We start from the raw sequence: 57,533 nt of genomic DNA on the forward strand, positions 1-57,533 counted from the left end.
CCCCCCGCCCCCGCCCCCCGCCCCCCCAACCAAAACCCCCCCCCCCCCCCCCCCGGGGGGGGGCCCCCCCCCCCCCCCCCCCCACGCCGTTTGTTTGTTTGTTTGTTTGTTGCTGCCGGTTAGTTGGTCCGGAGCAGGGACTCCGTCAGTTCCTGGCCCTCGGGGCTGAATACAAAGCAGTCCAGCCGGCGGTCTCCGTTGGACCAGGTCTGCTCCGTGGGGATGGACTTGGCGACCTTGAGATCCGGGTAGGACGAGGCGCTATCGGCGTAGTCCACGGCGGCGCACACCTCGTTGACCCGGTCTTCCAGGGCGGCTGTGCCGGGGAAGTCGTCGCTGCCCTCGAACCGCTCCGATGCCACCAGCTGGGCGTCGTGCGGAGTCTCGCAGGTGACGACGTCGGCAGTGGAGTTCACGTCCTCCCAGTCCTGCAGGCAGGCGCCGGCTTCCAGGTCCACGGGGCTGACGTTTTCGCTGACCACCCCTTCGCCCTTGCCGTTAAAGACGAAGACCACCAGGAGGATGGCAACGACGGCGGCCAGGACTACGCCGCCGATCACCAGCAGGAGCTTGGTGTTGCGTCTGCCTGCGCCCTTGGCCGGACCTGCTGCGGTTGCGGGGGCCGGTGCCGGGGCACCCGGCTCCTCAACTGCCGGCGTCTGTCCCGTGGCGTCTGCTTTAGGCTTCCGTGCGGCGCCGACGGCAGCGGCAGCAGCCTGGCTTTCCGCCAGACGGCGGGAACGGCGGGTATCGCCGGTCGGAACCGAAGCCGTTGTTGGCTCCGGCTCGGGTGTGTCTTCGGCTTCAGCCTTGTCCTGCGCCGGCAAGGCATCCGTCACGGGCGCCGCTGCATTGATTCCGTGCAGCAGGCCGGGTGCATCCTCCGGCCCGGCGTCGGACCGGGCGTCGGACGGGGCTTCGGACGGCGCATTCCCAGCCCCTTCCTCGGTGTCCTCAGTCGCGGGTTCTTCGACCGCAGCTTCTTCAGCTGCGGGTTCTTCAACTACGGCTTCTTCGGCCGCGGGTTCTTCGCGTCCGGTCTCCGGCGAGCCCGGTCCTGCCTGCGCCGCGTCGGGGGCTTCGGGGTCCGTTTCGGCTGCTTCTTCAGCTGCGGGGTCAACCCGAATCTCTGCGCCGGCAGGAGCGGGCTCGAGACCGGAAAGCCGGCCCGCTTCGGCGGCATTGGCTTCCACGGCGGCTGTTTCGGAAGCCACGTCCTCAAGCTCGGCGGCCTCCACCGCGTCACTGCTCAGTGCCGGTTCGGCCAGGGACGGCTCTTCCAGCTCCAGCTCCTCGGGGGCCACTACCACCGGTTCCGGCGGCAGTTCCACGTCGTCCTCCATGTCCCCGGGTTCGTCCGCGGTGCTTTCGACGCCGGAACTTTCGGCGGACGGGTTGTCGCCGGCGCTTTCGGTTGACTGGGAGTCAGCATCAGCGCCCTCCGCATGCACGGCGTCATGCTCGGGTGCGGATTCCGCGGCTACAGCGTCACCTTCTGCAGTCACAGTGTCATCGTCTGCAGCCTCTGCGGGCACAGTGTCATCGTCTGCACGTTCTGCACGTTCTGCACGTTCTGCGGACTCGGGGGACCCGGTACCGGCAACCGCCTCTGAACTGTCGGCGCCCTTCCCTGCTCGTGTTGCCCTGTCCGCCAGGCGGGAGAGGACGGCACCCACAGCCGTTGCAACGGCAGTCTTTTTTCCCGGTGCCTCATCGGCTTTCCCCGGCGTCTCATCGGCATCGGCGTCGGCTGGTTCGGCCGACTGCGCGCCCGTGCGGGCAGCACCGCTGCTGTCGGCGAAAGTGCGCTCCCACAGGCCTGTGTCGTGGCTTCCGTCGGCGGATAGCCAGGCAGGGGAGTCCGAATGCGCGCTCAGATCGGGGAAGGCAGTGGGGTTTCCTGCCTCCTCCGGTAGCGGAGAGTCCGCCCCCGGTGTATTTTTCTGATCGCTCATGGTGAACGGTGGTCCTCCCTGTAGGTGGCGCTGTGATGCGCCCCAAAACTGTATCTACCCCTGACTTTAGCCAATATTCGGGGGGCGGCGCAGGGGCAGGTGCAGGGGAGGCCGGCCTGATGTGCTCCCGGGGCAGCCCGGACGGAACTGCAGGGGGCACAAGGCGGCGGGAAAACATGTAATCTGTACTTACGACAAATTGACCAAATATTCCGAGGCCTCGTTCATCTGCCCGAACGACCCGCCTCCGGATCGACGCAAAAAGGGGGTCACGCCATGGGGCGCGGCCGTCAAAAGGCAAAAGCAACCAAGCAGGCACGGGAGATGAAGTACTTCACCCCTGCCACGGACTACTCGGCGCTCCAGCGTGAGCTTTCTGGACCGACGAGCCGTCCATCCAGTCGATATCCCGAGGAGCCGGCTGAGCCGGACTACTCGGCGTACGAGGATAAGTACGCGGATCAATTTGGCGACGATGACGATGATGAGGGCAATCGCCGCGCAGGCTAGCGGCAGCCTCAATACGTTGGCCAATTGCCATCCTTTCAGCGGACCACCTTCTGGTGGGTCCGCTGATTGGCGTTAACGCCGCGCTTGCCGGGCGGCCGGACGCAGAACGGCCCCGGACCGGGCGGTCCGGGGCCGCCTTGCTGTCTCGTCAGGCGTAGCTGCCGACCAGCCGCACCGCTCCGCCGTCCACGCCCTTGGCGCCCTGGACGAAGTCGACGTCGGGGCCGTCCGGCGCCTGGGCGTCGCCCACGCTGCCCATCACCCAGGCGGACACTCCCAATGCAGCCAGCCGCCGCAGTGCGGCATCGGCGCCGCCAGCGTCCACAATCGCCACCATGCCCACGCCCAGGTTCAGGGTGCGTTCCAGGTCCGGCTGGGGCACGTTGCCCAGTTCGGCAATGAGCTTGAACACCGGCGGGAGTTCCCAGGTGGAGCGGTCCACTGTGGCCTGCAGTCCCTTGGGCAGGACCCGGGCCAGATTGGCGGCCAGTCCGCCGCCGGTGACGTGACTGAAGCCGTGCACACCGGCTGCGTCGTACCGGGCCAGATCCAGGCAGTCTGCCGCGTAGACGCGGGTAGGCTCGAGCAGTTCTTCGCCCAGCGTCCGGCCCAGTTCCGAGACCTGGCGTTCCAACTGCCAGCCGGCGTGGTTGATCACGCGGCGGACCAGGGAATAGCCGTTGGAGTGGATTCCGGAAGAAGCCATCCCGATCACCACGTCGCCGCGGCGCACCCGGTCCGGGCCCAGCAGCCGGTCCGCTTCGACAACACCGGTAGCCGCACCGGCGACGTCGTACTCGTTTTCGCCCAGCAGCCCTGGATGTTCGGCGGTTTCCCCGCCCACCAGGGCTGTGCCGGCCACCTCGCAGGCGGCGGCAATACCGCGGACAATGCCGGCGATCCGCTCCGGCACCACCTTGCCGCAGGCGATGTAGTCCGTCATAAAGAGCGGCTCGGCGCCAACCACGACGATGTCGTCCACCACCATGCCCACCAGGTCGAAGCCGATGGTGTCGTGGATGTCCAGAGCCTGGGCAATGGCCACCTTGGTTCCCACGCCGTCCGTGGACGTTGCCAGCAGCGGCTTGGTGTACGACAGCAGTTTGGACGCGTCATAGAGCCCGGCGAAACCGCCAACCCCGCCGAGGACCGAGGAATTGTGTGTGGCCTTCACCGCAGCCTTCATCAGTTCAACGGCTTTGTCGCCGGCTTCAACGTCCACCCCTGCGGAGGCGTAGGTGATGGAGGTGTTGGGCGCGTTCATACGGCCTCTTTCTTTTCGGAATCGTTGAGCAGGTTCTCGTATTCGCTGTCCGGGCCGGGGTCGCAGCCGTTGGCCCCGCTGCTCTCCGCAGGGTTCCCGGCGTCCGCTTCCAGGAGGTTCTTGCCCAGCCGGTCCGCGGAGGGCAGCTCGATGGGGTAAACGCCGGTGAAGCAGGCCGTGCACAGGCGTTCCCGCGGCTGGCGGGTCGCCCCGATCATGCCGTCTTCGGAGATGTAGGCCAAGCTGTCCGCACCGATGGACGCCCGGATTTCCTCCACGGCGGCTCCATTGGCGATGAGCTCGGCGCGGGATGCGAAATCGATGCCGTAGAAACACGGCCACTTTACCGGCGGTGAGGAGATTTTGACGTGGACTTCCACGGCGCCGGCTTCGTGCAGCATCCGAACAATGGCTCGCTGGGTGTTGCCGCGCACAATCGAGTCGTCCACCACCACCACGCGCTTGCCGCGGATCACTGATTCCAGGGCATTGAGCTTGAGCTTGATGCCCAGCTGGCGCAGGGTCTGGCTGGGCTGGATGAAGGTCCGCCCCACGTAGGAATTCTTGACGAAGCCGTGGGCGAAGGGGATGCCCGATTCCTCGGCGTATCCCACGGCGGCGGGTGTGCCCGACTCGGGCACCGGGATCACGATGTCTGCTTCCACCGGGTGTTCCCGGGCCAGCTGGCGGCCCATCTCAACACGGGATTCGTAGACGGAGCGTCCGGCGATGGTGGCGTCCGGACGGGCCAGATAAACGTATTCAAAGACGCAGCCGGCCGGCGTCGGCTGCCCGAAAGTCCGGCTGCGGACGCCGTTATCGTCGATGGCTATGAATTCACCGGGCTTGATTTCCCGGATGAAGCTGGCGCCTACGGTGGCCAGTGCGGAACCTTCCGAAGCCACCACCCAGCCGCGTTCCAGCCGGCCGAGGACCAGGGGGCGAACCCCGTAGGTGTCGCGTGCCGCGTACAACGTGCCTTCGTCCATAAACACGAAGGAGAACGCGCCCCGCAGTTTGGGCAGCAGTTCCATGGCCGTGTCTTCGAGGGAGCGGCCGTCGCTGCCGTTGAGCAGGGCGGTGACCAAAGCGGTGTCTGAGGTGTTTCCCTGGGCTATTTCCCCGGAACGGGGCCGGCCCTCGCGTTCGAGGATCAGTTCATACAGTTCAGCGGAGTTGGTCAGGTTGCCGTTGTGCGCCAGGGCTACGGTGCCGGCGGCGGTGGCGCCCAGGGTGGGCTGGGCGTTGGCCCAGTGCGACGCGCCGGTGGTGGAATACCGGCAGTGCCCGACGGCGATATGCCCCACGAGGGTGTTGAGCGTGGTTTCGTCAAAGACCTGGGAGACCAGGCCCATGTCCTTGTAGACGCTGATGCGGTTGCCGTCGCTTGTGGCGATGCCCGCCGATTCCTGCCCCCGGTGCTGCAATGCGTATAACCCGTAATAGGTAAGCTTTGCTACCTCTTCGCCGGGGGCCCAGACGCCAAAGACTCCACAGGCATCCTGTGGGCCTTTTTCGCCGGGCAGTAGATCATGGGAAAGCTGTCCGTCTCCGCGTGCCATGAGAGCATTGTCTCACGCTGAAAGATGCGTCACGTCCGTGTGCGGCAACGTTACGCATGCCGCTGTTCGTTAGCTCTCCGGTTCGCCGGAATCCAGTCCCTCCACCATGGCGCGGCGGCTCTTGCGCACACTGAGCCAGTCCAGCAGCAGGGCCAGCAGGGCGCCCAGCGCCAGGCCCGGCATAGCGAACATCATGGTGAAGAAGCCCAGCGTTGCGGAGCGGGTGAACTCGGGATCCTCCGGGCCGCCGTAGGCGAGAACAATGGCGGCAATGAATCCGGCGATCACTCCCAGTGCCATAAAGGGGACAAAGCGGGGGGCGCGGCGGACCGTGATCTCGCGGCGCTCGGGGGTGTGCTGCATGCTTCGATTCTACCGGCCGTAAACGCCCGGCCGCGTTCCCGGCGCTGAACAACCCGGCGCTGAACAGCCCGGCGCCGGACGGAAGGACCCGGCTGGGCTGCGGGCGGTCCGGCTGCGCGCCTAGCGGCTGGCCGGGAACAGCGGAAGCACGTCCGCAAGGTCGGCGCGCAGCCCGGATGCTGCGACCTTCCCGGCCGCGACGGCGTCGGCCCAGGTCTGCTGCCCCGTGACCAGCGCAAGCCAGGTGGCGCCGTCGGTCTCGATGACGTTGGGCGGTGTGCCGCGGGTATGCCGCGGCCCGGCCACGCACTGCGTGACGCCAAACGGCGGAACCCGTACCTCCACGCTGTTGCCCGGTGCGCGGGTAGCGAGTTCCTCCAAGGCGTAACGCACCGCAGTGGCGGTGGTGCTGCGGTCAGCTGCGCCGCCGGCGGCGGCCCGCAGGGCAGACCGTCCGTCCTCGGCGGTGATCCGGCGCCGTGCCACGGCTAGCCCAGCAGTGCGGTGACGGGTGCGCCCAGCCGGAGGCTGCCTACCGGGCGTCCGCCGCCCAGCACCGGCTGCATGATTTTTGCCAGGACCTTCTCCACGGCCAGCGGATCCACCGCGCCGCTGGCAGCGAGCAGCGTCAGGCCCACCAGCGAGGCGGCGCGGGTGCTGCCGTCAAGCATCTTCAGGGCCACCGAGGCGCCCGTCTCGGTGCCCAGCACCAGCACGCCTTCGGCGCCGTTCTTCGCGATGATGCCCAGGTCTTCCATCACAATGGTGTTCTCCCGGCCGTGCCCGTGGACGGCCCACGGGTAGTCCAGCATGGCGGTGGCCACGGTAGCGGCACGGGCGTTGCCGTGTTTGCCGGACGGAGCCTTGGCCAGCCGCCCGATGCCGCGTGCGAGCCCGGTCAGGGACACAGCGGCCAACGGCGCGCCGCAGCCGTCTACGGCCCAGTGCTGCACGGTCTCGCCGGTGAATTCCTCGATCACTTCGGCGATGCGCTGCTGCAGTGGATGCCGGGGATCCAGGTAGGTGGCGTGGTCCCAGTTGTTCTCGGTGCAGGCCCACAGGAACGCGGCGTGCTTGCCCGAACAGTTGAAGGCCAGGCGCTGCGGCCCCTTGCCCTCCCGGATCAGTTCGTTGCGGGCCTCGGTGTCCTGCGGCCAGTCCTCGGGACACTGCAGGTGGCCTTCGGTGACGCCGGCCGCGGACAGCATCCCGCGCACCACGTCCATGTGCTCGCGCGAGCCCACGTGGCTGGCCGCGGCCAGTGCCACCTGCGCACCGCGCAACGGGACTCCGGCCTGCATGGCGGCCACAGCCTGGAACGGCTTCAGCGTGGAGCGCGGAAAGATGGGGGAGGTGATGTCGCCGAGTTCGGTGACTACGGTCCCGTCGCCGGCCATTACGACGGCGGAGCCGATGTGGCGGGATTCAATGAAACCGTTGCGCTCAAGTACGGCCAGTTCAACGGCGTCGGACGCGGTAAAAGTTGCAGGCATGCCATTCAGTCTAAGCGGGTGCGGAGTCCGCGGGGGGCAAGCCGGCGATGACGGCCCCGGCACCGCCGTCGATCTTGCTGCCCCCCGCCGGTCCGCGGAGTGCGCTGCCTGCGGCGCCTGCCGCAGTTCCACTATCGGACGGGTGCCGGCTACCTGCAATGGTGCCCACGCATGCGGGTACCCGCGAAGCGCAAATAGGTAGCAGGCAGGTGGACTCAGGGGCCGGCGCGTCATGTGGGGGAGTTGCTTTCGGGGGTCCGATGCCAGCAAGTACCCTGAACTACTGTGAAGGTACTCGTTGTTGGCCCAGGCGGCCGCGAACATGCCCTTGTCCGATCCCTCTTAGCCGACCCGTATGTCCGCGAGGTCCACGCAGCCCCCGGCAACGCCGGTATTGCGCAGCTGGTTCCCGTGCACCCCGTGGATGCTTCTGATCCGCAGGCCGTGACGGAGCTCGCGCTCTCCCTCGGCTCAGACCTGGTGGTGATCGGCCCCGAGGCGCCGCTTGCCGCCGGGGTGGCCGACGCCCTGCGGGAGGCCGGTGTCGCGGTCTTCGGCCCCTCCCGCGCCGCTGCGCAGCTGGAAGCATCCAAGGCCTTCGCGAAGCAGGTCATGGCGGCGGCCAACGTCCCCACCGCCATGGCCCGGGTGGCCAAGACGGCGGATGAAGCCGCGGATGCCCTTGACACCTTCGGCGCACCCTTCGTGGTCAAGGATGACGGGCTGGCCGCAGGCAAAGGCGTGGTGGTGACGGCGGACCGGGATGCCGCACTCGAACATGCCCGGGCCTGCTTCGACGCCGGCGGGAGCGTGGTCATCGAGGAGTTCCTGGACGGTCCCGAAGTGTCCCTTTTTGTCCTCTCGGACGGCCGGCACGTGGTGCCGCTGGCACCCGCCCAGGACTTCAAACGCGTGTTCGACGACGACGCCGGACCCAACACCGGCGGCATGGGCGCCTATTCGCCGCTCGACTGGGCACCTGCCGGGCTCGTCGATGACGTGGTCCACCGGGTTGCCCAGCCCACCATCGATGAAATGGCATCCCGCGGCACCCCCTTTGTGGGCGTCCTGTACTGCGGCCTGGCGCTGACCACCCGCGGGGTGCGGGTCATCGAGTTCAACGCCCGCTTCGGGGACCCGGAAACGCAGGCCGTGCTCGCCCGGCTGAAGACACCGCTGGGCGGACTGCTGATGGCAGCAGCCAAGGGCGAACTGGACGCCATGGAACAGCTCAAGTGGGACCCGCGCCCGGCCGTCGCCGTCGTGGTTGCCGCCGAAAACTATCCGGACGCGCCCCGTACCGGTGACCGGGTGCGCGGCCTGAAGAAGGCCGAACGGCTTGACGGCGTACACGTGCTGCACGCCGGGACACGGCTGAAGAAGGACAAGGTGCGCAGCGCCGGGGGCCGGGTGCTCGCCGTCGTCGGACTGGGGGAGGACCTGGCCGCCGCACGGGAGCGTGCCTACGCGGGAGTGGACCTCATCCAGCTGGAGGGCTCCCAGCACCGCACCGACATTGCGTTGAAGGCCGCGCGGGGGGAAGTGCAGGTGCCCGAGGGCAGTGCCGGCGCCCGGCCGGAAGCAGCCATTGAAGGGGACCGGGCATGAACGGGCTGGGCTCGGCGCCCGAGCTGCCGGGCTGGCGGCACGTCTATTCCGGGAAGGTCCGCGATCTCTATGTGCCCGACGGCGAGGCGGAGGAAACCGGGGACGGCCGGGTCCTGGTGGTGGCCTCGGACCGGATCAGCGCGTATGACCATGTGCTCTCCAGCGTTATCCCGGACAAGGGCCGCATCCTGACCCAGCTGAGCCTGTGGTGGTTCGAGCAGCTGGCCGAGGTGCCCAACCACGTCCTGTCCGCGGACGAGGGCATCCCGGAGGCGGTTGCCGGGCGGGCAATGATCTGCAGGAAGCTGGACATGTACCCGGTGGAATGCATTGCCCGCGGCTACCTGACCGGCTCAGGCTTGGCAGAGTACCGCGCTTCACAGACCGTGTGCGGGCTGCCGCTGCCGGGCGGACTGGTCGACGGATCCCGGATTGCGCCGGCGGTCTTCACGCCGTCCGCCAAGGCCGAACAGGGCGAGCACGACGAGAACATCACCTACGAGGCCGTGGTGGATACAGTGGGTGCCGGGACGGCGGAGCAGCTGAGGTCGCTGACCTTGGACATCTATACCCGGGCCGAGGCCATCGCCCGGGAACGCGGCATCATCCTGGCCGACACCAAAGTGGAGTTTGGCCTGGATCCGGCAACCGGGACAGTCACCCTGGGCGATGAAGTACTGACCCCGGACTCCTCCCGGTTCTGGGACGCGGCCCTGTACGCCCCGGGACAGGCACAGCCCTCCTTCGACAAGCAGTATGTGCGGGACTGGCTTACCTCGCCCGCCTCCGGCTGGGACAAGGCATCGGACACCCCGCCCCCGGCGCTGCCGGACGACGTCGTGGAACGCACCCGCGCCCGCTACGTTGAGGCGTACGAGCGGCTGACGGGCAAAGCGTTCGTGTAGGAGCGTCCGGCCGGTGCCCGGCAGCCGCAGGGCGCCGGCAGCTGCCGCTAAGGCAAGAGAGCCCGCTCACCCATAAAAGTGTCCGCTTAACGCAAAAGGCTCCGGTCAGATTTCTCTGACCGGAGCCTTGCTGGTCGGGGTGACAGGATTTGAACCTGCGACCTCGTCGTCCCGAACGACGCGCGCTACCAAGCTGCGCCACACCCCGTAACCATTGTTTCGAAGGTCTTTGACCACCTCGCGAAGCAACTTTACAAGGATACTAGACAAACCCCGATTCTGCGAAACCGGCCTCCGCTGCCCCCGCCGGAGGCCGGTTTTCCGGGCCTGCGCCGGTCAGGAGTCGCGGGCCGTGAGGGTTAGCAGGACCGCTTCGGGGCGGCAGGCAAACCGCACCGGAGCGAACCGGGAGGTTCCGATGCCTGCGGAGACATTCAGGGGAACCCGGCGTCCCCCGTGGGCCCACGACGTGAGGCCTTTGGCCTGCCAGGTGGGCAGGTCGCAGTTGCTGACGAGGGCGCCGTACCCGGGAATGCACACCTGTCCGCCGTGCGTGTGGCCGGCCAGGATAATGTCGGCTCCACCACCGGTGAACTGGTTGAGCACCCGCTGGTACGGAGCGTGGGCAACGCCGATCTTTACTTCGGGTGCCGGTACCGCCGTACCGCCGGTGCTGTCGGCGTCGTCAAGGTCACGGAAGCCCTGGTACCGGTCGCGTTTGAGGTGCGGGTCGTCCACACCGGAGAAGTTCAGGCGCAGACCGGCCAGGTCCATAACGGTGCCGGTATTGGTGAGGTCCCGCCAGCCGGCTTCGCGGAACGCCCCGAAGAGGGAGCCGAACGGAAGTTCGTCCGGGGTCCGCTTGTGCTTGGACGGCCCGGTGAAATAGGTGAACGGGTTTTTCAGCACGGGCGCGTAGTAGTCGTTTGACCCCGGCACAAACACTCCCGGGAACCGCATCACCGGTTTGAGCGCCTCCAGCACCGGAGGCACCGCCTGAAGATGGCTGAGGTTGTCACCGGTGTTCACCACCAGGTCCGGCTCCAGGTCCGCCAGCCCCTGCAGCCAGCGGACCTTGCGGTCCTGGCCGGGAACAAAGTGGATGTCGGAAAGGTGCAGGACCCGCAAGGGCGCACTTCCAGCCGGAAGGACCCTGACGGTCTCCTCCCGGACGCTGAAGAGGTTGCGTTCAATAAAGCAGCCGTAGGCCAGCGCAGAGGCGCCGCTCGCAGCGACGCCCCCGGCCAGCCAAGCCGCTTTCCGTGCCGTTGACGCGAGGGGAAAAGCGGACACTAACCGTTCCCTCCGGCGCCGCCGCCACCGCCGCCCGGGTTGCCACCGTTGCCGTTGCCGTTGCCGTTGTTGCCGCCGTCGTTTCCACCACCGTTTCCACCACCGTTGTTGCCGGTGCCGTCACCCCCGGGAGCAGGAGCAGCAGGTGCAGGAGCAGCGGGCGTGTCCTTGTCAGCCGCGGGGGCTGCCGGAGGAGCCGGGACCGTTGCCTTCGGCTGCCCGCCGCCCATGATGCTGGCAGGCGGAGCGGTGAACGGATTCGCCGTGTACTGTCCGGCAATGCGCTGGATGAAGTTCTTCCACGACGGGCCGGCAATCAACGAACCGTCAATTTCGGGATAGACCCGGCCGCCGATCAGCTTGTCCGACATGGTGGTGTTGTTGGCTTTCCAGTTGCCGATCCATGACGCGGTTGCCATGCCGGTGCTGTAGCCCATGAACCAGGTCTGCGAACGGTAGTCGTTGGTACCGGTCTTGCCGGCCGTGGGGACGCCTACCTGGAGGTTCAGGCCCGAGCCGTTGGTCATAACCCGCTGGGTGGCCACGTTGACGCCCTGGGCAACTTCCTTGCGCATTACCTGCGAGCAGGACTGCTCCGGCACCGGGTACTCGGTGCCGTCGGCGCCGGTCACCGATTCAAGGGCGATTGGCTTGCACATAAGACCCTCGGCAGCGAACGTCGCAAAACCGGTGGCCATGGACAGCGGCGAGGCGTCGCCGCCGCCGCCGAAGGTCGACGGCGGGTCCACGGAGAGCATCTCTTCTTTGCCTTCCTCACCCTTGCCGTTGTGGACGCCGGCGGCAAAGGCCATCTGCTGGTACTTGCACAGGTCGATCTCGCGGGCCTCGGCCAGCGTGATGGTGTTGTACGAGTTGGCGAGACCGTCCAGCACAGTGGTGGTCTTGTAGTTCTTGTCGCCGTAGTTGATGGGGGTCCACGGGTCCGTACTGACGTAGGCCCCGCCCTCGTAGCAGCTGGCGTTCCAGCGGGTTCCCACGGGGTAGGTCCGCTTGGAGCCGTTCAGGGTGGTGTTCAGGGTCCTGCCCGAATCAAGCCACGCAGCAACGGTGAAGGGCTTGTACGTCGACCCGGGCTGGAAACCGCCCAGGCCGTTGAGGTACTTGGACTTGTCGCCGTCCTGGTAGACGTCCACATTGAAGTTCTGGACCGAGTTGCCGGGCGCAAGTTCGGGCGTGTACCGGGTGTTCTGCGCCATGACCAGGATCTTGCCCGTCCCCGGCTCCACGCTCACCATGGAATGGCCGATCTCGGCGTCGGTGGAATCCGGGTTGGCAGTCTCGTTAATGGCAGTCTGCGCCGCGTTCTGGAACGTGGCGTTCAGGGTGGTCTTGATCTCCAGGCCGCCGCGCTGAAGCAGCTTCTCGCGGTCCTCGGGGGTATCCCCGAAGGCCTGGTCGTTGGTGATCAGCCGGGTGACGTAGTCACAGAAATAAGGGGCCTGGGCAGCACCCACGCAGTTGCTGGAGACCGGGGTCACGTTCAGGTCCAGCCCGGTGGCTACGGCTGCGTCGTGTTCTTCCTGCGTGATGCGGCCGGTTTCCAGCATGCGCTCGAGCACCAGGTTGCGGCGCTCCAGGGAGCGTTCCGGGTTCTGTTCCGGGCTGTAGTACGTGGTGCCGTTGACGACGCCGGCCAGCAGGGCGGCCTGCGGGATGGTCAGGTCCTTGGCGTCAACATTGAAGAAGTACCGTGCCGCCGCCTGGACGCCGTAGGTGGTGCCGCTGAAGGGAACAATATTGAAGTAGCCCTCAAGGATTTCGTCCTTGCTCAGCTCCTTCTCCACCGCAATGGCCAGCTTCATTTCCCGCAGCTTGTCGCCGTAGTCCTTGTTGCCGCTGAAAACGACTTCTTTGTCGTTCTGCCGATTGGTGTCAATGATGACGTTGTTTACGTACTGCTGGGTGATGGTGGAGGCACCGCGCGTGGTGTCGTTGGTGACATTGGAGACCAGTGCGCTGATGATGCCCTGCAGGTCCACGCCGCCGTGCTCGTAGTACCGGTCATCCTCGATGGCCAGGACAGCATTCACCATGTTCGGCGAGACCTGGTCCAGGGTCACCGGCTGGCGGTTCTCGTCATAGAGAGTGGCGATGAGCGAGCCGTCATTGGCATAGATCTTGGACGGCGTGGCCAGGGCTCCGCGCTGCAGCTCCGAGGGGAGCTGGTCGAAGAACTGAATGGAGCCGGAAGCGGCGGTGCCGGCTGCCGCGGCCGCCGGAACCAGGAGACCGGCTGCCAGGACTCCGCAAAGAGCACTGATGCCGAAGAACGCGACGAGCTTTCCGAGTGTGGTCGCCGTGTCGAAGAACGGTGATTTGCGTGCTGCCATGCGAGACAGTCTACAAGCACGTTACGCTTTCCCTTATGACCAAATGGGAATACTTCATTACACCACTTCCGCTTCACACGCCCGGGCAGGTCCTGAATATGCACGGGGACGAAGGATGGGAGCTGGTGCAGATTGCCGCCGCGCCCAACGGCACGGGTTCCGTTGCCTATATGAAACGCGAAAAAGGCCAGTGAGCGCCGCTGCCGGTGCAGTATCGGCCGTTGAGATCCGGCTGAGGGAGCTGGGCCTGACCCTTCCCGATGTCGCAGCTCCGGTGGCTGCCTATGTCCCGGCGGTAATCACCGGCAGCCTCGTCCATACGTCCGGCCAGCTGCCGTTCGTGGACGGGACGCTTCCGGCAACCGGCAAGGTGGGTGCAGAGGTGGATCCGGCGGACGCCGCGTCGTACGCAGCGATCTGTGCCATCAACGCACTGGCGGCGGTAAAGGCGCAGATCGGTGATCTTGACCGCATCAGCCGCGTCGTGAAAGTTGTCGGTTATGTTGCTTCGGACCCTTCCTTCACCGGCCAGCCAGCCGTTGTGAACGGCGCTTCGGAGCTTCTGGGGAAGGTATTCGGTGCGGCCGGAACCCACGCGCGCTCCGCCGTCGGCGTTGCCGTCCTGCCGCTGGATGCGCCCGTCGAAGTAGAAATGATCGTGGAATTTGCCTAACTCGACTATCCGGCTCTTCCCGGTCGCGCCCGATCAGCGGGTAGCGGCCCAAAGCTGGTTCGAACGCTCCGACCGGACGCCGCGCAAACCGCGCCTGGCCTCCTCGGTGGTGCTGCTGCGGGATTCCCCGCGCGGTACTGAAACGTACCTCTCCTACCGGCGGGGCGAGTCCCCGCTGGGCAAGGTCGCCTTCCCGGGCGGCAGCGTGGAAGAGAACGACGACGCGCATGCCACCTGGTTCGGGCCTGCGCCCGCCGCCTGGGCCAAGTCGATGGGGATCGACGATTCCCGGCTGGCCCGCCGGCACGTAGTAGCGGCCATCCGGGAACTGTTTGAGGAAACCGGAGTCCTGCTGGCCGGCCCGGATGAAGCCACCCTGCTGGAAAGCAACCGCGGCCCGGAGTGGATGGCGGCCCGCACCGCCATCGCCGCCCAGGATGCCTCTTTCCTGGAACTGCTCGGCAAGCGGGGCCTTGGGCTGCGGACGGACCTGCTGCGTCCGCTCTCCAACTGGCACAGCGCAGACTTTGCCCTGCGCCGTTTCGACACCCGCTACTTCGCCGCCATTGCTCCGGTTGGCCAGGACGCCACACTGCTGGAGGGCAAGGGCGTATGGGCCGGGTGGAAAGCTGCTGCCGACGTGGTCGCCGCACGCGACACCACTGCCCTGGGCGACGAAATCGGGCGTCCGGATACGCAGGGGTTGACCCTTGGCGAACTGGTGGTTCCCGCCGTCGAAATCACCCTTGAAAAGGTCGGTTCGGCACGCGGCTGCATCGCCTACCTGTCCAGCAGGCGGCCCGCTGCGGTCTACCGGCCGGAACTGGTGGAAGTGGACGGCGAACCGCGCCTGGCCGTAAATCCCGGCGGCGCCGCTGAAGGATCTTCTGCGCACGGACGTTGATGCTGCCGAATACAGCAACGGCGCCGGCCCCCATAGGGGTCCGGCGCCGTTCCTGTATCTCCTGCGTTTTAGGGCGTCTACAACTGCCTAGCGCGAACGCTGCCGCAGCCGCTGGACGTCCAAGATGACCACTGCGCGTGCTTCCAGGCGCAGCCAGCCGCGCTGGACGAACTCAGCCAAGGCCTTGTTCACGGTTTCACGCGAGGCGCCAACCAGCTGGGCCAGTTCTTCCTGCGTCAGCTCGTGGGCTACCAGGATGCCGTCCGTGGCCGGACGGCCGAAGCGGTCCGCCAGATCCAGCAGCGCCTTGGCCACACGGCCCGGAACGTCGGAGAAAACGAGGTCGGCCAGCGACTCGTTGGTGCGGCGCAGGCGGCGTGCCAGGGCCTGGAGCAACTGGACGGAAACCTCGGGGCGGGTCTCGATCAATGCCCGCAGGTTCTCGTGCCGAAGACCGGCAAGCCGGGTCTCCGAGACGGCAGTTGCCGTGGCGTTGCGCGGGGAGGGATCAAACAGTGCCATCTCCCCGAACAGCTCACCCGGGCCGAGGATAGCCAGCAGGTTCTCCCGCCCGTCGGGGGCTGAACGGCCCAGCTTGATTTTTCCGGAGACGATGAAATAGAGCTGGTCGCCCTGATCGCCCTCGCGGAAAACGGAGGCCCCGCGGGAAAGGTCGACCTCAGTGAGCTCTTCGGTCAGAGCGGCGAATACGTCGTCTCCCAGAGAGGCGAACAACGGCGCGCGGCGCAGTACCTCGATATCCATGAAATCTCCTGTAAATAGTGTTCTCTACCTATTATCTTGCCGCACGTCACGCGCCAGTGACACCTGAAGCACGTTTGTTCGCCTATGGATGAGAAAAAGAGAGCAGGCCCACGCACGGCTCCGAAGAAGCGGTAACGGGTTCTTCAGGTTGTACGGATAAACTCGTCAAACGCAGCGGCCAACCCCCGTCGAGCCGCCCGAACCCCCTTTTGGAGCTTTTAGTGCTCGGACTGACACTTCTGGACATCGTCCTGCTCCTTGTCCTGCTTTTTTACCTGGTGGCAGGGCTGCGCAACGGGCTGGTGGTGACCCTGGGAGGAATCGTCGGATTCGTTGCCGGCGCCGTGGCCGCGTTCTTCGCCATCCCCCTCGTAGCGGGATGGGTGCCGGACAACGGCTGGCGGCTGACAGTGGTGATCGCCACCGCCGTAATCCTTGTCCTGATAGGGCATGCGGCTGGTGCGGCGCTGGGCGGAATGATCCGGCGGTGGCTGAATTTCCCGCCTCTTCGGGTCCTGGACCGGCTGCTTGGCGGGGCCGCGAACCTGGTTGTTGCGGCCCTGGTGATGGCCATGCTGGCCTTCAGCGTCACGACGCTTGGCGTGCCGTACCTATCCCAGCAGATTGCCGGGTCCAAGGTGCTCAATGCGATTGATGACGGCACTCCTGAACAGGTCAAGACGTGGAGTGCGCAGATCCGTTCCTTTACGGTCTCCGAGGGATTGCCGACCATTCTGGACAGTGCGGCGCCGCAAACGGCGGTGCCGCCCAGCGCGGAAGTCAGCTCGGCAGCACTGGAAAAGGCTTCGGCTTCCGTGCTGAAGATCACAGGCACGGCCTACCAGTGCGGACAGAACCAGACGGGATCCGGGTTTGTGGTGGCGGATGACCGGGTGGTCACCAATGCCCACGTGGTGGCCGGCGTCAACGAGCCGGTAGTGGAGGTTCCCGACGGGTCCGTCCTGCCGGCCAAGGTGGTGTACTTCGACGCGGCCCGCGACCTCGCCGTGCTCGCCGTGGATGACTTGGACGCGGCGCCCATCCCGGTAGGCGCCCCGCTGCCGGACGGCACTACGGCCGCCTTCGCCGGTTACCCCGCCGGCGGGCCCTTCCGGCTCCAGGCAGCGAGTGTCGAAGGGCTTTCCGAGGTAGCCGTGCGTGACATCTACGGCACCTCACCGGAGGTGCTGGAGGTCTACACGCTGGCAGCGAACGTCCAGCAGGGCAATTCCGGCGGACCGCTGCTGGACATTGACGGGCAGGTGGCGGGAGTCATTTTCGCCAAAACCACCGGGGACCAGCCCATCGGCTATGCCTTGTCCCTTGCCGAGGTGGGCCCGGTCATTGAGGACGCCCCCGGCTTCAGCAAGGCCGTTTCCGCCGGGTCCTGCACCGCCAAGTAGCGGCGGCCCCAACCGAACGCCACGCGCATAACGGAGCCGCAGGCTAACCGCGCCCTCCGGCCGTGCCGGTCACAGCCAGTCCAGGGACTGGCCGTGCGGGCCGGTCCGCGCCACCGGCGTGCCGTTGTGGTGCAGCACAAACAAACCCGGATCCGCGGAACCGGGCGGAACGGAAAGTCCCGGCATCACGCCCAGGCCCTCATTGGAGAGCCAGTGCACCGGCCGGCCGGGAACGCCGAGGCAGCTGAAAATGGTGTCGCGGAAAATTTCCCGGTCGCCCTCCGGCAGGTAGGCCAGGACCGCTGTGTGGAAAACAACGACGGCGGCCTCGGCCGGCGCAGCCTCAATCAGTCCGGCAATCTCGGCATTCAAGTCGCCGCGCACAATCCGGGCAGGGGAGTGTGCCGCTGCTTCGGCCGCAACCCCCAGCAGCCGGCGGCGTTCATCCATGCCCGGCCAGATCAGGGCGTCCAGCCAAGCGAGGTCGGCCGGATCGGCCGGGTCCAGGGGATTAAGGTCCACTCCGGACCGGTGAATGATGTTCGGCACCGACGACGGCAGCGGGGGATTGCCGGTGGTCCGGCACGCCAGTACCCAGTTGTCCCGGCCCTGACCGTTGATGACGGCGCCGTCGTCGTACCGGTAGGCGTATCGGTCCGGATACAGGCACAAACCCGCGGACGCACCAACCTCGATCAACGCCAGCGGGCGTCCCTCGTCCCGGGCGATCCGTGCCAGCGACGGCAGGAGGACGGCGCAGCGGCGCGGCTCGTTGGTCTGCGTGCTGCGCCGCAGGATCACATCGCGGATACCGTCCCAGTCCTGGAGCAGGAAAGCGCGGAACCCGTTGTAAGGGCCGGCTTCCGCGCCCCGGCTGCGGGCAGCGGCCAGCACGAGGTTGGGTTGGCGCTTGACCCGGGGAAGCCCGTCAATCAGCTCCAGCACCTTGGCGTCGCGGCTGATTTCCTCACACCACTGCTCGTAGACTTCCGAGGCGCCGCGGGCCTCGTAGCGGGCGAAGCGCGCATACCGCTGCGCTGTTGACGGGGCCTCAGCCACGCTCCGGCTCCAGCGACTCCGCCAGGTACTCCACAGCCATGCGGTAGCCGCTGATACCGGCGCCGCAGATCACCACGGAGGCTACCGCGGAGACGAAGGAGTGGTGCCGGAATTCCTCGCGACGGTGGATGTTGCTGAGATGTACCTCCACCACGGGAAGTTCCACGGCGGAGAGGGCGTCCGCGATGGCTACCGAGGTGTGGCTGTAGGCCGCGGGATTAATGACGATGCCCGCAGCTGTGCCCCGTGCCGCGTGGATGGCATCGATCAGGTCGCCCTCATGGTTGGACTGCACACAGTCCACGCTCCAGCCGCGGGAGGAGGCTGCAGCCATGGCCGCAGCCTCCACATCCGCCAGCGTGGAGTGCCCGTAGATTCCAGGTTCACGGGTGCCCAGGAGATTCAGGTTGGGGCCGTTGAGGACCAGGATGTTGCGTGTGCCGGCAGTAGTCATGGCTTAACTATGCCGGAGCGGATCCTGTCTTCTGCGGCGCAGCAGGCGTGTTGTGCTGCGTCATGTGACGAGCCGCCAGCGCGCCCGCGATGGTGATCAGGGACATCAGCGCCAGTACGACGCCGGGGTGCCACCAGGCGGCGCCGGTTGCATTGGAGAATACCTGGGTGACGGAGGGGGTGAAGCCGGAGAGGATGCCGGCAATGCTGTAGGCGAGGGACAGGGCCGTGAAGCCGGTCCGGGCCGGGAACAGGTCGGCCATGAGTCCGCCCAGTGCGGCCCAGGCCGCTGTTGGAGCTATCCCGCCGATCAGGATGGTCAGGATGTAGACCGGGGTGTTGGCGTTGCTGATGATGAAGTACAGCGGGAAGGAGATCACCAAGGTGGCAACGGCACCGGCCATGACCATCCGGGCGGAGCCGATGCGGTTGGCCAGGAAGCCGAAGGCCGGGATGGTAGCCAGTTGGAGCACCGATCCGACCAGCGCAGCGTTCAGGACGGTGGACTCCGACAGTCCCAGGATCTTGGTTCCGTAGGACTGGGTGTAGGTAGTCATCAGGAAGTAGGAGCCGATGCCCAGCAGGGCGGCGGCAGCAGCAACCAGCACTGCTGCCCACTGTGTGCGCAGTACCTCGAGCAACGGGACCCGGGTTACCTGGTGTGCCTTCTCGACGCCCTTGAATACCGGGGTCTCCTCAATGGCCAGGCGCAGGTACAGGGCAATGCCCATAAAGGGGAAGGCCAGCAGGAAGGGAATGCGCCATACCCCGGCCACCATGGCCTCGTCCGAAACCTGCGCCAGCAGCAGGAAGATGCCGGTAACCAGGATGGTCCCCACCGGAGAGCCGATCTGGGGAATGGCCGCGTAGAGGGCGCGCTTGCGCGGAGCTGCATGTTCGGTGGCGATCAGGATAGACCCGCCCCACTCGCCGCCTACGGCCAGGCCCTGCAGCAGGCGCAGCAGCACCAGCAGCAGCGGCGCCCAGATGCCGATGGTGTTGTAGTCCGGCAGCAGGCCAACCGCACCGGTGGCGACACCCATCAGGATGATGGTCCAAATCAGCGAGGTCTTGCGCCCCACCCGGTCTCCGATGTGCCCGAAGAGGATGGCGCCCACCGGCCGGGCAATAAAGCCCATGCCCAGGGACAGGAAGGACAGCAGGACGCCTGTTGCTGCATCCACTTCCGGGAAGAAAATCCGGTTCAGGATCAGTGCGGCCGCGGTGCCGAAGACATAGAAGTCATAGGACTCCAGGGCCGTGCCGATAAAGGACGCCCCCGCTACCTTGCGGGCCATCTTGGAAGAGTGTGGTCCGGCAGGTGCGGCCGGTGCGAGTGAAGTAGACACGAGAAGGAATTCTCCTATCCGGCGCCGCTTTTCCCAAGCCCGTGAGGCGAAGGTCACATTGGCGTCATACCTGGGCCTCGGGTTTGGGTTTTCCCGCAGTGATCCGGGGCAGGACCAGTGCCTCGCCGGCTGCCGCCAGTGCGGGCCCGACGGCGGTTCCGTCCTCCACATATCCGTGCACCATGGCGCCGTCGCGCAGCATCAGCAACTGGTCGGCCAGGCTGTCCGCCTCCTGCACGCCGAGCAGGCGCAGCCGGCCGGCCACAAGTGAATGCAGCCACGCACGGTGCCCTGTAATGACCATGCGGACGGGATGCTCCGGGTCCGGGTACTCAGCCGCGGCATTGATGAAAGGGCACCCGCGGAAGCCGGGGGAGCAGGCCTCGGTTCCCATCACTTCTGCCAGCTGGCGCAGGCCCGTGCAGGGGTCCGGGTCAAGGGCTGCGGCCCGCTCCTGCATTCCTGCGGACTGCTCCTGCAGGTACGCCACCACCAGATCATCCTTGGAGCGGAAATACCGGTAGAAAGTCACTTTGGTGGTGCCTGCAGCAGCAATGATCTTGTCCGCGCTCACGGCCCGCACGCCCTCGGTGTAGAACAGGCTCGAAGCACTGCCCAGGATCCGCTCGCGTACCCCTGACGGTTGCGTGCCCATTGCTTTCCCCTCTTCCTTCACGGTATTCGGCCGGCATTACTTGCGGTAGACGTACTAGTTAGTCTACCTTGATCCTACAGACTTTCCCCACATAAGGAGTTCCCATGAGTGCTTTGTACACAGCTGCTGCCACCGCTACCGGCGACGGACGCAACGGAGAAGCCCGCACCAGCGACGGCAAGCTGGAGGTCAATCTCTCCACCCCAACCGAGATGGGCGGCTCCGGCGAGGGAACCAACCCCGAACAGCTCTTCGCCACGGGATACGCCGCATGCTTCCTGTCCGCGCTGAAGATGATTGCACGTGCGGAGAAGGCCCCCATTGCAGATGCTGCCGTCACGGCCGACGTCAGCATCTACAAGCAGGAAGAAGGCGGCTTCAAGCTCGGCGTCGCACTGCACGTGGAAATGTCCGGCGTGGACGAGGCAACCGCGGACAAACTGGTCCAGGCAGCCCACCAGGTCTGCCCCTACTCCAACGCCACGCGGGGCAATATTGAGGTGGAGCTCGACGTCACCGTCGGCTAGTCCAACCCGCTCCTCAACACAGCAGGTGCCCGCCCCGGTCCGGGGAGGGCACCTGCTGTGTTTTGCCGTCGGAAGGGTTTACCTGCGCAGGGATTCGGCGATCTGCTGCATCACAGTGTTATCCGCCAGCGTGCTGGAATCACCGGCTTCGCGTCCCTCGGCCACATCCTTGAGCAGGCGGCGCATGATTTTGCCGCTGCGGGTCTTGGGCAGTTCGGGAACCACCAGGATGTGCCGCGGCTTGGCGATCGGCCCGATTTCCTTGCCGACATGGTTACGCAGGGTGGTGACAATGTCGTCGTCGTCCTGGGCGCTGCCGCGCAGAATAACAAAGGCGACCACGGCCTCACCCGTGGTGTCATCGGCCGCACCGACGACGGCGGCCTCGGCAACCGAGGGATGGCTCACCAGGGCGGATTCGATCTCCGTGGTGGAGAGCCGGTGCCCGGAAACGTTCATCACGTCATCGACCCGGCCCAGCAGCCAGATGTCGCCGTCCTCGTCCTTCTTCGCGCCGTCACCCGCGAAATACATGTTGTCGAACCGGGACCAGTAGGTCTCCTTGAACCGTTCCGGGTCTCCCCAGATGCCGCGCAGCATGGCCGGCCACGGCTCCTTGATGACCAGGAAGCCACCGGATCCGTTGGGCACCGGCTTCCCCATTTCATCCACCACGTCCACCGAGATGCCCGGCACGGCTACCTGCGCGGAGCCCGGCTTGGTGGCCGTGACGCCGGGCATGGGTGCGATCATGTGCGCCCCGGTTTCGGTCTGCCACCAGGTATCCACGATCGGCGCCGGGTTTTCCTTTTTGCCGCCGTTGGCACCGATGACCTGCCGGTACCACATCCATGCTTCGGGGTTGATGGGTTCGCCCACCGATCCCAGCACCCGGATGGAATCCAGGTTGTACTTCTGCGGAATATCCCGGCCCCACTTCATGCAGGTACGGATGGCGGTGGGGGCGGTGTACAGGATGGATACCTTGTACTTCTCCACCAGTTCCCACCAGCGGCCCTGGTGCGGCGTGTCCGGTGTGCCCTCGTACATCAGCTGGGTGGCGCCGTTGATCAGCGGAGCGTAAGCCACGTAGCTGTGGCCGGTGACCCAGCCGATGTCCGCGGTGCACCAGTACACGTCCGTTTCCGGGTGCAGATCAAAGGTGTTGAGGTGGGTGAAGGCGGTCTGCGTGAGGAACCCGCCGGTGGTGTGCAGGATGCCCTTGGGTTTCCCCGTGGTGCCGGAGGTGTACAGGATGAACAGTGGATGCTCGGAGTCATGCGGCACTGCGGTGTGCTCGGTATCCGCGGTGTCCACGACGTCGTGCCACCACTGGTCCAGGCCGTCGTTCCACTGCACCGGCTCTGCGTTGCGGCGGACCACCACTACGTTTTCCACCGTATGGCCCGGCCTTGCGAGGGCTTCGTCAACGGCGCCCTTGAGCATGCTGGGCTTGCCCCGGCGGTAGGAGCCGTCGGCAGTCACCACAAGCTTGGCTTCCGCGTCGTCGATCCGGCTGCGCAGGGCGTCAGCGGAGAAACCTCCGAACACCACTGAATGCACCGCGCCGATCCGCGCGCAGGCCAGCATGGTGATGACTGCTTCCGGGATCATCGGGAGATAGACGGCCACCCGGTCGCCCTTGGCCACGCCGAGGGACTCGAAGGCGTTGGCCGCTTTCTTCACTTCTTCGGTCAGCTGGGCGTACGTGTAGGTCCGGGTATCGCCGGGCTCACCCTCGAAATAGATGGCAACACGCTCGCCCCGGCCTTCTTCCACATGCCGGTCCAGGGCGTTGTATGCGGCGTTGAGCTCTCCGCCTACGAACCACTTGGCGAAGGGGGCATCACTGAAGTCCAGTGCCTGGTCGAAATCCTTGTCCCAGGACAGCAATTCGCGTGCCTGCCGGGCCCAGAAGGCGGGACCGTCCGCTGCTGCTTCCTCGTAGAGGGACGGCTGGGCCACCGCAGACGCGGCAAATTCGGCACTCGGCGGGAAGCTCCGGCGTTCGTGCAGAAGGTTCTCGAAGGCGTCACCGTGCTTCTTCGCAGGGGACTGATCAGACATGTTTGAACCCTTTCACTTCGCAGAAATCCAGCACCAGGGGAATGGTGCCGGCTGCCATCCACACTATCGCCGGTTTCGAAGGGCTGTGTCCGGGCTCACACAAACAGTTGCAAAACGGCGTGAAAATGCGGTGAGCGGTATGTCACTGCCCCGGGGCGCGCCGCCACTCGGCTAGTCTGCCTCGCCGTCGTTGATTAGGCTGAGGGAAGGAAGCAACCGCCTTTGTACCGTAAATGCGGCCTACCGTTCCCGGCGGCCCGTCCACCGGTGCTGCGGTGGTGGTCGTGAATGGAGATCAGTATGAACAACCCCCCTGTTGAGAATGAGACCCGCGGCATGGCCGACGCTTCGCACGCCGACGGGCAGTCCACGGCCGCGGGAGGGCGGGCACGTCCCGGTACCGCCGATGCCGGGGGCCAGGAAGCACTGTTCGGCCCGTTCAGCCTGCGTGACACCGTAGTGGGCGGATCTGTCCTGGTGATGCTCGTGGGCAGCATCCTCCCGTTCTTTACCGTCAGCTCACTCAGGTTCGAAGAGGACTTCAACCTCTGGAACGGGTTCTCCCTGTTCTTCCTGGGTATCGGCATCCTGCTGCCGCTGGTTGTTGCCGGGCTTTTCGCCGGCCGCCGGCTTGCTCCGGGCACAAAGCCCCGGGTCGGTTCGCTGTCCCTGGACCAATTCGCCTCCGTGGTTGCTGTTTTGGCGCTCGCGTTCTTCTTTATCCAGACCGTTACCGATTTCGCCGTCGGTCCGCTGATCGCCCTCATCGGCTCCCTGGGCCTGGTGGCCGCGACCACACTCGCCCCGCACCTGCCGTTCTTCGCCAAGGAGTTCGAAGGCCGTCCCGAGCGCACCGCGGCCCCCATGGCACGTGAAGCGCTGCCGCTTCGCGCCCGCCCGGCACGGCCCAAGGCTGAAGCCCCCGCAGCACGCCGGTTCACCAACCCCATCCGCCGCAGCGACGCCGGAACCGGCCAGGCCGGTGCAGCGCACCAAGCCGAAGCCCAGCAGGGACCTGCTGTTGCCGCCGGAGGAGGGGTTGTCGCAGGTGCCGCCGCTGGCGCTTCCGCAGCGGCGCCGCAGACCGCACGCCCCGCCGACAACGTTCAGGCCGCCCAGGATGCGCACCCGGCCGCCCAGGCTCCAACCCCGGAAAGCAGCCGGCAGGAACCCCTGGCCGCCACCACGGTGAACCCGGTGGTTCGCGAGAGCGAAAACCCCGCCGCTGAAAATCCCGCTGCCGGAGCTGCCGCGGACGAGCCCGCTGAGCCCATCACCGCTACCCGCGACGAGTCCGAAGCCGTGGTGGAAGCGTTCTGGTTCGCTGTAGGAACCCCCCGCCAGATTGTTGACGAACGCACAGGACTGCCCCTGTTCATGTTCCACCCCGGTGACTGGGAACTGGGACTGGAAGACCGCGGCGATGAATTCCTTGTCCAGGACAAGCGCACCGGCCGCATCGGCGTACTGCGCGACCTGAGCAACATCGAGCGTGTCGACGCCGAACAGTAACCAGCGGTTCTTTCCGGCCCTGCGGTGCACCCCGCAGGGCCGGAAACCGGGCCAGCTCCCGGTCACCTAGCCCGGCAGCGGCCCGCAACCGGCATTTCAACCGTCAGCAGAAGGACAACAGGCATTGGCAAAGGCAACCGGCAGCGATCCGTCCCTCCTTGCACTGAAGCGGAGGGCACGGCGGATCAACCGGCTGCTAGGCGAGGTTTACCCCTACGCGGTGGCCGAACTGGACTTCAGCAACGCGTTTGAGCTGCTGGTTGCCACGGTGCTTTCCGCGCAGACCACGGACATCAGGGTCAACGCGGTCACCCCTGTCCTGTTTGGCCGGTACCCGGACGCGCGGGCCATGGCGGAAGCGGACGAGGCGGACCTGCAGGAGATTATCCGGCCCACCGGCTTCTTCCGCGCCAAGGCTGCCAGCGTCAAGGCACTGTCCACCAAGCTGGTGGACGAGTTCGACGGCAAAGTGCCGGACCGGCTGGAGGATCTGGTCACCCTGCCCGGTGTGGGCCGCAAGACTGCCAACGTGGTGCTGGGCAACGCTTTCGGCATTCCCGGCATCACGGTGGACACCCACTTTGGCCGCCTGGCGCGGCGTTTCGGCTGGACGATGTCGAAGGACCCGGTGAAGGTGGAGGAGGACGTGGCAGCCCTGTTCGAACCGAAGGACTGGACGCCGTTGTCCAACCGGGTGGTCTTCCACGGCCGGCGGGTATGCCATTCCAAGAAACCCGCCTGTGGTGCCTGCGCCGTCGCACAGCTCTGCCCTTCCTACGGGGAGGGCGAGACAGACCCGGACAAGGCCCGCAAACTGCTGAAGTACGAATTGGCGCCCGGACGCGAGGAACTGCATGCCCGCATGATGGCGGCCGAGACCCGTGCCCAGCTGCGGGCCGCCGGCTTCGGGCTTGAAGCATGAGTGCACGCGCTGACCTCGAGGCGCTGGCCGCTGCGGTAGCCGCCGGGAAAACGTCCTTCAACGCGGACATGGAGCTGCTGCAACGCAGTGTGGACCCTGCCACGGCACGCCCGGCTGCCGTGCTGATCCTTTTCGGGGTCCTCGATGACAGGCCTGCGGACTTCTCCGCCGACGCCGTTCCGGACGATTTGGACGTACTGCTGATTGAGCGGGCGGCTACACTCAGCGACCATCCGGGGCAGGTGGCTTTCCCGGGCGGCTCCGTGGACGCCGCCGACGCCACCGCGGTGGATGCCGCGCTGCGCGAAGCGGAGGAAGAAACCGGGCTCGATCCGGCAGGCGTCCGCGTACTCGGCGAGCTCCCTGCCATCGGGTTGCCGGTCAGCAACTTCCTGGTCAGCCCCGTCCTGGGCTGGTGGGACAAACCCACCCCGGTGGATGTGGTGAACTACGGGGAATCGGCGTCGGTTTTCCGGGTACCTGTCGCTGACCTGCTGAATCCGGACAACCGGCGCATGGCCGTCCTCCCGGACCGCAAGGGTGCGCCCCGCACTCCCGCGTTCCTGGTCGGCGGAGTGCTGGTCTGGGGATTCACCGGCATCATCCTCTCCAGCGTGCTGGACGAATTGGGATGGACGCAGCCGTGGGACGAAACCCGTGAGGTTGTTCCGGCGCTCTGATGCACCGCCGATGACACGGTGCCGACCCGAAACGGCCGAAGGCCCGTTGAGCGGTATAGAGTATCCGTTGCGCCGCCCATGTTGCGGTGTGCCCGGACACACAGCTCCCTCCGCCCCCAGGGGCAGCAGCGGATAGTGCACGGGGTGTCTTCGTTGCGGCTTGTGGGCGCGGAACAAGTGCCGGCGGCGTGTTGTGGGGGGAACAACTGGTGGCCAATGTCAGTCTGCTGGCAGTAGGGGTGGTTCCGGCTGCCCGCCACTGGTCAGGCGGGGTGCGTCCGGTAGAGCCGACGCCGGGCCGGTTTCGTACCGACATCCAGGCGCTGCGGGCCGTGGCGGTTGGCCTGGTGGTGGCAAACCACCTCTGGCCGGCCGCACTTCCGGGCGGGTTTGTGGGCGTGGATGTCTTTTTTGTCATTTCCGGATTCCTTATTTCCTCCCATCTGTTCCGGGAAATCCAAGCGTCGGGAAGAGTCCGCCTCGCTGCCTTCTACTCGCGGCGGGCACGCAGGCTCTTTCCAGCAGCATTCCTGGTCCTCGGAGCCGCAATGCTTCTGGCGGTGCTGTTCCTGCCCTATCCCCGGTGGGGTGCCACCGCCAAGGAGGTGCTGGCAAGCGTCTTCTATGCAGAGAACTGGCTGCTCGCGGCCAAAAGCGTCGACTACTCCGCCATGACGGAATCCGCATCCGCCGTGCAGCATTACTGGTCGCTCTCCGTGGAAGAGCAGTTCTACCTGTTCTGGCCGCTTGCACTGGTTCTCGTTGCCGCCGTTTCCCGCCGGGTGAGGTCGGCTCCGGACCGGATGCTGCTGGCGGTTGTTGTGCTTGCAGCAGCGGTGTCTTTTGCCGGAAGCATCTATATGACGCAGACCCGGCCGGAGCAGGCGTATTTCGTCACTCCCGTACGGGTCTGGGAGTTTGCGGCCGGCGCCGTGGTTGCCCTCGCCGGAGTCCGCGGGATGGGGCGGCCGGCGCGCAACGTCCTGGCCGTGACCGGTTTCGCCATGATCATTGCCAGCGCGCTGACCTACGACCCCGAAACTGCCTTCCCCGGTTGGACCGCCGTAGTGCCGGTGGCAGGAACCGCGTTGGTGATTGTGGCGGGAACCGGTGCCGGGCGCCTGCAGCACAGCCGGGTCACGGCGCTCCCCCCGGTGCAGTTCCTTGGCAAAATCTCCTATTCCCTCTATCTCTGGCACTGGCCGCTCATTGTTGCCGCTCCCTTTGTCTTGGGAGAAGTGCCAACCGGCCCCCACAAGCTTGCGATCCTGGTTCTCTCCCTGCTGCTCGCCTGGGCAACGAAGCAGCGGGTGGAGGACCGGTGGATCGTCCGTCGAGGCGGCCGGCGTCAGCTGGTGAAGGGAAACGGGTTCCGCCGTCCGGTGGCCGGTATGGCGGTGGTCGCAGCGGTTGCCTGTCTTGTGGCCGGGGCCGGACAGCTAAAGGAAAGCCAGGCCATCGAATTGGCGGCAGCCGGTGCTGCCGGGCCTTGCTACGGTACGGCCGCCGTCGGCAACCGCGACTGCGGAGATCCATTCGCCATCCCGGTGGCCGTTCCGGATATGAGCGATGACAACGGATACTGGCACGTGCCGGAACGGTGCGGGGAGGTCCCGGACCGTCTCCTGGAAGGGGGCGGGCCATCGTCCTGCGACTTCTCGGACGGGGATCCAGACGCCGAGACGGTGTGGATCGCGGGTGACTCCCATGCCCAGCACTGGATCGCAACGGTCCTGGCCCTCGCCGAAGAACGGGGGTGGAACGCCAAATGGACCACTCTCGGCGGGTGCCCTCTTCTCGACGGGGTCCCTCTGGTGTCCTTCAACGGGGGCATCCTCGACCAGATCGACAGGGACAAATGCGCCCGCTGGTCCCGGCTCACTGTCGATGCCATCGAAGCGGATCGGCCCGCAAAGGTTTTTGTGAGCATGTACGCCGAACAGGAGTTCATTGACGACGGAACGGGACGAGGACAGGACGACCAGTTCGAAGACGGACTCATGCGGGTCTGGCAGCGGTGGACTGATGCCGGGACAACGGTGTTTCCGATCATTGATCCGCCGCTGAACGCTTCGGTCCGTGATGGCGACTGCATTGTCCGGCATGCCGCCACGCCGCCGGATTGCGCCGTCCCGAGGGAGGAAGCAATGGCGATGAACCCGGTTTCCCGTGCTGCTGAGCGAATGGACAGTGACATGGTCCGCCTGTTGGACTTCACCGACTACTTCTGCGATCTGCACGACTGTTATGCAGCCGTGGGCGGGGTGGCCGTGTACTACGATGCAACCCATCTCAACTCGACCTTTGCCCGGACCATGGCCCCGGCACTTGGAAAAGAGCTGGACTAGGTCCGGAAAGCGGTGCCGGCAGCAGGCCTGCGGTGAAGTGAATGCCGCCCGGGCCGCTATTTGGCGTCAGCGTAGGAACCGACGGCGGTGACCAGCACGGGGAATTCCAGCGGAATGGAACCGAAGAGCAGCCGGGTGGCGGCAGCCGCGGCGTCGGACACCAGTGCGGTGACCTCCTCGACGCGGCCCTCGGGTACGTGAAGCATCACTTCATCGTGCAGGAAAAACACCAGGTCGCCGGCCGGGGCCTGGGCCGAAGCCGCACGCAGCCTGCGCCGGATCTCCGCCAGCCAGCACAAGGCCCATTCCGCCGCCGTGGCCTGGACCACGAAGTTGCGGGTGAACCGGCCCTGGGAGCGGGCGAGGGAGTCCGCGCGGCGCTGTTCTTCTGCGCTGGTGCTTTGCTGGGCACGAAGTCAGCGTTCTGAAACTGGCGGCGAACTCCGGCCCAAATGGCTGCTGACCGTCCGCCCCGCTTCACCGGCGCGAGCACCGCGTTCAACCACCCCGATGGCGCGCGGGTAGGAGCGGGTCAGGGCCGGCATCAACCGTCCGGCTTCGCCCGAGGTGGCCCCGTACATGGCGCCGAGCATCGCCATCTTCGCCTGTGCCCGGTCCCCGTTGAAGTTCTGGTCGGCAATGCCCTGATACAGGTCCTTGCCGCGGGCTGCTGCCGCCAGGGCGGAATCCTGCCCGAGCGCCGCGAGCACCCGCGGTTCCAGCTGGGCAGCGTCTGCCACTACCAGCCGGTGCCCGGGGTCCGGACGGACGGCGTCGCGGACCGTCTTGGGAATCTGCAGGGCACCGCCGCCGCGGGAAGCCCAGCGGCCGGAGACGACACCGCCCACCACGTACTCGGGCCGGAACCGGCCATCCCGAACCCAGTTATCCAGCCAGGTCCAGCCGTTGGCGGTGAGGAGGCGGGACAGTTTTTTGTACTCCAGCAGCGGTTCGATCGCCGGATGGTGATGCTGCTCCAATTCCCAGGAACGCGTGCTGCGTACTTCTATGCCGGCCCGGTGCAGGGCCCTTAGCAGCTCCTGGGGCGAATCGGGGTTGAAACCGGGGTTGCCCAGCAGTCGGCGCAGCTCTGCCGCGAGTTGTTCAAGACGTTCCGGCCGTGCTCCTTCCCGCGGCCGCGGACCGAGCACATCTTGGAGCATCGCTTCGTGGATGTCCCGCCGCCACGGTATCCCCGAGCTTTCCATCTCCACTGCGATCATTCCGCCGGTGGACTCTGCCGCGGCCAGCAGGTTCAGCCTGGCCGGGGACGAGGACCGCGCGACTGCGTCCAACTGGTCGGCCAATTCCGCCGCCAGTTCGCCGGCAGTGCTGTGGGCGCTCCCGGCCGCGGCGCCGTCGGGAGCTTCGAGCGTGTCGAAGATGGAGGTCTGGTCCGGCGAGGCCTGTACGGGCAACAGCTGCCGCGGTACGGGATCCTCATCCGGCGCCTGTGTCCGGAGCTTCTCCGTGTAAGGGGTTGCCGGTACGGATTCGGCATAACGGAGGATGCCGCGTACGAGGGCCAGGTCATGGCACCGTTCCACCGTGATTCCGGCCGCCAGCATCCGGCCATAGACGCCTCGGGCCGATTCCCAGACCCAGCGCACCGGTGCCGAGCCGCGGTGTGCCTGGTCGAAGTGCCGCACCGCGGCGGGCAGGTCCGCGAACGGCACAACGACGGCGGGAGCCGCGGGAACGCCGGCGTCGTCGGTTTCCTGCAGCGTCCAGGAGCCGGCCGGCCCATCCGCCCAGTCGACACCGGTGCCGGGCGCGAGGACGATGTACATGCCTCTATTCTCACCCGGATCGGTGCAGCACCGGTCCGCCGTGTCCGGGTGGAGCCCCGAAGGCTAGTCTTACCGGATGGGCGAACCACGGATCGATGGACCGGATTTAATGCTCCGGGAACTCAGCGGTGGAACCACTCCGGCGCAGGCCCTCGGGTTTTTTGATTCCCTGCCGCCGGTGCGGGTTCAGGAGCTTACGGGGTCCTGGCAGGGAGCGGAGGTGCCGACGTCGCACCCCCTCGACGGCGTCCTGACCCGGCTCGGCTGGTACGGCAAGCAGTTCGACGGGCCTGACGACGCCCACCCTCTGCTGTTTGCCGGCGGCGACGGCGGGCCGTTCGACGTCAACCCCTGGTTCGTGCCGCTGGGCACGGTGCTGCGGCTGGGGCCCCTGCTGCGCCAGCCGGCGGCGGGCCGCGCACTCCGCCCCCTCCTGCAGCTGGTCCGGACGCGGAAACCACGGGCCCGCCTGCGGATGGTGGAGTACCGCGGCGTACTTTCCGCGGCCATGGTTTACGACTCGCAGCCCATTATCGATTCGTTCCGGCGAGTCAGTGGGAACACACTCCTGGGCGCCATGGACTACCGCGGCCCGCAGGGCCCCTTTATGTTCACCCTTCGAAGAAGCGGCTAGCCGCTCCGGGCCGGCTGATGCCGTGCGGCGGCATCGGGCGCATGTCCGATAGGGCAGACTGGACTGTCACCTTATACGCAGGACGGAATCCCTTGATCACTCTTCAGCAGGACAATGACGGCTTCATTCGGATGGACCGGCACTTTCCGCGCTCCGCGGCCATCCGCATCATCTTCAACGACGGTTCCGCTGAGATCTGCACAGGCGCCCGGGTGAACGAGGCCTACGACGACGCCGTGGCCGTTTTCCGGGAGAAGAACCACCTTGATGCCAAGGGCTTTTCCCGCGTCCGGAAACTGCCGGCCAACTCCAAGATCAATGCTGTGCCGGTTTCCCCCGGGATGGGCCAGCAGGAACCTCAGTAGAAACCTCGGAAAGCGCCTCCGGTGACGGGTCCGGGAGCGGTTCCGGGGACGGCGCCGTCGGGCTGGCGGCGCGGAGGTGCCCGGTGATCAGCTGCAGCAGTTCCGGCACCGCAGCGGCATGGAAGTAGTGCCCCATGCCGGGCATGGTCACGTGGCGTGCACCCGGGATCGCCGCCGCCGTGGCCAGGCCGCCGCTGGGATGCACAATAGGGTCCCGGTCGCCGTGGATCACCAGTGTGGGCACCCGGATCCCGGCGAGGTCGGCGGTGCGGTCCTGCGAGGCGTGGATTGCGCCCAGTTGCCGGGCCCGGGCGTGCCCGCGGTCCGGGTAGGCACCCCGCTCCCATGCGAGGGCGGCCAGCGGGCCCTCGACGGCGGGATCGGCCGGATTGGCCCGGCCGGACAGGTGCCGCATCATGCCCACCCGCGCGCGGACGAACTCCTCCCGGGTGCGGGGTGGGCGCTGTGCGAACCGGACCTTGGTGGACAGCGCCGCGGCACCGACCTTGGGTGCGCCCGTGGTCGAAATCAGGGAGGTCAGGGTCAGGGTCCGCGCCGGATGGCGGGCCGCGAAAGACTGGGCAATCATCCCGCCCAGTGACATCCCCGTCACGTGTGCCCGGGCCACCTGAAGGTGGTCCAGCAGCCCGGCGACGTCGTCGGCCATGTCCTCGATCCGGTAGGCGCCGGGCATGGGCCGGGCGAGCGCCTGATGCAGCAGGGTCGGCACAGGGGTGTCCATTCGGGTGGAACGTCCGGCATCCCGGTTATCCAGGCGGATCACCCGGTAGCCAGACGCTGCCAGCCCGTCCACGAGCGCCGCGGGCCAGGCGGTCAGGTCCAGCCCGAGACCGGAAACCAGGACTACCGGCTCACCATCCTCCGGGCCGTCCACGCGGAAGCACAGCCGCACCCCGGAGGCGAGGGTGGCAAAACGGTCCGCACCCGGACCGGTTTCGGCGCCCGGGCGTTCCGGACCCGTAAAACGCAGGTGTTCGTCCGCCAAGACGCCGTTCTGCAGGTCCCGGCGGTCCGCCAGGAAGTTCATGGTCATCAGCCACGGTGCCTGCGTGCCCTGACGCGGCAGGGACGCCAGGCTGCGCTGGACATAGCCGGCCCCGAAATCCAGGAGCGGGCGCGTTTGGAGCGCTTCCGGCGCCACCGGAACCGCAGCGGTGTAACCGTGCCGGTCCATGGACGTCAGCAGACGGGAGAACCACTGGGTCAGCAACCCCACCTTCAGGGTCCAGGCCGCATTGGTGTAACCGATGGCGAAGGCCATGTTGGGGATGCCGCTGAGCATCACTCCGCGGTAGGCCACGTGCTCGGGCAGGTGCACTGGGGCACCGTCCAAGCGCAGTTCCATGCCGCCCAGAACCTGGATGGTGAACCCGGTGGCGGTCACGACGACGTCGGCCTCCACCTCTTCGCCCGATGCCAGCCGGAGTCCGTGTTCCGTGAATCCGGCGAGCTGCCCGGTCACCAGCGCAGCGTGGCCGCCGCGCAGGGCGGCGAAGAAGTCGCCGTCCGGCGCTGCGCAAAGCCGCTGGTCCCAGGGTTGGTAGGGCGGGTTCAGGTGGGTGGCCAGATCGAACCCCGGCGGCACTACCCGGGACTGGATTTTGCGGATGGCCTTCCGGGCCAGGTTTGGCCAGCGCTGGCAGAACGCCCAAATAGCCCGTTGCCGGCGGGCACTGATCTCGGCCATGATCCGGCCGGTGCGCTCAGGGCCAACGACGCCGCGCAGCCGGCGGGCAATGGGGTCCTCCGCCGGTATGGGCAGGATGTAGGTGGGGGTCCGTTGGACCATGGTGACCTCTGCTCCGAGCGTGGCCAGCGCCGGTACAAGCGTGACCGCGGTGGCGCCGCTGCCGATCACGGCGATCCGCTTTCCGGCCGGGTCCAGATCCTCCGGCCAGTGCTGCGGATGCACAATCCGGCCGCGGTAATCTTCGCTGCCGGGAAGGTCCGGCGTGTATCCCTTGTCGTAGCGGTAATAGCCGGCCGCATTGAAGATCCAGCGGGCGGTCAGGTGCAGGAGTTCCCCGGTGCCCACCGGTTCGGGCCGGGTGCCGTCGGAACCTGGTTCCGGTGTCCGCATTATCTCCACCGTCACGTTCCACCGAGCATCGGCGCTGGACCAATCCGCCGCTACCACCCGCTGGTGGTAGCGGATCAGGGTGTCGACGCCGTATTCGGCCGCTGTCTCTTTGAGGTAGCTCAGGATGCTTGGTCCGTCGGCTATGGCTTTCTCCTCCCGCCAGGGGCGGAAGTCGTAGCCGAAGGTATACAGGTCCGAGTCGGACCGGATCCCCGGGTAGCGGAACAGGTCCCAGGTCCCGCCGGCCCGGCTCCGGGATTCGAGCAGGGCCACGGAGCGGCAGGGATGGTCCTGGCGAAGGCGGCAGGCCGCACCGATGCCGCTGAGGCCGGCACCGATGATCAGCACGTCCAGGTGTTCCGGGCCGGATGGATAGTGCGTGGAGTTTTCGGGTGCCATGGTGATCCGTTTCCTTGTCCGCGGGGTCCTCTGCCTGCGCCGACCCTACCGCCGCCGGCGGACATTTCGTGCAGGATTCCGGGTAGGGATTTCCTACACGGGAGGTTCGGGATCGTATTGGATTCCGCGCCGAACCTGTTTGGCCCGTTCTTCTCCGGCCAGCCGGCGGACCAGGTGCAGGGCCATGTCAATGCCGGCGCTGACCCCGGCACTGGTGACCACGTCGCCGTCGTCCACCCAGCGGTCCTCGGACCGGATTTCGATGCTGGAATCCCATGCCGCGAGCCGATCCAGTGCATCCCAGTAGGTCGTTGCCGGGCGGCCGGAAAGCAGGCCGGCAGCGGCGTAAACCAGGCTTCCGGTACACACACTGGCCATCAGGGGGACATCGGCCCGCAGGGCGCGCATCCAGTCCAAGTGCTCCGGATCCGCTGCCAGCGCCCGGGTGCCGTGTCCGCCGGGGTGCAGGAACACCTCAAAGTGCGGGGCTTCAGCCGCGGAGAGCTGCGGCGTCAGAAGCATGCCCTTGGCCGCAGTGACCGGGGCACCGTCGGCGGACAGCAGGACGACGTCGTATCCGTCTTCGGGGAAGACCTGGGTCCAGTAGGCCAGGACTTCCCACGGACCGACGGCGTCGAGTTCTTCCACGCCGTCAAAGAGCAGTATGCCGATGTGCTTCATGCCGGTCATCCTGCCAGTGCCGCCGGTGAAAGCAGGGAACGACACAGCGCCGGGGCAGGTTCCGGTGGCCTGCGGCGGTTCCCGGAACCGGAACCTGGTCCCTCTCTTCCTCCACATCCGGAACCGGGACCGGGTCTGGCTGCCCGGCCGGTGCCTCGCCCCCGGGCAGGAACCGGGACTGGCACGGTGGGTGCCATGGAAAAGGATCACGGCTTGGCTCAGGACTTCTCAGGGGCGGGCATCTCAGGGGCGGGCATCTCAGCACCGGACTTCCCAACGGCGTACTTCCCAACGGCGGAGGCCGCAACGGCGGAGGCCGCAACGGGACGGAGCAGGCTGAGGCCGGCATCTGCCGGGAGGCGGGGCAGGCGGCTGCGCGGAGCCATTGCCCGGGAACGCGGTCCGGTGGTGCTGGTGTCCGGGGACCAGGAACTGCAGGACGAGGTGGCCCGCTTGGCTGCGGCGGCCGGGGTGGAGATCACCACGGCCGGCAGTGTCCCGGCTGCCGTGGCCCTGCAGCCGGATGCGGTGCTCGTGGGATCCGACTACCTGCGGAATTCCGGAAACAGCTCCGGTGCCGGATTCGGTGCAGCCTTCCCCTCCGGAGCAGGGAAAGCGGAAATTATTGTGGTCGGACTGGCAGCGGATACCCAGGTCTGGGAGGCCGCCGCCGGGAGCGCCGCGGCACGCGTTGCGATCCTGCCTGCCGCAGCAGCCTGGCTTGCCGGCTATTTGGGCCGGGGCAGGGCAGGCCCCGGCGGTCTGGTCGTAGGGGTGTTGGGTGGCTGCGGCGGTGCAGGGGCGTCCACCACGTCCTGCTGGATCAGCTCCGCGGCTGCGGAAGCCGGCGAATCGGTCCTTCTGATCGATGGAGACCACTGGGGAGCCGGATTGGAGTGGGGATTGGGGACCGCTGAGGCGGAGGGCATCCGCTGGCCGGACCTTGCAGGGCTGAGCGGGACCCTCAACCCCGTCCAGCTGGCTGCCGGGCTGCCTGCGGTGGCAGGGTTTTCGCTGCTCGCCCGCGGCAACGGCGAACCGTCCAGGGACGGCGGCGTTGTCCTGGCCGTTATGGATGCGGCCCGTCGGGGATACGGCGTAACCGTGTTGGACCTGGGCCGCTCCACGGGCCTGGAATTCCTGCTTCCCTTCTGTGACCAGGTGTTGCTGGTGGTTCCTGGACGCGCCGGCGGCATCCTCGCGGCGCGGTCGCTGCAGCCGGATTTGGCCGGGACACCGGTGCAGGTGGTGGTGCGCGGACCGCTCGCGGACGGGTGGGACGAACAGCGGGTAGCCGAAGCCACAGGGTACCCATTGGCCGGTTACCTGCCGTTCCAGCGGGGCATGGAGCAGGCCGCGGAGAACGGGCGCATCCTGGCCGGCCCGGCCCGGCGCAGGATCGCCGTGGCGTCGCGGCGGATCCTCGCGGAAACCTTGATGGCCGGGAGGGCCGCGTGAGTCCCGGGAATAGCGGAGGCCGCTCTGCTGCCTTTCCGGGCAGGGCGTTCCCAGGTGCTGCATTCCCCGGCACAGCGGTCCCGGTGGGTCCCGATCCGTTGCTCAGCCGCGTGCGGGACCGGATCCTGGCGCATCCGGAACCGGTCACCGGGGCACGGCTGGCGGAGGCGGTCCAAGCCAGCGGCCGGCTGCTGGGATCGGAGGGAACCCTGCAGGCTGTGGACCGGGTCCGCGCCGAACTCCAAGGCCTTGGGCCGCTGCAGCCCCTGGCTATGCTGCCGGACGTCAGTGACATCCTGGTCAACGGCCCGGACCGGGTGTGGGTGGACGCCGGACACGGGCTGGAGCTGACCGGGGTTCGCTTTGCCGCAGACTCCGATGTGCTGGCACTCGCCACCCGACTGGTTGCCGCGGGGGGACGGAGACTGGACGACTCGTGCCCCTGCGTTGACGTCCAATTGCAGGGTTACCGGGTTCACGCGGTACTTCAGCCTGTCTCCACGGGATCAACCCTGCTCTCCATCCGGATCCACCGTAACCGCGCCTTCACGCTGGCTGAGCTGGGCCGCGGCGGCACCATGGACGGCCGGTGTGAAGCGGTGCTTCGGGAAATTGTGCGGCGCCGGTTGAACTTCCTTGTCAGTGGGGCCACCGGTTCCGGCAAGACCACCCTGCTCTCCACGCTGCTGGCCCTCAGCGGAGCACAGGAACGGCTGGTGCTCGTGGAAGACGCCGCGGAGCTGGCTCCGCTGCACCCTCACGTGGTTGGCCTGCAGAGCAGACACGGCAACGTGGAAGGCAGCGGGGTGCTGGAGCAGGCGGAACTGGTCCGCCAGGCCCTGCGCATGCGGCCGGACCGGCTGGTGGTGGGCGAATGCCGGGGCGCTGAAGTCCGGGAGCTGCTGGCCGCCCTCAACACCGGCCACGACGGGGCGGGCGGAACCATCCATGCCAATTCGGCTGCGGATGTGCCTGCCCGGCTGGCCGCCCTCGGTGCTCTGGCCGGTATGACGCCGGAGGCGGTAGCGCTGCAGGCAGCCGCGGCCCTGGACGTCATCATCCACCTCAAACGGGAAACCGGTCTCCGCGTGGTGTCCGAGGTAGCGGTACTGGCGCTGGAGGACGGTGTGCTGAAGGCTGTTCCGGCGCTTGTCCGCACAGGCGGGGAATACCGGCAGGACAAAGCGTGGGAGCAGTTGCAGCAGCGGCTGGCGGACCGCTTGGCCGGCGGTGCCTGCTGATGCCCGGAGCGCGCCGGACCCGGCATCCGGAAGTGCGGCCGTGACCGGACTGACCCTTGCCGTGCTGCTGTCCGGGGCCGCCTTCCTCGTATGGGGCAGGTGGCCGGCGCCGGTCCGGGAGGTTCTTGAAGGCAAGCCTCTTCACGGTTCGGCCGTGCGGTTGCAGCGCGCCCGGACGGCGGACCCGGACCCGGATGCTCCGGCACTGCTTGTCCGTGAGCTTGCAGGACTGTTATCAGCGGGACGGTCCGCGCAGCGTGTATGGGCTGACGCTGCCTCCTTGTACACCGCGAAAAACCCGGCCGGCGGCCGGATACATCCTTTCCTGCCGGTGCTCCAGGCCGCCGGGGCAGCAGCAGCCCTCGGTTTGAGTCCGGTTGCCGTCTTCGCTGACGCTGCTGTGCGGGACAGCGGACGGCGCGGCGCGGGACCGTGGCGGGCCGGACGGAAAGCCGGCACTGCGGACCGGCCGCCGGTAGGCGGCCGGCTGGACGGGGCCGGACAGGTCGGGTTGCTGTGGGCCGGCCTGGCCACCTGCGTTCGGGTGTCCGAACGCAGCGGTGCCCCGCTGGCCGCCGTCCTGATGCGCTACGCAGGGCAGTTGGACGATTCCCGGGATGCTGCCGCGGACCGGGCAGCGGCGTTGGCCGGACCGCGGGCTACGGTCCGGTTGCTGACCTGGTTGCCGGCCGGCGGGATGGGACTTGGGTATCTGTTGGGCGGCAATCCGCTGCAGATACTGGCGGGGACGCCGCTTGGATGGGTCGCGGCGGGTTCTGGCTGTGGTTTGTGGCTGGCCGGGTACTTATGGTCGGGCTGGATAGTGCGAAGGGCGGCCGACCCGGCGGAACCGGCGGACCAGCGATGAACGGACTGGCAGTGTTCGTCCTTCTGGCCGCTGCCGCAGTCCTGCTCCTGGCGCCCGGAAGGGGCTTGCCGGGCATCGGCCCAGGCCCGAGTGCCGCCCAGCCGAACACGGAGGCGGGTGTCAGTGATCCGGCCCTAATGCTGGATTTGGTGGCGGCGATGCTCAAAGCCGGACAACCGCTGTCCTCCGCCCTGGCGATACTCGCCGAAGGTGTGGACGCTTCCACCGCACGGTGCCTTAGCCGCCTGCTGGGTGCCTCCAGCCTCGGGGCTCCGTGGGAGACCGCATGGCAGCTTGCCTGCAGCGAGGAGGCAGGACCAGCCGGAACCGGGACGGAACCGGTATCGGCGGCCTTCCTTGCCCTCGGGCCCGCACTGCGCTTCACCGCGACAACGGGGGCACCGTCGGCGGCCGTCATTCATTCCCACGCTGATGCCATGCGCCGCCGGCGCCGGGCGGAAAGCAAACGGCGTGCCGCCACACTCGGGGTCCGGCTGGTCGTGCCGTTGGGCCTGTGTTCCCTGCCCGCCTTCGTCGCCCTGACCGTGGTGCCGCTCCTGCTGTCCCTGGTCCCGGGGTGGCAATAACCGTCCTTCCTCGAACGCTGCTTTCCTTCCTCCACAGCAGGCAATCGGGGAGCCGTTGTCCTTGTGCGGGACGCGGGCTCCGGCGGCGCACGACGCCGGAAGGCAGGATCGAAGTTCCACGGAACTCCAAGCAGGAGGAACACACCATGACACTGAATCCGCCGGTCGCACCGCCGAAACCGCTGGCCGCACCGCTGATCCCGCCCGCTATGCACCGCTTGCTCCAAGCCCCGCCCCGCTTGCCGCTGCCCGCATCGCGGTTGCCAGTGTCCGGACCGCTGCGGCAAGAACGGTTGGCCCCGGATGCTACGGGCCGGGCAGGAGCGAACGTGCGCCCGGCGCCCGGTGCACGCTCCGGCTCCCGCTGCAGCAATCCGGAGTCCGACGGACGCCACGGCGTGCACCTTCTGTCCACCCCGCCGGCAGCTCCCAGCCGCCCGCTTTCGCTTATGAAGCCCGCTGATGCTCCGGCCGCTCCGAATCCGTCGCCTCATCCGTCTCTTTCGTCTGGTTCGGCTGTTCCCGCGTGGACGGACCGGGAGGCGGGGATGGCCACCGCGGAATATGCCATTGCCACCCTCGCTGCGGTTGCTTTTGCCGGGCTGCTGGCGGTTGTACTCGGCAGCGACGAAGTGCGGTCCATGCTGGTCTCGCTGATCCGGTCCGCACTGACCCTTGGGTGAGGACAGGTGTGAGGACTTGGGTGAGGACTTGGGTGAGGACAGGCGTGAGGGCAAGGATGCGGGCCAGGGCTGCGGAACCAGACCGGGCCGCGGAACCAGACCGGGCTGCGGAACCAGACCGGGCCGCGGGAGGCCGGGTACTAGGCGACCATGGCGCAGTGACGGCAGAGTTTGCGGTGGCGTTGCCGGCAGTCGTGTTGGTACTGGCCGCCGGGCTGACCGGAATCGCAGCCGGTGTGACGCAGCTGCGGTTGGAGGAGGCGGCCCGGGCAGCGGCTCGGGAGGTGATGCGGGCAGACAGCTCCGCTGCCCAGGCAGCGGCGGCGAGGGTGGCCGGTCCGTCGGCGGAACTGGTCCTGTCCGGGGAAGGACCGTGGATCACGGTGGAAGTGCGCAGCGCCCTGTCCTTGCCCTTGCTGAACATGCTGCCGCTGGAGCTCTCCGCAGATGCCGTGGCCTTTCCCGGGGATGGAGGCCTGCCCGATGGGGTTCCGCGCTGAGACCCCGGAGAAAGCCGGAGAAGCAGACGTCCGGGACAGGGGAGCGGGAACCGTCGCTTCCATTGGGATCTGTCTGGTGCTGGTGGGGGCTGCCGTGTTCGGCCTGGTTATGGTTCAGGTCTCGGTGGCGGCCATCCGGGCCGGTGCAGCAGCCGACCTGGCCGCGCTCGCCGGTGCCGACGCACTCCGCGGGCTGGGCCCTCCGGGACCCGTCGGCGCGGGAGCCAGCGAAGACGCCTGCGAGGTAGCGCGGGGCGTGGCGGCCCGGAACAACGCGCGGCTCGCCGACTGCAGGGCCGATGCCGGCCGGGGCACGGTCACAGTGCGGGCAGAGGTGCTGGTGCCCGCACTTCCAGTCCGGGCAGCGGCCGCCGCACGCGCAGGACCGCCGGAATGAGGGCAGCAGGCGTCTTGGTGCAGCGTCCAAGGATGCCAGGCTCCGGTAAGCGTCCCCCTCGCCCACACCAAGGCAGCGTCCCCTGCACCCGAGGGGTAGCGCCCCTGTCCCTCCGGCTAACTCAGCGCGAGCGCCTCGTCCGGGGCATGTTTCAGCAGAACGTCCAGGAGCGTGACTGCGCCCTTCTTGTCCAGTGGGTTGTTCTTGTTGCCGCACTTGGGGGACTGCACGCAGGACGGGCAGCCGCCCTCGCACTCGCAGGCCCGGATGGCGTCCCGGGTCGCCGCCAGCCAGATCCGGGCGGCGTCGTAACCGCGTTCGGCGAAACCGGCTCCGCCGGGGTGGCCGTCATAGACAAAGATGGTGGGTTTCTCCGTATCGGCGTGCAACGCGGTGGACACCCCGCCAATGTCCCAGCGGTCGCTGGTGGCCACCAGCGGCAGCATCCCGATAGAAGCGTGCTCGGCGGCGTGCAGCGAGCCGGGGAAGTCAGCAGCAGCCAGTCCGGCCTCCAGCAGGAAGCGTTCATCAATGACGAACCACACGGCCTTGGTGAACAATTCCTTGGCTTCCAGCTCCAGCGGCTCCTCGCCCAGGATTTCGTTCGAAATCAGGGCCTTGCGCTGGTAGGAAACCACCTGCGTGGTCACCTTCACCGTCCCGAAGCAGACCTGGATGCCGTTCCACTCCTCGGTGCGCTCCGTCTCCAGCACCTCAACTTGGGTGATGTCCCGGGCCTGGGTGTAGAACTCCGGGTTGGTGCGGGTAACCATGGCGCAGTGGTCGGCCTCGTTGAGCTCGTCCACCAGGAAGGTAGTGCCCTGATGGACGTAGATCGCCCCGGTGTGGGCCTGGTACTGCGCCTGCGGGGAATCCATGGTGCCCAGCAGGGTGCCGGTTTCGGACTCCACAATGTTGATCGGCCCGCCGCCGGCAGCACGCAGGTTCACCATGGATGCCGCGCTCTCCGGATGCGTCCAGAACCAGCCCGAGGGTCGTTTCCGCAGATACCCCTGGCCCACCAGCTGCTCCAGCAGCCCGGCGGCGGTGGGACCGAAGAGCTCCCGTTCGTCCGGGGTCAGCGGCAGCTCCGCAGCCGCCGCGCACAGGTGCGGGCCAAGCACATACGGGTTGGACGGGTCGAAGACAGTGGCTTCCACGGAAATATCGAAAATAGCTTCCGGATGGTGCACCAGATAGGTGTCCAGCGGGTCGTCGCTGGCGACAAAGGCCGCCAGCGCGTCCTGCCCCGAGCGCCCGGCCCGCCCGATCTGCTGGAAGAGGGAGGCCCGGGTTCCCGGCCAGCCCGCCACGAGCACGGCGTCGAGCCCGGAAATGTCGATCCCCAGTTCCAGGGCCGAGGTGCTGGCGATACCCAGCAGCTCCCCGCTGCGCAGCCGCCGCTCCAGCTCGCGCCGTTCCTCCGGCAGGTAGCCGGAGCGGTAAGCCGCGACCCGTCCCGGCAGCGACGGGTGCACCTCGTCCAGCAGCCGCCGGGTGATGGTGGAAATGGTCTCGGCGCCGCGGCGCGATTTGATGAAGGCAATGGTCCGCACCTGCGCGGAAACCAGGTTCGCCAGCAGATCCGCAGTCTCGGCCACCACGGTCCGGCGGGACCGGGCGCCGTTTTCGCCCTTCAGCTCGGTGAGCTGCGGTTCCCACAGAGCCACCGTGGTGGACCCGTGCGGGGAGCGGTCCTCGGTGACCGCCGTGACCGGGGCGCCGATCAGCCGGCTGAAGGACTGCTCAGGGTCCGCGGAAGTGGCGGAAGCACCGATAAAGACCGGGTTGGAACCGTAGTACCGGCAGATCCGCCGCAGCCGGCGCATCAGGTTCGCCACGTTGGAGCCGAACACGCCGCGGTAGCTGTGCGCTTCGTCGATGATGACGTACTTCAGGCGGCGGAAGAACCGCGCCCACCAGGCATGGTTGGGCAGCACCCCGAAGTGCAGCATGTCCGGGTTGGCCAGCACCAGGTTGGCGTGGTCCCGGATCCAGCGCCGCGCACCGGTGTCAGTGTCGCCGTCGTACGTCTCGGCCCGCACGGTCGGCAGCTTCAGCGACTTCACTGCTGCGAGCTGGTCAGCGGCCAGGGCCTTGGTGGGAGCGAGGTAGAGCGCGACGGCGCCGGAAGGCTCCAGTGTGGCGCGGTCATCGAGGGAGGTCCGGTGGATGGCGTCCACTACCGGCAGCTGGTAGGCCAGGGACTTCCCGGAGGCGGTGCCGGTGGCGATGATCGTGTGCCTGCCCCCGTGCGCGGCGTCGGCGGCTTCCATCTGGTGCGCCCACGGTTCCTGGATGCCCAGGTTCCGGTAGGCGGCGACGACGTCGGGATGCGCCCACTCGGGCCACGGTGCGGTGACTGCCCGGCGGGCTGGAATCTGATGCACATGCATCAGCTGTTCCGGCTCTGCGCCGCCGCCCAGCAGCGGAATCAGGGAATCATGTAGGGCCACGAGCCCATTCTCCCACCGGCGAACCGGAGCCGGACCATGTTCACTGCAGGGGGAACCTCCCCCTCAGACTCCGGCCCCTGCACTGGCCCCTGCACCCCCGGGCCGGACCAGCGGATCGGGGACGTCAGAGCCGCGGCTCGAACATTACGACGCTGGCCAGCGACTCCCAGCCGAGGTACCGGTACAGTTCCTGGCCGTCCATGGACGCGACCAGCAGTCCGGAGTCGGCGTCGTCCTCGAGCGCGAGGGCGGTCAGCGCCCGCATCACGTAGCTGCCCAGCCCCATCCGGCGGAACCCGGGCTCGGTGACGATCCGGTCAAAGACGGCGTGGCCGTTCACCACGGCCACTCGTCCCTGCGCAATCGGCGTGCCGCCGGAGAGCACGGTCACCGATCCCACGTTGCCCTCGTGGGTGGTTTCCGTCTCGAAGTCCTCCCAGGGCAGGACCGGCGCCTCGATGTCCTGGTCGGACATATCGGCGATCATCAGCACTTCGTCGGTGGAGCGGACCTGGAGACCGTAAACCGTGGCGGCACCGTAAATCTCGTTGACCCGCGTGGTGACGATGGTGAACAGCCGGGTAGGGCTGTGCCGGGCGGAGGAGGCCAGGGCGGCAAACTCGTCGTGGGAGGGCTCAAGCGCGAAATACTCCCAGTCGTTGGTCCGGTCATGGAGCAATGCGGCCGGGAAACGGCCTTCATGCCGCGTCCGGTAACCACGTGCCTGTGCCCAGCCGGAGACCCAGGTCTCCAGCAGATCATCGTCCAGCGCTCTCATAGATGCACATTAGCGGGCACCTGTAGGGAAAGGTATGCGGGCCCGGGGAAAATGGGCCATCCTCCGGCGGTCTACCCTTGTCTTGTGGCACTGAACCGAATTGCACTGTATTACGCTTTCACCCCTCTCTCCGATCCCGACGCCGTCCGGCTGTGGCAGCGCACGTTGTGCGAAAAGCTGGGCCTGCGCGGGCGCATCCTGATCTCCCGCGACGGCATCAACGGCACCGTGGGCGGAGACCTGGACGCGGTGAAGGCCTATGTGAAGGCGACGCGGGAATACCCCGCCTTCAAGAAGATGGACGTGAAGTATTCCGAGGGTTCCGCCGAGGATTTCCCGCGGTTGAGCGTGAAGGTCCGCGACGAGATCGTGAGCTTCGGCGCACCCGGGGAGCTGAAGGTGGACGAGAACGGCGTGGTGGGCGGAGGCACCCACCTGCGTCCCGAGGAACTCCACGAACTCGTGGAGCAGAAGGAAAAAGCCGGTGAGGAAGTGGTGTTCTTCGACGGCCGCAATGCCTTCGAAGCGCAGATCGGCAAGTTCAAGGGCGCAGTGGTTCCGGACGTGTCCACCACGCACGACTTCATCAGCGAACTCGAGTCCGGCAAGTATGACGACCTCAAGGACAAGCCCGTCGTCACGTACTGCACCGGCGGCATCCGCTGCGAGGTGCTCTCCAGCCTGATGGTGAACCGCGGGTTCAAGGAGGTCTACCAGATGAAGGGCGGCATTGTCCGGTACGGCGAGACTTACGGGGACAAAGGCCTCTGGGAAGGCTCGCTGTACGTTTTCGACAAGCGGATGCACACCGAGTTCACCGACGACGCCGTTACCATCGGCCGCTGCGTGCGCTGTGAGGCGCCCACGAGCAAGTTCGAAAACTGTTCCAATCCGTCCTGCCGCAAACTCACCCTGTACTGCGCGGACTGCGCCTCCGATCCGTCCACCCTGCGCTGCCCGGACGGCTGCGGCGAGTGACCCGCCGCTGACCGGCCGCTGACCGGCGAGTGACCCGCCGCCGCGGCGGCAGGAGCTTCCGCACTACTTAGGCGGAGCCTAATAAACCTGTGTACTTCCGGCACCCCCGCTGTTACTGTCCCGCACACGGGCCGACGGCCCGCGGCAGGCCCGAACGGACCCGGCACTTCGCCGGACGGACCGGGGACGGGCGCGGCTCAAAGCGGGGGAGTGTTGACGTGGCGGACGCAGCAGTAGACGAAGGCAACAGCCAAACCGGAGACGGCCGGACGGCAGTTCCGGAGCCCGCTGACCGGGCAGCAGCACCCCGGGGCGGGCCGGAGCACTGGGACCGGCTGGTGGACGTCCTGGTGGTCGGCACCGGCGCCGCGGCCCTGACCGCGGCGATCACCGCCGCCGACGAGGGCCTGGACGTCCTCATGGTGGAAAGCACCAAGCTCTGGGGCGGCACCACCTCGATTTCCGGCGGCGGGCTGTGGATGCCCAACAACCCGCTGATGAAGCAGGCCGGCGTTCAGGACAGCCAAGAGAACGCGCTGACCTATATGGAAGAGGTGATCGCCGACGTCGGTCCGGCCTCCTCGCGCGAACGCAAGCTCGCGTTCCTGCGCACCGTGCCCGATGTGGTGACCTTCCTGGGCGGCCTGGGCGTGCAGTGGATGCGGTCCAAGGACTACCCGGACTACTATCCGGACCGGCCCGGCGGCATGGTGGGGCGCTCACTGGAAGTGAAGGCCTTCGACACCAAGCTGCTGGGTCCCTGGTTTAAGCAGTCGCGTCCGGCCGCTTCCGGCATCCCGGCCCCGCTGGCCACCGACGATGTATGGGAACTGTCCCGGGCCTGGTCCACGCCCAGCGGCTTTATCCGGGGTGCCCGGTTTGTCTTCCGCACGCTCGGCGGGCTGGCGCGCGGCAAGCGGCTCTACGGGCTGGGCGGGGCGCTGGCCTCGTCGCTGATGTACATCGTCCGTAACCAGCAGACCCCGGTCTGGCTGTCGGCTCCGCTGGTGGACCTAATCCAGGACGACGACGGCACGGTGCTGGGCGCCGTCGTCCGCCGCCACGGCCGGGACGTGCGTATCCGGGCGAGGCGCGGCGTGGTGCTGGGGGCCGGCGGTTTCGCCCGCAACGCGCAGTGGCGGGAAAAGTACCAGGGCCTGGAGAAGGAGTATTCATCGGCACCGGAGGGGGACCTGGGGCAGGCCATCGATATTGTGGCAGCCCGCGGGGGAGCGCTTGCCCTAATGGACGATGCCTGGTGGGGGCCCACCTGCGTGGGGCCGAAAGGCGAGGTCACTTTCACCCTCGCCGAACGCTCCATGCCCTTCTCGCTGGTGGTGGATGCAGCCGGCAGCCGGTTCCTGAACGAGTCCGAATCCTACGTGGACTTCGGACACCACATGCTCGCAAACAACCGCAAGGTCCCCGGGGACCCGGCGTGGCTGGTCTTTGATGCCCGGCACGCCCGCCGCTACCTCTTTAACGCGCTGCTGCAGGGCCGCCGCGAATGGAAGAAGCAGGGCCTGCTGCTCCAGGACGAATCCCTCACGGGCCTGGCGGAGAAAATGGGTGTGCCGCCGGCTGCCCTGCAGGCCAGCGTGGAGCGGTTCAACGGCTTCGCCGAGACCGGCATCGACGAGGATTTCCACCGCGGGGACACCGTGTACGACAACTACTACAGCGATCCGCGGGTCAAGCCCAACCCGAACCTCGGACCGCTGGAGAAGGGGCCGTTCTCCGCCGTGCGCCTGTACCCCGGGGACCTGGGCACCAAGGGCGGTTTGCTGACGGATGCCGATGCCCGGGTGCTGCGGGAGGACGGCAGCGTGATGTCCGGCCTCTACGCGGCCGGCAACACCACGGCGTCGGTCATGGGCCGCACATATCCCGGGGCGGGGGCCACCATTGCCTCGGCCGTCGTCTTTGGCTACCGTGCCGCCCGGCATGCGGCGGCGGCGCCCGCTGCCGGAACGGCATCCGAAGGGCAGGCCGCTGCGCTCCCATCAGCACACTCCACGGGTTCCGGCGGCACCTCCGCGGAGCCGCTGGAACCGGCGGCAGGATAGGGAAAAGCATAGGAAAGGGACCGGCTGCGGCCGGATGCTGCCGGAGTCCGGGCAGGCGCAGCCGGGCCCTGCACGGACTGCGGCCCGCACGGTCATAGACTGGGTTTGTGACTGATTTCTCCTTCGTGCCCTCCGCGCCGCGCAGCCGGGATACCTGGCTGCTCAAGGCGCTCGCCGCCGACCTCGGGGAGGCAGGCTACACCGTGGACGGTGTGGCCGGGTTCCTCGGCGAGGAAGCGTCTGCGGCCCTGCAGCGGGACCAGCTGGTGCCGGCGCTGCTGGCCTGCCGTGCCGAGGCCGATGCGGCAGAACCGCGCCGGGTAGCACTGCCGGTGCTGCTCTGGCTGCTGGGGGAGACCGTGGAGCGGGCACAGCTGGATGCTGCCATGCCGCGCACGGGCACCGAAGGCCTGCTGGAACTCGGGCTCATTGAGCGCGGCCTCATTTTCGGCACCTTCCGTGCGGCGGTGGACCTGCGGCCCTACGGCGCCGACGACGGCGGCACGCCCACCGAGGGGAACCCCGACGCTGATCTATGGGTCGCCAGCGACCTGGGCAGCCACCAGCGCCCCGGCGTGCTGCGCCGCGACCATGTGCTGGGCATCGGCCAGGCCTCCCTGAGCCTTGCGCAGCTCACGGTGCGCAATCCCGTGGGCCGGGCCCTGGACCTCGGCACCGGTTGCGGTATCCAGGCTTTCCACCTGCTCCGCCACGCGGACCACGTCACCGCCACCGATGTGTCCGAACGCGCGCTGGGCTTCGCCCGCTTCAACCTGATGCTCAACGCCGCCCAGCTGGACATCGACCCGGACCAGCCGGAAGACCGGTTCACGCTGCGGCTGGGCAGCCTGCTGGAGCCGGTGGCCGGCGAGAAATTCGACCTGGTGGTGTCCAACCCCCCGTTCGTCATCACGCCGCGCACGGGCGCCGACTCTGAAGATGACCGCTTCACCTACCGCGACGGAGGGCTTGCCGGTGACGGCATCGTGTCCGCGCTGGTTTCCGGTCTGGAGCAGGTGCTGCGTCCGGGCGGCACCGCACAGATGCTGGGCAACTGGGAGATTCCTGCCGGCGAGGAGGAGAACTGGTCTGCGCGCATCGAGCAGTGGCTGCCCGAGGGCACCGATGCCTGGGTGATCCAGCGCGAGACGCTGACCCCGGCCGAGTACGCCGAAATGTGGCTGCGGGATGCTGCCCAGGGCCGGGACCGGGAGGAATACACGGCCGCCTATGCCGGTTACCTGGCAGACTTCGCCTCGCGCGGCGTCGGGTCCGTGGGCTTCGGCTCACTGTGGCTGCGCCGCCGGCGCAAGGCCGGCGCCGAACCGCTGCGCCGGTTCGAGGAGATCACCCATCCCGTGGAGCAGCCCATGGGTCCGCACCTGGACGCCGCGGTGCGGCGTTTCGACTGGGCGGGAGCGCAGGCCGATTTGTCTTCCGCGCATCTGACCGTGGCCGACGACGTGACCGAGGAACGCCACCAGCGTCCCGGCGCCGAACACCCGGGTGTGATCCTGCTCCGCCAGGGCGCCGGGCTGCGCCGGACCAATCTGATGAGCACGGAGCTCACCGGCTTCGTTTCCGCCTGCGACGGCGAGCTGTCCGTCGGGCAGATTACCTCCGCCTTGGCAGCACTGCTGGACCGCTCCGATCCTGAGTTCGGCTCCGACCTGGTCCGGGAAGTGCGTAATCTGGTGGTGGACGGCTTCCTCGTTCCGCTTTACAGATAGGTCCCGGCCGATCCTGTTGCAGGTCAGTGCCGGCGGTGCTTTATGGTTACCCTAGTGCTGGGGCATCGCGCATACTGTCTGTGGATGAACCGGACTGTGATGCCCGGGGCGTGGATGCACCGGACACCCAGGGCGCAAGGCGTCCCCGATAATTTTGAACCCCGTTACGTAGGAGAACAGTGCCAGTTAAGGCAACGGACAAGAAGACCGGCAAGAAGAAGCTTGTAATTGTCGAGTCTCCGGCCAAGGGCAAGACCATCGCCGGGTACCTGGGCGAAGGCTTCGAGGTGACGGCGTCGATGGGGCACATCCGCGATCTTCCGCAGCCCTCCGACCTGCCCGCAGAGCTGAAGAAGACAGCGGTGGGCAAGTTCGCCGTGGACCTCGACAAGGACTTCGAGCCGTACTACGTGGTGTCCCCGGACAAGAGGAAAAAGGTGGCCGAGCTCAAGGCCGCCCTGAAGGACGCCGACGAGCTCTATCTCGCAACTGACGGTGACCGCGAGGGCGAAGCCATTGCCTGGCACCTGCTGCAGGTCCTCAAGCCCAAGGTGCCCGTGCACCGCCTGACTTTCCCGGAAATCACCCGCGAAGCCATCCAGCGCGCGTTGCTGGAAATGCGCGACGTTGACGTGGCCATGGTGGACGCCCAGGAAACCCGCCGCATCCTTGACCGGCTGTACGGCTATGAAATTTCCCCCGTGCTCTGGCGCAAGGTGGCCCGCGGCCTGTCCGCCGGGCGTGTGCAGTCCGTAGCCACCCGCCTGGTGGTCGAACGCGAGCGGGAACGCATGGCGTTCCGCCCGGCGTCGTACTGGGACCTGGTGGGCACCTTCGCCACCGAGGCTGCCGAGAGGTTCAAGGCCCGCCTCGTGGCCGTTGACGGCGCCCGCGTAGCCACCGGCAAGGACTTCACCGACCGCGGGGAGCTGAAATCCAAGACCGCCGTGCACCTGGACGAAGCCTCGGCCGTGTCCCTGGCCGCCGGCCTGGAATCGGCTGCGTTCACGGTCCGCTCCGTGGACACCAAGCCCTACACGCGCCGTCCGGCCGCTCCGTTCACCACCTCCACCCTGCAGCAGGAGGCTGGCCGTAAGCTGCGCTTCTCCTCCCGAGTGACCATGCAGGTGGCCCAGCGGCTGTATGAAAACGGTTACATCACCTATATGCGTACGGACTCCCCGGCGCTGTCGGACCAGGCGATCAACGCCGCCCGCCGGCAGGCCTCGGAACTGTACGGCCCCGAGTACGTGCCCGAGGCCCGGCGCGTGTACAAGGGCAAGTCCAAGAACGCCCAGGAAGCCCACGAAGCCATCCGGCCCGCCGGTGACTCCTTCCGCACCCCCGCCCAGGTGGCGTCCTCGCTGCGCGGCGATGAGTTCCGGCTGTACGAACTGATCTGGAAGCGCACCGTCGCCTCCCAGATGGCCGACGCCAAGGGTTCCACCGCCTCCGTGCGCATCGGCGCAGTTTCCACCGACGGGCGCGACGCCGAGTTCTCGGCCTCCGGTACGGTCATCACCTTCCGCGGTTTCATGGCCGCCTATGAAGAGGGCCGCGACGCCGTGCGCGAGGACGACGACGCCGAGGGCACCGAGGGTGCGCGCCTGCCGGTGCTGAAAGCCGAGGACCGGCTGACCGCTGCGGACATTGCCGCCGGCGGCCACGAAACCTCCCCGCCGCCGCGGTTCACTGAAGCGTCGCTGGTGAAGATGCTCGAAGAGCTCGGCATCGGCCGTCCGTCCACCTACGCCGCCACCATTTCCACCATCATGGACCGCGGCTACGTGAGCAGCCGCGGACAGGCCCTGGTGCCCAGCTGGATTGCGTTCTCCGTGGTCCGCCTGCTGGAAGAGCACTTTACGGACTACGTGGACTACGACTTCACCGCAGAACTCGAAGAAGACCTGGACCGCATTGCCCGCGGCGAAGCCGGACGCGTGGAATGGCTGAACCAGTTCTACTACGGCGACCGGGTTGAAACCGGCCTGCACACCATCGTGAACGACCTCGGCGAAATCGATGCCAAGGCCATCAACTCCATCGAAATTGCCGACGGCATCATGCTGCGCGTGGGCAAGTTCGGTCCCTACCTGGAGCGCCCGCTGCCCGCGGACGCCCCGGAGGGAACCGAGCCGGAGCGGGCGAACGTGCCCGAGGACCTGGCCCCGGACGAACTCACTGCCGAAAAGGCCATCGAACTTATGGAGACGGCGGCTCCCGAGGAACGGGTGCTCGGCACCGACCCGGAGACCGGGCGGACCATCGTGGCCCGCAACGGCCGCTACGGTCCGTACGTGATCGAGCTGATCCCGGAGCCCACCGAAGAGGACCTGGCCAACCAGCCGGTGGAGTACTACAAGAACGGCAAGCCCAAGCCACCGAAGAAGCCCGTGAAGGCGAAGCCGCGCACCGGTTCGCTGTTCAAGTCCATGAGCGTGGAGACGGTCACCCTGGAGGAGGCGCTGAAGCTCATGAAGCTGCCGCGCGTCCTGGGTACCGACGCCGAGGGCAACGAGATCACCGTGCAGAACGGCCGTTTTGGGCCGTACCTGAAGAAGGGCTCCGATTCGCGCTCCATCGGTTCGGAAGAGGAGATCTTCACGATCACCCTGGAGCAGGCACTGGAGATCTACTCCCAGCCCAAGCAGCGCGGCGGCCGGCAGGCAGCGGCTCCGCTGGCCGAGTTCGGTGTTGACCCGGTGTCGGAGAAGCCCATTGTGGTGAAGGACGGCCGGTTCGGCCCCTACATCACCGACGGCATCACCAACATCACGGTGCCCCGGTCCACGGCCATCGAGGAACTGACCCGCGAGCAGGCGATCGAACTGCTCGCAGAGAAGCGGGAGAAGGCCCCGGCCGCCAAGAAGCCGGTGCGCAAGCGGGCGGCCCCGAAGAAGGCCGCGGCGAAGAAGTAGGGGACGGGCAGAGTCCATAATGGAAACATGCGCCTAGGCGTCCTCGACATAGGGTCCAATACCGTCCACCTGCTGCTGGTGGACGCGCGTCCCGGTGCCCGCCCGTCTCCCTTCGCCTCGCACAAGCGTCCCCTGCAGCTGGTGTCCTATTTGGACCCCGACGGCGCGATCAGTGAAGCGGGGCAGGATGAGCTGGTCGGGTTCGTCAGCGAGGCGTGGGACTTTGCCCGCCGGCACGGCGCCCAGGACCTCCTGGCGTTCTCCACGTCGGCCATCCGGGAATCAGCCAACGGCGCCGAGGTCCTGGCCCGGGTGCACCGCGAGACCCCCGTCCGGCTGGAAGAACTGTCCGGCGGCGACGAAGCGGCCATGACGTTCCTGGCTGCCCGCCGCTGGTACGGCTGGGGAGCGGGAACCATCCTGGACCTGGACATTGGCGGCGGCTCCTTTGAGATGGCGATGGGCCATGACGAGCTGCCCGAGATTGCCCGGTCCCTGCCCCTGGGTGCCGGCCGCCTGACCCGGGACTGGCTGCCCGATGACCCGCCCACCCCCAAGAGCATCAAGAAGCTGCGCAAGTACATCCGCGGGCTGGTCGGCGAGACGGCGGAGGAGTTCGCCGCCGTCGGGCGCCCGGACCTGGTGACCGGTACATCCAAGACCTTCCGCTCGCTTGCGCGCATTGCCGGGGCCGCGCCGTCGGCCGCCGGACCTTTTGTGCCCCGCCGGCTCACGCTGGAGGACCTGTCCCTCTGGACCAAGCGGCTGGGAGCGATGAGTTCCCGGGACCGTGAGGAACTGGACGGGGTCTCCGCGCTGCGGGCACCGCAGATGCTTGCCGGGGCACTGGTAGCCCAGGCCGCCATGGAAGCCTTTGACGTGCCCGTCCTGCGGATCTGCCCCTGGGCGCTCCGCGAGGGCCTGATCCTGCGGCGTTTCGATACGCTGCGGTTTGAAACCACCGGGGACCTTCCCCGCGGCCCCGCGGAAGGCGAGGAGTTCCTCGTCCCTGCGGGAGCCGCTCCTTCCACCAACGGAAAGCACAGCTGAAATGACTCCGTCACCTTCCGCCGTCCCCTCGACGGCCGCCGTGCAGCCGCTGACCGCACCGACTGAAATCCCGGTCGCGCTTTCGAGTGCCTCCGTGTATCCGCTCTCGGTGCACGACGCCTTCGCCGTGTCCCATGACCTCGGCTATGACGGCGTCGAAATCATGGTCACCAACAGCTCCATCAGCCAAAACCCGGACACCCTCCGTGACCTGAGCGAGCGGTACCAGCAGCCTATCCTCGCCATCCACGCACCCACCCTGCTCCTGACCCAGCAGGTCTGGGGCAAAGCCTGGACCAAGATTGAGATGTCTGCGGCCATGGCTGCCGAGGTTGGTGCCTCCACCGTGGTGACGCACCCGCCGTTCCGCTGGCAGACCGGTTATGCCGAGAACTTCGCCGAAGGGGTCAAGACCATCGCGGAGCAGTACGGGGTCACCATCGCGGTGGAGAACATGTACCCGTGGCGCGTCCGCGGCCGTGAGGCGAAGGCATACCTGCCGCATTGGAACCCGGTTCCGGAACCCTACGAGCACGTGACGTGGGACTTCTCCCACGCAGCGATTGCGGGCATGGACTCCTTTGAACAGATCCGCAAACTCGGTGACCGGCTCAGCCACGTCCACCTGACCGACGGAACCCCCAACGGCAAGGATGAGCACCTGCTCCCGGGCGAAGGTACGCAGCGCTGCGCCGAAGCCCTCTCCTACCTTGCCGGCGCCGGCTTCAAGGGTGTGGTGGCCATTGAGGTCAGCACCCGGAGAAGCAGGGGAGCAGGGGAGCGCGAAGAGCAGCTGAAACAGACCCTGGACTTCGCCCGCGAGCACCTGCGTCCCAAAGCGCCGGTCGGCGGGCCCAGCAGCAGTCTCGGCGCCTGACCGGCCGCCTGACCGGTCCGTGGAAGGTCCATGACAGAATCGAAGCCATGGACAGCGCATCGAATCCCCGACTGGCATTTTTGGGCTGCGGCTCAATGAACGAAGCGATCCTTGGCGGGATCCTCTCTGGCGGACTGCCCGCTGAGCAGGTCACCGCCACGGTCCGGCGCCCGGAGCGGGCTGAAGAGCTGCGCGCGGCGCACGGCATCACGGTGCTGGCCGGCGGTGAGGACGCCGAGTCGAACCGAAAGGCCGTAGCGGGAGCGGACCTGGTCATTGTGGGCGTCAAACCCGTGGGGGTGGCGGACCTGCTGCGCGAAGTCGCTGACGCGCTGCCCCGGGGCGCCGTCGTGCTCAGCGTCGCCGCGGCCGTACCGCTGGAGCTGATGGAATCACTGCTTCCGGCCGGTCAGCCGGTAGTCCGCGCCATGCCGAACACGCCGTCCCGGCTGGGCCGCGGCGTCGTATCCATTTCTGCCGGCACCTCGGCCGGCTCCGAAGCGATGGAACTGGCCCGCCGGGTCCTCGCGGCCACCGGAACAGTGGTGGAGGTGCCCGAGGAACAGGTCGACGCCGTTTCCGCCGTCAGCGGTTCCGGCCCGGCGTACGCGTTCTACCTGGCCGAGGCGATGGCGCGTGCCGGTGTGGAATTGGGCCTGGACCCGGACCTTTCCGCCCTGCTCGCACGCGAAACGGTCGCCGGTGCCGGCTACATGCTGGCCGAGCCCGACGCCGACGCCACGGCCCTGCGCCGCGGCGTCACCAGCCCCAACGGCACCACGGAGGCAGCCATCAAGACCTTCGACGAGCGCGGCCTTCCGGCCATCATCGAAGCCGGTGCCCGGGCAGCGACGGCCCGCGCCGAAGAAATCACGAAGCAGTTGACGGCTTAGCCCTGGCCCGCTGACTTGCCTCCGGGCGGTCGATTACGCCTTTGCATCCGCCGGGTCCTGCCGCTGCAAGTCCAGCACGGCGCCCCGGGACCCTGCGGTTCGGGGCTCTTCGTTTCCGGTCGAAAGGCCTCACGGTTGGTGCGCTTCGTCCCGAGGCGCCGTGTAGCCCGGTAGCACCCCTGCAGATGAGGCGCGGAGAAGGTCTGCATCGCCGCAGGGCGTGGCGGAGGCGGCTTTAATATTCCAAGCGAGCTCTGCGAGCGAGGAATTTCGTTGCCGCCGGAGCCGGGCCCGCAGGCCCTGCCAGCGCCACCCCGGACGCCAGACCCTACGGCCGTGCCGCGAACCGCTCGAGCAGATCGACGTGCCCGGCCACGATCAGGGTGTCCCGGCTGGAGACTTTGGTGTCCGGCTGGGCGTAGGTGAAGTCCTCGCCCGGCGACTTCACGCCTACCACGGTCACTCCGTACTTCGCCCGTACATTGGCCTCGCCCAGGGTGAAGCCCTGCGTCTCCTTGGGCGGGTACATTTTCACGATGGCGAAGCCGTCGTCGAATTCAATGAAGTCCAGCATCCGGCCGCCCACCAGGTGTGCTGCGCGGCGGCCGGCGTCGGCCTCCGGGTAGATGACGTGGTTGGCGCCGATCCGGGTAAGGATCTTGCCGTGCGCCGGAGTGATGGCTTTAACCCAGAGGTGCTCGATGCCCAGGTCCACGAGGTTCACGGTGATCAGCACGCTGGACTCGATGGAGGTGCCCACGCCCACGACGGCGGCGGAGAAGTCCTCGGCGCCCAGCTGCTTGAGCGCCTCGATGTTGGTGGCGTCGGCCTGCACCACGTGGGTGAGGATGCCGGAGGCTTTCTGCACCAGCGCGGGGTCGCGTTCCACGGCCAGGACTTCGCGTCCCTGCCGGACCAGCTGTTCGGCGGTGGCGGCGCCGAAGCGGCCCAGGCCGATCACCAGTACCGGGGCGTTGTGTGGAGGTCTGTCAGCCAATGATCGGCCTTTCTTCGGGGTAGTGGTACAGGGTGTTGCGCTGGCGCACGGCCAGGGCCGCGGCAAGGGTAATGGTGCCGACGCGTCCGGCGAACATCAGCAGGGAGAGCACGTACTTGCCCGACGGCGGCAGGACCTCGCTGAGGCCCGTGCTGAGGCCCACGGTGGCAAACGCGGAGATCACTTCGAACAGTACCGGCTGCAGGGTTTCGTTGGTGATGACCAGCAGGGCGAGCGTGGCTACGGAGACCAGGGTGGCGCCCAGGATGGTCACCGAAATGGCCACCCGCATGGCGCTTTGCGGGATGGTCCGGCCAAAGGCCCGGACGTCCGAGTCGCCGCGGGCTTCGGCCACGACGGCCAGGAACAGCACGGCAATGGTGGTGACCTTGATGCCGCCGGCGGTGGAAGCCGAGCCGCCGCCGGCGAACATCAACATGTCGGTGACGAGCAGGGTGCTGGAATCCAGGTCCGACATGGAGACGAGGTTGAACCCGCCGGAGCGGGTCATGACCGAGGCGAACAGGGAGTGGATGATCTTGTCCGAGAAGGACAGGTCAGCGATGGTGCGGGTGTTGAACCATTCGAAGGCACCCCACACCACTGCTCCCACCACCAGCAGGATCAGGGACACCAGGACGGTGAGCTTGGTGTGGAGGTTCCATTTGCTGAGGCGGTGGCGGGTCCGCAGCAGGACCATGATCACCGGGAAGCCGAGGGAACCAATGAACACCCCCAGCATCAGCGGAACCAGGATCCACAGGTCCTCCTCATAGGGGACCAGGCCGTCCGAGTGCGGGGTGAAGCCGGCATTGTTGAAGGCGGAGATGGAGTAGAACACCGCGTGCCAGATTGCCTGCCCGAAGGATTCGCCCAGGATCATGAACCGCGGCGCCATGGCCGCAGCCAGGGCCAGTTCAATGACGACGGCGGTGCTGAAGACAATGCGCAGGAGATGGCCTACTTCGCCCAGCCGCCCGGTGTTCATGCTTTCCTGGGCGAGAAGCTTGCCGCGCACGCCCAGGCGCTTGTTCACGGCCAGCGCCAGGAGGGAAGCGAGTGTCAGGATGCCCAGGCCGCCCACCTGGATGGCGATCAGGATCAGCACCTGCCCGAACGTTGACCAGTAGGTGGCCGTGGAGACCACGGTCAGGCCGGTGACGCACACAGCCGATACTGCAGTGAACAGGGCATCGTGCAAGGGGGTGGCCTCGCCGCTGGTGGAGGCCACCGGCAGGCTCAGGAGGGCGGTAAAGAGCAGGATGACCAGGGCGAAGACCGTCAGTGCCAGGCGCGCCGGACGGCCGCTGACCATGTTGTCGACGAATTCGCGGGCTGCGGAAAGGAACGAACGTTCGCTTCGGGGGTTCATTTGCAGGAGTGGCTGCCGAGGAAGTGCCATGGTCTCTTGGTTCCAGTTTCCGTTCTTGTCCGCGGTGATTCAGCACAGCAAACATAATCCAGCAGAGCGCGCTAAAGGGTTTGATCCGGCAGCCGGGCACGGACCCCGATATCAGAGTAACCCCCGGATCACGTACCCTGTCTGCATGATCAGTTCCGGGCTCAGCCTTCCCATTATGCCAACGTGCATTGTGTGGGATGAATCGCTGCTGGCCTACAACTTCGGTGCAGGCCATCCCATGAGCCCGCACCGGTTGGACCTCACTGCACGGCTGGTCCGGGAACTGGGGCTTTTCGACGTGGAGGGCGTCCGTCTGGAACAGCCCTACGTTGCCGACGCCGCGGACCTGCTGACCGTGCACAGCTTTGATTACGTCAGTGCCGTGCAGGCCGCAAGTGCCGATCCGTCGGACTGCAATGCGGCCATGGGCCTTGGCACCGAAGACAACCCGGCCTTTGCAGGCATGCATGAGGCCAGCGCACGGCTGGTGGGCGGTTCGCTGGCGGCCGCGGACGCCGTGCTTTCGGGCAGTGTGCTGCACGCAGTGAACTTTTCCGGGGGAATGCACCATGCCGGCCGTGAGAAGGCGGCGGGGTTCTGCGTGTACAACGACGCCGCGGCCGCCGTCGCGCGCCTCCTCGACCGGGGCATGCAGCGGGTGGTGTACATCGACGTCGACGCCCACCACGGCGACGGAACGCAGAACATTTTCTGGGACGATCCCCGGGTGATGACCATTTCGCTGCACGAAAGCGGTTTGACCCTTTTCCCCGGCACCGGGTTCGCCAACGAGACCGGAGGAAAGGGCGCGGAGGGCACGGCCGTGAACATCGCCCTTCCTGCCGGCACCACGGACGCCGGCTGGCTGCGGGCCTTCCACGCGGTGGTTCCGCAGCTGACCGAGGCGTTTGCCCCGGAAGTGATTGTCAGCCAGCACGGGTGCGACAGCCACAAGGACGATCCGCTGACCAACCTGCGCATCAGCGTTGAGGCGCAGCGGCAGGTTGCGCTGACCATCAGTGACCTGGCCGGCCGGCTGTGCGAAGGCCGCTGGATTGCCACC

50 protein-coding genes, 1 tRNA gene and 1 pseudogene (1 of these 52 running past the window's edge) are annotated in these 57,533 nt (G+C 67.2%); 29 read left to right on the forward strand and 23 right to left on the reverse strand.

What is annotated here, in order from left to right; translation table 11 throughout:
* Positions 1-119: 119 nt before the first annotated feature.
* Positions 120-1,955, reverse strand: a complete 1,836-nt coding sequence (locus tag QNN98_RS03580; RefSeq protein WP_283996293.1) for a septum formation family protein — start codon at positions 1,953-1,955, stop codon at positions 120-122.
* A gap of 276 nt (positions 1,956-2,231) precedes the next feature.
* Here QNN98_RS03580 and QNN98_RS03585 point away from each other — a divergent pair, with 276 nt between their 5' ends.
* Positions 2,232-2,465 (forward strand): DUF3073 domain-containing protein, encoded by a 234-nt coding sequence (locus QNN98_RS03585; protein ID WP_227912583.1) that lies wholly within the window; start codon positions 2,232-2,234, stop codon positions 2,463-2,465.
* A gap of 148 nt (positions 2,466-2,613) precedes the next feature.
* Here the strand turns inward: QNN98_RS03585 and purM are convergent, their stop codons facing one another.
* The 5 genes from purM to QNN98_RS03610 all read right to left on the reverse strand — a co-directional run bounded on the left by purM (position 2,614) and on the right by QNN98_RS03610 (position 7,147).
* Positions 2,614-3,729 carry a phosphoribosylformylglycinamidine cyclo-ligase gene (purM, locus tag QNN98_RS03590; protein WP_283996294.1) on the reverse strand — a complete coding sequence of 372 codons (1,116 nt, stop codon included), beginning with the start codon at positions 3,727-3,729 and terminating at the stop codon, positions 2,614-2,616.
* The gene (purF, locus tag QNN98_RS03595; protein WP_283996295.1) at positions 3,726-5,291 is read right to left on the reverse strand and encodes an amidophosphoribosyltransferase; all 1,566 of its coding nucleotides are present in this window, start codon (positions 5,289-5,291) and stop codon (positions 3,726-3,728) included. The genes purM and purF overlap by 4 nt, the downstream gene beginning before the upstream one ends.
* A gap of 69 nt (positions 5,292-5,360) precedes the next feature.
* Positions 5,361-5,654: a hypothetical protein gene (locus tag QNN98_RS03600; protein ID WP_283996296.1), complete on the reverse strand. Its 294-nt coding sequence runs from the start codon at positions 5,652-5,654 to the stop codon at positions 5,361-5,363.
* Between the two features lie 120 nt (positions 5,655-5,774).
* A complete protein-coding gene (locus QNN98_RS03605; protein ID WP_283996297.1) occupies positions 5,775-6,140 on the reverse strand; it encodes a sterol carrier family protein in 366 nt (121 codons plus the stop codon).
* A 2-nt stretch (positions 6,141-6,142) separates the two neighbouring features.
* Positions 6,143-7,147 carry an asparaginase gene (locus tag QNN98_RS03610; protein ID WP_227912588.1) on the reverse strand — a complete coding sequence of 335 codons (1,005 nt, stop codon included), beginning with the start codon at positions 7,145-7,147 and terminating at the stop codon, positions 6,143-6,145.
* Positions 7,148-7,432: 285 nt separating this feature from the next.
* Here QNN98_RS03610 and purD point away from each other — a divergent pair, with 285 nt between their 5' ends.
* Both purD and QNN98_RS03620 read left to right on the forward strand, forming a co-directional pair.
* Entirely contained in the window at positions 7,433-8,755 is a 1,323-nt protein-coding gene (gene purD / locus QNN98_RS03615) for a phosphoribosylamine--glycine ligase (RefSeq protein ID WP_283996298.1), read from the forward strand.
* Entirely contained in the window at positions 8,752-9,660 is a 909-nt protein-coding gene (locus QNN98_RS03620) for a phosphoribosylaminoimidazolesuccinocarboxamide synthase (protein ID WP_227912590.1), read from the forward strand. Before purD ends, QNN98_RS03620 begins: the two co-directional genes overlap by 4 nt.
* Positions 9,661-9,791: 131 nt before the next feature.
* On the opposite strand, the gene QNN98_RS03625 is transcribed toward QNN98_RS03620, so the two are convergent.
* From QNN98_RS03625 to QNN98_RS03635, 3 genes are all read right to left on the reverse strand, one after another.
* Positions 9,792-9,868: transfer RNA gene (locus tag QNN98_RS03625), tRNA-Pro, on the reverse strand.
* Positions 9,869-9,996: 128 nt separating this feature from the next.
* Positions 9,997-10,953: a metallophosphoesterase gene (locus tag QNN98_RS03630; protein WP_227912591.1), complete on the reverse strand. Its 957-nt coding sequence runs from the start codon at positions 10,951-10,953 to the stop codon at positions 9,997-9,999.
* Complete coding sequence (locus QNN98_RS03635) at positions 10,953-13,304, reverse strand: transglycosylase domain-containing protein (protein ID WP_283996299.1); 2,352 nt, start codon at positions 13,302-13,304, stop codon at positions 10,953-10,955. The genes QNN98_RS03630 and QNN98_RS03635 overlap by 1 nt, the downstream gene beginning before the upstream one ends.
* Positions 13,305-13,339: 35 nt before the next feature.
* Between QNN98_RS03635 and sp36 the strand changes: the two genes are divergently transcribed.
* From sp36 to QNN98_RS03650, 3 genes are read left to right on the forward strand one after another with little or no spacing between them, the layout of a single operon-like run.
* Positions 13,340-13,498, forward strand: a complete 159-nt coding sequence (sp36, locus tag QNN98_RS03640) for a Sp36 family protein (RefSeq protein WP_227912593.1) — start codon at positions 13,340-13,342, stop codon at positions 13,496-13,498.
* A complete protein-coding gene (locus QNN98_RS03645; RefSeq protein ID WP_227912594.1) occupies positions 13,495-13,977 on the forward strand; it encodes a RidA family protein in 483 nt (160 codons plus the stop codon). The genes sp36 and QNN98_RS03645 overlap by 4 nt, the downstream gene beginning before the upstream one ends.
* Positions 13,970-14,881 carry an NUDIX hydrolase gene (locus QNN98_RS03650; RefSeq protein WP_283996300.1) on the forward strand — a complete coding sequence of 304 codons (912 nt, stop codon included), beginning with the start codon at positions 13,970-13,972 and terminating at the stop codon, positions 14,879-14,881. The genes QNN98_RS03645 and QNN98_RS03650 overlap by 8 nt, the downstream gene beginning before the upstream one ends.
* 87 nt (positions 14,882-14,968) lie before the next feature.
* Here the strand turns inward: QNN98_RS03650 and QNN98_RS03655 are convergent, their stop codons facing one another.
* On the reverse strand, positions 14,969-15,646 hold the full coding sequence (locus tag QNN98_RS03655) for a Crp/Fnr family transcriptional regulator (RefSeq protein WP_146360700.1): 678 nt from the start codon (positions 15,644-15,646) through the stop codon (positions 14,969-14,971).
* Between the two features lie 221 nt (positions 15,647-15,867).
* Between QNN98_RS03655 and QNN98_RS03660 the strand changes: the two genes are divergently transcribed.
* Entirely contained in the window at positions 15,868-17,049 is a 1,182-nt protein-coding gene (locus QNN98_RS03660) for a MarP family serine protease (protein WP_283996301.1), read from the forward strand.
* Between the two features lie 69 nt (positions 17,050-17,118).
* On the opposite strand, the gene QNN98_RS03665 is transcribed toward QNN98_RS03660, so the two are convergent.
* The 4 genes from QNN98_RS03665 to QNN98_RS03680 form a co-directional block, all read right to left on the reverse strand.
* Complete coding sequence (locus tag QNN98_RS03665) at positions 17,119-18,108, reverse strand: DUF2332 domain-containing protein (protein WP_283996302.1); 990 nt, start codon at positions 18,106-18,108, stop codon at positions 17,119-17,121.
* Positions 18,101-18,562: a type II 3-dehydroquinate dehydratase gene (gene aroQ / locus QNN98_RS03670; protein WP_227912598.1), complete on the reverse strand. Its 462-nt coding sequence runs from the start codon at positions 18,560-18,562 to the stop codon at positions 18,101-18,103. Before aroQ ends, QNN98_RS03665 begins: the two co-directional genes overlap by 8 nt.
* Before the next feature lie 7 nt (positions 18,563-18,569).
* Positions 18,570-19,910 carry an MFS transporter gene (locus tag QNN98_RS03675; protein WP_283996303.1) on the reverse strand — a complete coding sequence of 447 codons (1,341 nt, stop codon included), beginning with the start codon at positions 19,908-19,910 and terminating at the stop codon, positions 18,570-18,572.
* Between the two features lie 64 nt (positions 19,911-19,974).
* Positions 19,975-20,565: a TetR/AcrR family transcriptional regulator gene (locus QNN98_RS03680; RefSeq protein WP_227925382.1), complete on the reverse strand. Its 591-nt coding sequence runs from the start codon at positions 20,563-20,565 to the stop codon at positions 19,975-19,977.
* Between the two features lie 104 nt (positions 20,566-20,669).
* On the opposite strand from QNN98_RS03680, the gene QNN98_RS03685 reads away from it, so the two are divergent.
* A complete protein-coding gene (locus tag QNN98_RS03685; protein WP_227925381.1) occupies positions 20,670-21,092 on the forward strand; it encodes an organic hydroperoxide resistance protein in 423 nt (140 codons plus the stop codon).
* A 78-nt stretch (positions 21,093-21,170) separates the two neighbouring features.
* Here the strand turns inward: QNN98_RS03685 and acs are convergent, their stop codons facing one another.
* The gene (gene acs / locus QNN98_RS03690) at positions 21,171-23,159 is read right to left on the reverse strand and encodes an acetate--CoA ligase (RefSeq protein ID WP_227925379.1); all 1,989 of its coding nucleotides are present in this window, start codon (positions 23,157-23,159) and stop codon (positions 21,171-21,173) included.
* 300 nt (positions 23,160-23,459) lie between these two features.
* Between acs and QNN98_RS03695 the strand changes: the two genes are divergently transcribed.
* The 4 genes from QNN98_RS03695 (at position 23,460) to QNN98_RS03710 (ending at position 28,621) form a co-directional block, all read left to right on the forward strand.
* Positions 23,460-24,671, forward strand: coding sequence for a phosphatidylinositol anchor biosynthesis protein PIGW/GWT1 (locus QNN98_RS03695; protein ID WP_227925377.1), 1,212 nt, complete (start codon positions 23,460-23,462; stop codon positions 24,669-24,671).
* Between the two features lie 124 nt (positions 24,672-24,795).
* Positions 24,796-25,593 carry an endonuclease III gene (gene nth / locus QNN98_RS03700; protein WP_227925376.1) on the forward strand — a complete coding sequence of 266 codons (798 nt, stop codon included), beginning with the start codon at positions 24,796-24,798 and terminating at the stop codon, positions 25,591-25,593.
* Entirely contained in the window at positions 25,590-26,273 is a 684-nt protein-coding gene (locus QNN98_RS03705; protein WP_283996304.1) for an NUDIX hydrolase, read from the forward strand. Before nth ends, QNN98_RS03705 begins: the two co-directional genes overlap by 4 nt.
* Before the next feature lie 209 nt (positions 26,274-26,482).
* Positions 26,483-28,621, forward strand: a complete 2,139-nt coding sequence (locus QNN98_RS03710) for an acyltransferase family protein (RefSeq protein ID WP_283996305.1) — start codon at positions 26,483-26,485, stop codon at positions 28,619-28,621.
* A gap of 56 nt (positions 28,622-28,677) precedes the next feature.
* On the opposite strand, the pseudogene QNN98_RS16440 reads toward QNN98_RS03710, so the two are convergent.
* A pseudogene (locus tag QNN98_RS16440) lies at positions 28,678-28,977 on the reverse strand (bifunctional 3'-5' exonuclease/DNA polymerase); the annotation flags it as partial.
* Positions 28,978-29,037: 60 nt separating this feature from the next.
* The gene (locus tag QNN98_RS03715) at positions 29,038-30,411 is read right to left on the reverse strand and encodes a bifunctional 3'-5' exonuclease/DNA polymerase (protein ID WP_349643204.1); all 1,374 of its coding nucleotides are present in this window, start codon (positions 30,409-30,411) and stop codon (positions 29,038-29,040) included.
* 76 nt (positions 30,412-30,487) lie between these two features.
* On the opposite strand from QNN98_RS03715, the gene QNN98_RS03720 reads away from it, so the two are divergent.
* Entirely contained in the window at positions 30,488-31,045 is a 558-nt protein-coding gene (locus tag QNN98_RS03720) for a DUF4334 domain-containing protein (protein ID WP_227925365.1), read from the forward strand.
* A gap of 92 nt (positions 31,046-31,137) precedes the next feature.
* The gene (locus QNN98_RS03725) at positions 31,138-31,410 is read left to right on the forward strand and encodes a hypothetical protein (protein WP_227912608.1); all 273 of its coding nucleotides are present in this window, start codon (positions 31,138-31,140) and stop codon (positions 31,408-31,410) included.
* On the opposite strand, the gene QNN98_RS03730 is transcribed toward QNN98_RS03725, so the two are convergent.
* Positions 31,361-33,910 (reverse strand): alpha/beta fold hydrolase, encoded by a 2,550-nt coding sequence (locus tag QNN98_RS03730; protein WP_283996306.1) that lies wholly within the window; start codon positions 33,908-33,910, stop codon positions 31,361-31,363. The genes QNN98_RS03725 and QNN98_RS03730 overlap by 50 nt on opposite strands.
* A gap of 93 nt (positions 33,911-34,003) precedes the next feature.
* Positions 34,004-34,591, reverse strand: a complete 588-nt coding sequence (locus tag QNN98_RS03735) for a DJ-1/PfpI family protein (protein WP_349643205.1) — start codon at positions 34,589-34,591, stop codon at positions 34,004-34,006.
* A 195-nt stretch (positions 34,592-34,786) separates the two neighbouring features.
* Between QNN98_RS03735 and ssd the strand changes: the two genes are divergently transcribed.
* From ssd to QNN98_RS03770, 7 genes are all read left to right on the forward strand, one after another.
* Complete coding sequence (ssd, locus tag QNN98_RS03740) at positions 34,787-36,049, forward strand: septum site-determining protein Ssd (RefSeq protein ID WP_283996308.1); 1,263 nt, start codon at positions 34,787-34,789, stop codon at positions 36,047-36,049.
* A gap of 83 nt (positions 36,050-36,132) precedes the next feature.
* Positions 36,133-37,290 (forward strand): TadA family conjugal transfer-associated ATPase, encoded by a 1,158-nt coding sequence (locus tag QNN98_RS03745; RefSeq protein WP_283996309.1) that lies wholly within the window; start codon positions 36,133-36,135, stop codon positions 37,288-37,290.
* A gap of 40 nt (positions 37,291-37,330) precedes the next feature.
* Positions 37,331-38,158, forward strand: a complete 828-nt coding sequence (locus QNN98_RS03750) for a hypothetical protein (RefSeq protein ID WP_283996310.1) — start codon at positions 37,331-37,333, stop codon at positions 38,156-38,158.
* Positions 38,155-38,745 (forward strand): type II secretion system F family protein, encoded by a 591-nt coding sequence (locus QNN98_RS03755; RefSeq protein WP_283996311.1) that lies wholly within the window; start codon positions 38,155-38,157, stop codon positions 38,743-38,745. The genes QNN98_RS03750 and QNN98_RS03755 overlap by 4 nt, the downstream gene beginning before the upstream one ends.
* 449 nt (positions 38,746-39,194) lie before the next feature.
* Positions 39,195-39,428, forward strand: coding sequence for a DUF4244 domain-containing protein (locus QNN98_RS16445; RefSeq protein ID WP_349643207.1), 234 nt, complete (start codon positions 39,195-39,197; stop codon positions 39,426-39,428).
* 158 nt (positions 39,429-39,586) lie between these two features.
* A complete protein-coding gene (locus QNN98_RS03765; RefSeq protein ID WP_283996312.1) occupies positions 39,587-39,928 on the forward strand; it encodes a TadE family type IV pilus minor pilin in 342 nt (113 codons plus the stop codon).
* Entirely contained in the window at positions 39,912-40,325 is a 414-nt protein-coding gene (locus QNN98_RS03770; RefSeq protein WP_283996313.1) for an Rv3654c family TadE-like protein, read from the forward strand. The genes QNN98_RS03765 and QNN98_RS03770 overlap by 17 nt, the downstream gene beginning before the upstream one ends.
* A 116-nt stretch (positions 40,326-40,441) precedes the next feature.
* Here the strand turns inward: QNN98_RS03770 and QNN98_RS03775 are convergent, their stop codons facing one another.
* Both QNN98_RS03775 and QNN98_RS03780 read right to left on the reverse strand, forming a co-directional pair.
* Entirely contained in the window at positions 40,442-42,781 is a 2,340-nt protein-coding gene (locus tag QNN98_RS03775) for a DEAD/DEAH box helicase (protein WP_227925320.1), read from the reverse strand.
* A 124-nt stretch (positions 42,782-42,905) separates the two neighbouring features.
* Positions 42,906-43,559, reverse strand: a complete 654-nt coding sequence (locus QNN98_RS03780) for a GNAT family N-acetyltransferase (protein ID WP_283996314.1) — start codon at positions 43,557-43,559, stop codon at positions 42,906-42,908.
* Positions 43,560-43,643: 84 nt separating this feature from the next.
* Here QNN98_RS03780 and trhO point away from each other — a divergent pair, with 84 nt between their 5' ends.
* The 7 genes from trhO (at position 43,644) to proC (ending at position 54,071) form a co-directional block, all read left to right on the forward strand.
* Positions 43,644-44,537 (forward strand): oxygen-dependent tRNA uridine(34) hydroxylase TrhO, encoded by an 894-nt coding sequence (gene trhO, locus QNN98_RS03785; protein ID WP_227912619.1) that lies wholly within the window; start codon positions 43,644-43,646, stop codon positions 44,535-44,537.
* A 218-nt stretch (positions 44,538-44,755) separates the two neighbouring features.
* Positions 44,756-46,603, forward strand: a complete 1,848-nt coding sequence (locus tag QNN98_RS03790) for an FAD-binding protein (RefSeq protein ID WP_283996315.1) — start codon at positions 44,756-44,758, stop codon at positions 46,601-46,603.
* 107 nt (positions 46,604-46,710) lie between these two features.
* Positions 46,711-48,333 (forward strand): DUF7059 domain-containing protein, encoded by a 1,623-nt coding sequence (locus QNN98_RS03795; RefSeq protein ID WP_283996316.1) that lies wholly within the window; start codon positions 46,711-46,713, stop codon positions 48,331-48,333.
* 179 nt (positions 48,334-48,512) lie between these two features.
* On the forward strand, positions 48,513-51,251 hold the full coding sequence (gene topA / locus QNN98_RS03800; protein WP_227925308.1) for a type I DNA topoisomerase: 2,739 nt from the start codon (positions 48,513-48,515) through the stop codon (positions 51,249-51,251).
* Positions 51,252-51,278: 27 nt separating this feature from the next.
* Entirely contained in the window at positions 51,279-52,301 is a 1,023-nt protein-coding gene (locus tag QNN98_RS03805; RefSeq protein ID WP_283996317.1) for a Ppx/GppA family phosphatase, read from the forward strand.
* 1 nt (position 52,302) lies between these two features.
* Positions 52,303-53,178, forward strand: a complete 876-nt coding sequence (locus QNN98_RS03810) for a sugar phosphate isomerase/epimerase family protein (protein WP_227912624.1) — start codon at positions 52,303-52,305, stop codon at positions 53,176-53,178.
* Positions 53,179-53,225: 47 nt separating this feature from the next.
* Positions 53,226-54,071, forward strand: a complete 846-nt coding sequence (proC, locus tag QNN98_RS03815) for a pyrroline-5-carboxylate reductase (protein WP_283996318.1) — start codon at positions 53,226-53,228, stop codon at positions 54,069-54,071.
* A 328-nt stretch (positions 54,072-54,399) separates the two neighbouring features.
* Here the strand turns inward: proC and QNN98_RS03820 are convergent, their stop codons facing one another.
* A complete protein-coding gene (locus QNN98_RS03820; protein ID WP_227912626.1) occupies positions 54,400-55,068 on the reverse strand; it encodes a potassium channel family protein in 669 nt (222 codons plus the stop codon).
* Positions 55,061-56,440: a TrkH family potassium uptake protein gene (locus QNN98_RS03825; RefSeq protein ID WP_227912627.1), complete on the reverse strand. Its 1,380-nt coding sequence runs from the start codon at positions 56,438-56,440 to the stop codon at positions 55,061-55,063. Before QNN98_RS03825 ends, QNN98_RS03820 begins: the two co-directional genes overlap by 8 nt.
* A gap of 175 nt (positions 56,441-56,615) precedes the next feature.
* Between QNN98_RS03825 and QNN98_RS03830 the strand changes: the two genes are divergently transcribed.
* Positions 56,616-57,533 carry the 5' portion of an acetoin utilization protein AcuC gene (locus tag QNN98_RS03830; protein WP_283996319.1) on the forward strand. Its footprint extends 291 nt past the window's final position, so only the first 918 of its 1,209 coding nucleotides appear in the window; its start codon is at positions 56,616-56,618; its stop codon lies off the right edge, out of view.

The sequence above is a fragment of the Arthrobacter sp. zg-Y1143 genome, from assembly GCF_030125565.1.
GTDB lineage: Bacteria > Actinomycetota > Actinomycetes > Actinomycetales > Micrococcaceae > Arthrobacter_B.

Bases quoted from the DNA above. Each gene is read 5' to 3' on its own strand.
- QNN98_RS03580 (WP_283996293.1), bottom strand. From the start codon at position 1,955: ATGAGCGATCAGAAAAATACACCGGGGGCGGACTCTCCGCTACCGGAG.
- QNN98_RS03585 (WP_227912583.1), top strand. From the start codon at position 2,232: ATGGGGCGCGGCCGTCAAAAGGCAAAAGCAACCAAGCAGGCACGGGAG.
- purM (WP_283996294.1), bottom strand. From the start codon at position 3,729: ATGAACGCGCCCAACACCTCCATCACCTACGCCTCCGCAGGGGTGGAC.
- purF (WP_283996295.1), bottom strand. From the start codon at position 5,291: ATGGCACGCGGAGACGGACAGCTTTCCCATGATCTACTGCCCGGCGAA.
- QNN98_RS03600 (WP_283996296.1), bottom strand. From the start codon at position 5,654: ATGCAGCACACCCCCGAGCGCCGCGAGATCACGGTCCGCCGCGCCCCC.
- QNN98_RS03610 (WP_227912588.1), bottom strand. From the start codon at position 7,147: ATGCCTGCAACTTTTACCGCGTCCGACGCCGTTGAACTGGCCGTACTT.
- QNN98_RS03620 (WP_227912590.1), top strand. From the start codon at position 8,752: ATGAACGGGCTGGGCTCGGCGCCCGAGCTGCCGGGCTGGCGGCACGTC.
- QNN98_RS03635 (WP_283996299.1), bottom strand. From the start codon at position 13,304: ATGGCAGCACGCAAATCACCGTTCTTCGACACGGCGACCACACTCGGA.
- sp36 (WP_227912593.1), top strand. From the start codon at position 13,340: ATGACCAAATGGGAATACTTCATTACACCACTTCCGCTTCACACGCCC.
- QNN98_RS03655 (WP_146360700.1), bottom strand. From the start codon at position 15,646: ATGGATATCGAGGTACTGCGCCGCGCGCCGTTGTTCGCCTCTCTGGGA.
- aroQ (WP_227912598.1), bottom strand. From the start codon at position 18,562: ATGACTACTGCCGGCACACGCAACATCCTGGTCCTCAACGGCCCCAAC.
- QNN98_RS03680 (WP_227925382.1), bottom strand. From the start codon at position 20,565: ATGGGCACGCAACCGTCAGGGGTACGCGAGCGGATCCTGGGCAGTGCT.
- QNN98_RS03685 (WP_227925381.1), top strand. From the start codon at position 20,670: ATGAGTGCTTTGTACACAGCTGCTGCCACCGCTACCGGCGACGGACGC.
- acs (WP_227925379.1), bottom strand. From the start codon at position 23,159: ATGTCTGATCAGTCCCCTGCGAAGAAGCACGGTGACGCCTTCGAGAAC.
- QNN98_RS03695 (WP_227925377.1), top strand. From the start codon at position 23,460: ATGAACAACCCCCCTGTTGAGAATGAGACCCGCGGCATGGCCGACGCT.
- QNN98_RS03705 (WP_283996304.1), top strand. From the start codon at position 25,590: ATGAGTGCACGCGCTGACCTCGAGGCGCTGGCCGCTGCGGTAGCCGCC.
- QNN98_RS03715 (WP_349643204.1), bottom strand. From the start codon at position 30,411: ATGTACATCGTCCTCGCGCCCGGCACCGGTGTCGACTGGGCGGATGGG.
- QNN98_RS03720 (WP_227925365.1), top strand. From the start codon at position 30,488: ATGGGCGAACCACGGATCGATGGACCGGATTTAATGCTCCGGGAACTC.
- QNN98_RS03730 (WP_283996306.1), bottom strand. From the start codon at position 33,910: ATGGCACCCGAAAACTCCACGCACTATCCATCCGGCCCGGAACACCTG.
- QNN98_RS03735 (WP_349643205.1), bottom strand. From the start codon at position 34,591: ATGAAGCACATCGGCATACTGCTCTTTGACGGCGTGGAAGAACTCGAC.
- ssd (WP_283996308.1), top strand. From the start codon at position 34,787: ATGGAAAAGGATCACGGCTTGGCTCAGGACTTCTCAGGGGCGGGCATC.
- QNN98_RS03755 (WP_283996311.1), top strand. From the start codon at position 38,155: ATGAACGGACTGGCAGTGTTCGTCCTTCTGGCCGCTGCCGCAGTCCTG.
- QNN98_RS16445 (WP_349643207.1), top strand. From the start codon at position 39,195: ATGAAGCCCGCTGATGCTCCGGCCGCTCCGAATCCGTCGCCTCATCCG.
- QNN98_RS03770 (WP_283996313.1), top strand. From the start codon at position 39,912: ATGGGGTTCCGCGCTGAGACCCCGGAGAAAGCCGGAGAAGCAGACGTC.
- QNN98_RS03780 (WP_283996314.1), bottom strand. From the start codon at position 43,559: ATGAGAGCGCTGGACGATGATCTGCTGGAGACCTGGGTCTCCGGCTGG.
- QNN98_RS03805 (WP_283996317.1), top strand. From the start codon at position 51,279: ATGCGCCTAGGCGTCCTCGACATAGGGTCCAATACCGTCCACCTGCTG.
- QNN98_RS03810 (WP_227912624.1), top strand. From the start codon at position 52,303: ATGACTCCGTCACCTTCCGCCGTCCCCTCGACGGCCGCCGTGCAGCCG.
- proC (WP_283996318.1), top strand. From the start codon at position 53,226: ATGGACAGCGCATCGAATCCCCGACTGGCATTTTTGGGCTGCGGCTCA.
- QNN98_RS03825 (WP_227912627.1), bottom strand. From the start codon at position 56,440: ATGAACCCCCGAAGCGAACGTTCGTTCCTTTCCGCAGCCCGCGAATTC.